We start from the raw sequence: 57,671 nt of genomic DNA, 5'->3' as shown, positions 1-57,671 counted from the left end.
CGGTGTCGGCGTCGTGTCGGGCACGGGTCCAGTGTCGCAAGCCGGCGGTAGCGTCCGGGGGATGAGCGACGTCGAGCGGGGATCCGGGCCGGGGGCCATCGAGCCTGGGAGCAGCGTGCACGGCGAGGACTGGTATGGGCTCGACCTGTCCGGCGCGATCCTGGAGCGGGTGGAGCTGGTGGAGGTGGACCTCACCGAGGTCACGGCCACCGGCGCCACGTTCGACGAGTGCACGTTCCGCGGCGTGCGGTTCAACGCGTCGGCATGGCGGGACTCGGCGTTCACGGGGTGCACGTTCAGCCGCGCCAACCTGTTCGACGCGTCGTTCGAGGGCTGCAAGCTCGTGGGCTCCCGCTTCGACGACTGCCGCTTCGACCTGCTGCGGGCCGAGCGCGGCGACTGGTCGTTCGTCATGCTGCACCGGGCGGCGCTCGACGGCGTCCACCTCGAGGGGCTGCGGATGCGCGAGGCCGACCTCGTGGGCGCCCGCCTGTCCGGGGCCACCGTGATCGGCGTCGACCTGTCCGGCGCGGAGCTGGCCGACGTCGACCTGCGCGGGGCCGTGCTGCGCGGCTCGGACCTGTCGGCGCTCGACCCTCGCACGGCCCGCCTGGCCGGCGCCGTCGTCGACCCGGCGCAGGCGGTCGTGCTGGCGGAGTCGCTGGGGCTCGTCGTCACGCCCTGACGCCTCGCCGGGGCCCGCTCACGGCGTCGTCGTCGTGGGCCTCGTCACACCGCGCGCCCCTTCGGCCTGGTCATGGCGCCGATCCCGGGAGGGACGTCGCCCACGTCACTTCGACCAGTGGTTTACATCGTTTACATTCTTCGTGGAGCAGCGCCCGATGCGCTCTGCCGGACCAGTGCAGGACACCGGAGGATGAGACACCAATGACGGACCAGGTCACGGTCAACCCGATCGTGCTGCAGCGCGCCGACCCGTGCGTGCTCCGGCACGAGGGCACCTATTACTTCACGGGCTCGCACCCGCGGTACGACCGCATCGTGCTCCGCCGCGCCGACCGTCTCGAGGACCTGCAGAAGGCCGACGAGGTGACGATCTGGACCAAGCACGCCAGCGGTCCGCAGTCGCAGCTCATCTGGGCCCCGGAGATCCACCGGGTGGACGGCGCCTGGTACATCTACTACGCCGCGGCGCCGGTCGACCACGGCACGGTGGACGCGCCGAGCGAGAACGAGACGTTCAACCACCGCATCTTCGTGCTGGAGAACACCGCCGACGACCCGTTCGAGGGCGAGTGGACCGAGCGCGGCCAGGTCGACACGGGCTGGGAGTCGTTCGCCCTCGACGCCACGAGCTTCGTCCTCGACGGGGCGCAGTACCTGGTCTGGGCGCAGCAGGACCTCACGGTGCGCGGCCACTCCAACCTGTACATCGCCCGCATGGCGAACCCGTGGACGCTCGCGACGCCCGCCGTCGAGCTGACGCGCCCGGAGTTCGACTGGGAGATCAAGGGCTTCTGGGTCAACGAGGGCCCGTCCGTCCTGGTGCGCGGCGGTCGCGTCTTCCTCACGTACTCCGGCGCCGCGACCGGCATCGACTACGCGATGGGCCTGCTCACCGCGGACGCGGACGCCGACCTCCTCGACCCGGCGTCGTGGACCAAGAGCGCCGAGCCGGTCTTCGTCTCCGACCCGTCCGTCGGCCAGTACGGCCCGGGCCACAACTCGTTCACCGAGACGCCGGACGGCGACGCCGTCCTCGTCTACCACGCACGCACGTACACCGAGATCTCCGGCGACCCGCTGTGGGACCCGAACCGCCATGCCCGCGCCCAGGTTCTCCCCTTCGACGCGGACGGCAACCCCGTGTGGGGCACGCCCGTGCCCGACACCCGCCCCACCCCGACCTCGACCGAGGTCCTCGCTCCGTCCGGAGAGTTCTGATGACCACCACCACAGCGTCCGCCGGCGTCGTCCCCGCCAAGCCCCGGGCCCGCGACTCGCTCAAGAAGCTCTCGTTCTGGAACTTCGGCGGTCTGTTCTTCTTCTACTTCGCCATCTGGCAGCTGGTGATGACGTTCCTCGCGCCGTGGCTCGAGGAAGAGATGGGCATGACCAAGGGCAACATCGGCCTGGTCAACTCGATGATGGCGCTCACCGCGCTGTGCCTGCAGCCCCTGTACGGCTACATCCAGGACCGCCTCGGGTTCCGCAAGAACCTGTTCGCGTTCGTCGTCGTCATGGGCGCGCTCATGGGCCCGTTCTTTGCCTTCGTCTTCCCGCCGATCGTCGGCGCCAACCAGGTGCTCGGCGCCGTCGTGGGCGGCATCTTCCTGTCCCTGGTGCTCAACTCCGGCGTCGGCGTGGTCGAGGCGTTCAACGAGCGCAACTCCCGTGCCAACGGGTTCGAGTACGGGCACGTGCGCCTCTTCGGCTCCCTGGCCGGCGCGACGGCGTCCCTGGTCGGCGGGTTCATCTGGGCGGCCAACCCCGACAACATCTGGTGGGTCGGCACGTTCTCCGCGATCGTGCTCGGCGCCCTGCTGTTCGCCGCCCGCACGCCCAAGGCGGACTCCGCGGCGCACGCCCAGGTGGCCGCCGAGGCCGAGAAGAAGCCGAAGGTCGACTCCGGCACCGTCAAGCGCCTGCTCAAGGACCGGTCGTTCGTCGGGTTCATGGTGCTGATGTTCGGCACGGCGGCGCTGTACGACGTCTTCGACCAGCAGTTCGCCATCTACTTCGGCGAGCACGTGACCGGCACGCTCGACCCGCAGGTGCTGTTCTCCCGCGTCGTGTTCGTGCAGATCCTCCTCGAGGCCGCCGTCATGGTGGCGATGCCGTTCGTCATCAACAAGATCGGCGCCAAGCGCGGCCTGCAGATCTTCGCGCTGGTGCTCGTCGTGCGCGTCGTCGGCTCCGCGTTCTTCACCTCCACGGAGCTGCTGATCGTCTGGCGCCTGCTCGCCGCGATCGAGATGCCGCTCATGCTGGTGTCGGTGATGAAGTACCTGACCCGGATGTTCGACGTCCGCATCTCCGCGACGGCGTACATGATCGGCTTCAACACCGCCAAGCAGATCGGCGTCTTCATCTTCTCCTGGGTTTTCGGGCTCTCATACGACGCGATCGGGTTCTCGAGCTCGTACCTCGTCATGGGGGCGGTCGCGCTCGTGGTGCTCCTCGTGTCGAGCCTCCTCATGGGCAACGACCGCAACCGGCCCGACCCCGTCGGCGACGCCGCGGGCCCCGCCCCGGAGGTCGCACCCGCCCGCTGACCGCCGAGGTAGTTCAAGTCCCCGCGAGGTAGTTCGAAGCTCCGCGAGGTAGTTCCTCTCCTGCCGAGGTGAACTACCTCGCGGAGCTTCGAACTGTCTCGGGCCCGGCTCGAACTACCTCGCGGGGAATTGAACTACCTCGCGGGGGTGTGAACTACCTCGGCGGGGCGGGGCGAGCGGTGCCAGGGTGGGCGCATGACCGCACCGCTCGTCCTCCGTTCTCTCGCGCTGGGCCTCGCGGCGGGGTCGCGGGCCACGCTCGGCGTCGCCGCCCCGCTGCTCGGCCCGGTACCGGCGCACCGGCTGCCCACCCACCGCCTCCGCCGTCCGGCCGGCCTGCCGCGCCTGCTCGCGGGCCTCGCCGTCGCCGGCGAGCTCGTCGGCGACAAGCTGCCCGCCACGCCGAGCCGCCTCGACAGCCCCGGCCCGCAGTCGCGAGCCGCGAGCGGGGGACTCGGCGGCCTCCTCCTCGCGCGCCGCCACCATGCCGGCGCGGCGTCCACGGTCGCCTCGGTGGTCGCCGGCGCCGCGGGCGGGGCGGCCGGCACCTTCACGGGCGCGGCCTGGCGGTCGGTGGTCGCGAGCCGGGGGTGGCCGGACCTGCCCGCCGCGCTCGCCGAGGACGCCGTCGCCGTCGGCCTCGCCACCTGGGCCGCCCGCGCCTGATACCTCCCTGTCGAGGCCGAACAGGCGGTTGCGCACGTTCTGAGCGCTCAAAACGTGCGCAACCACCTGTTCGGCACGACGGACGGGGGCGGAGTCCGGAAGAGTGGGCGCCATGGAGCGGGCGACGACGGGGTGGGCATGGAGGCGATAGGCGGCGTGGTCGGCGCGGTCTTCGCGTTCGTGTCGACGGTGGCGATGCTGGTGCTGCTCGCGTGGACGGCGCGGCGGGTGATGGGCGCGCCGGTCGGCTGGATCCGGGCCGCCCTGGTCTCGCTGGCGGCGATCTCGGGCGCGTCGGCCGCGTTGACGAGCGGGCTGCGCGCGGCGGGCTGGTGGAGCGGGGACGGCACCCTCGAGGTCGACCCGTGGGTCGCGCTGGTCGGGATCGTCCTCGTCTTCTGCTGGGCGTTCGTGCTGGGCCTGTGCGTGCTGCTCGTGCTGGAGCTGCTGGTGCCCACGGGCACGCTGCCCACGCCGTGGCGCGCGGTCCGGCGGCTGCGACAGGGGCGCCGCGAGACGCGCCGCTACGCGCAGGTCGTGGCCATCGCCGTCCGGCACGGGCTGGGCGGCGCGTTCGGTCGCAACCGGCGCGAGGGCCCGACGACGTCGCGCTCGGACGTCCGCCGGCTCGCCGTCGGGCTGCGCGACACCCTCTCCGACGCGGGCGTCACGTTCGTGAAGTTCGGCCAGATGCTCTCCACCCGGCGCGACCTGCTGCCGGACGCCGTCACCGAGACCCTCGCGACGCTGCAGAGCGACGTGCCGCCGGCGCCGTGGCACCAGGTGGAGGCCGTCGTCGAGCGGTCGCTCGGCCGCCCCGTCGCCGAGGTCTTCGCGTCATTCGAGCCGGAGCCGCTCGCCTCGGCGTCGGTCGGGCAGGTGCACGCCGCGCGTTTGCTCGACGGGCGCGACGTCGTGGTCAAGGTGCAGCGCCCGGGCGCGCGCGAGCAGGTGGCGACGGACCTCGCGATCCTCGGCCGCCTCGCGCGCCGCGCCGAGCGCGACACGGGCTGGGGGCGTTCCCTCGGCGTCGTCGCGCTGGCCGACGGCTTCGCCGCCTCGCTGCGGGAGGAGCTCGACTACGCGGTGGAGGCGGAGAACACCCGCGCGCTGCGCGCCGCCCTCGGCGTCACGACGCACGACGGCGCGTCGTCGGGGCCGCTCGTCGTGGTGCCGCAGGTGGTCGAGGGCCCGTCGAGCGACACCCTGCTCGTGCTCGAGCGGCTGGACGGCGTCCCGGTCGGCCAGGCGCAGGCGGTGCTGGCGCGCCTCGACGACGCGGCCCGCGGCGCCCTCGCGGACCGCCTGCTGCGCGCCTCCCTCGACCAGCTGCTGGTCGCAGGCACGTTCCACGCCGACCTGCACCCGGGCAACGTGCTCGTGCTGGCCGACGGCGGGCTGGGCCTGCTGGACATGGGGTCGGTCGGGAGGCTCGGCGAGCCCGAGCGCATCGCCCTCGGCGCGCTGCTGCTGGCGATCGACGGCGACGACGCGATCGCGGCCACCGACGCCCTGCTCGAGCTGCTCGACGCCCCGCCCGGCCTGGACGCGCGGCGCCTGGAGCGGGAGGTGGGGCAGCTCGTGCTGCGCTTCCGGGCCGGTGCGGGTGCGGGAGCGGTGTTCGGCGCGCTCGTGCGCCTGGTGACGGCCGCCGGGATCGCGGTGCCGCCGCAGGTCGCGGCCGCGTTCCGCACGTTCGCGTCGCTGGAGGGCACGCTCGGCCTGCTCAGCCCGGGCTACGACCTCGTCGCGGCGGCCCGCGACCACGGCCGGCCGCTGCTGCACCGGCTGGTCACGCCCGAGACGGTGCGTCGTAAGGCCACGCAGCAGCTGCTGGGCTTCGCGCCGGAGCTGGAACGCCTGCCCCGCCGGGTCACCGGGCTGCTGCGCGACCTCGAGGAGGGCCGATTCACCGTCACCGTGCGGGCGTTCTCCGACCCGGCGGACCGCGCCTTCCTCTCCGGCCTGGTGCAGCAGGTCATCATGACGCTCGTGGCCGTGGGCGCCGTCGTCGGCGCGGTCGTGCTGTTCGTCGCCGACGGCGGACCGATGCTCGCGCCGCAGCTGCCGTGGTTCACCGTGCTCGGCGCGGCGCTCGGGTTCGTCGGCACGGTGCTCGCCGTGCGGGTGCTGGTGCTCGCCTTCCGCGGCACCACGCGCGATCGCTGGTAGCGCGGCATGATCGGCAGATGAGATACGCGGAGCACATCTCGGAGCTCGTCGGGCACACCCCGCTCGTCCGGCTCACCCGTGTCACCGAGGGTCTGAGCGCGACGATCCTCGCCAAGGTCGAGTACGTGAACCCCGGCGGGTCGGTCAAGGACCGCATCGCGCTGAAGATGATCGAGGCGGCGGAGGCCTCCGGCGAGCTGCGGCCCGGCGGCACGATCGTCGAGCCGACGTCGGGCAACACCGGCGTGGGCCTCGCCCTGGTGGCGCAGCGCAAGGGCTACGACTGCGTCTTCGTCTGCCCCGACAAGGTGAGCGAGGACAAGCGCGACGTGCTGCGGGCGTACGGGGCGCGCGTCGTCGTGACGCCCACCGCCGTCCCGCCCGACCACCCGGACTCCTACTACTCCGTCTCCGACCGGCTGGTCACCGAGATCCCCGGTGCCTGGAAGCCCAACCAGTACGCGAACCAGAACGGGCCGCTGTCGCACTACGAGTCGACCGGGCCCGAGGTCTGGACGGACACCGACGGCCGGGTGACGCACTTCGTCGCGGGCGTGGGGACGGGCGGCACCATCACCGGCACGGGCCGCTACCTCAAGGAGATCTCCGCCGAGCGGGCCGACGGCGGACCGGTGCGGATCGTCGGCGCCGACCCGGCGGGCTCGGTCTACTCCGGCGGGGACGGCCGGCCGTACCTCGTGGAGGGCGTCGGCGAGGACTTCTGGCCGGGCGCCTACGACCCGTCCGTCCCGGACGAGGTCATCGCCGTCACCGACGCCGACTCGTTCGCGATGACGCGCCGCCTCGCGCGCGAGGAGGGCCTGCTGGTGGGCGGGTCGTGCGGGATGGCGGTGACCGCGGCGCTGCGGCTCGCGCGGCGGCTCGAGGAGGAGGACGCCGCGGCCGCGGCCCAGGCCGTGATCGTCGTGCTGCTGCCCGACGGCGGCCGCGGCTACCTGTCGAAGATCTTCTCCGACACCTGGATGCGGTCGTACGGGTTCCTGCCCGACGAGCAGGGCGTCACCGCCGGCGACATCCTGCGCGCCAAGGACGGGCGGCTGCCCGACCTCGTGCACACGCACCCCAGCGAGACCGTGCGCGATGCCATCGAGATCCTGCGCGAGTACGGCGTCTCGCAGATGCCCGTCGTCGGCGCGGAGCCGCCCGTGAAGATCGGCGAGGTCGCGGGAGCCGTGACGGAGCGCGCGCTGCTCGACGCCGTCTTCTCCGGCCGCGCGTCCCTCGCCGACCGTGTGGACGCGCACATGCAGCCGCGCCTGCCGCTCATCGGCGCCGGCGAGGGCGTCGAGGCGGTGCGCGCCGCGCTCACCGACGCCGACGCGCTCCTCGTGGTCGAGGACGGCGACCCCGTCGGCGTCCTCACCCGCCACGATCTCCTGGGGTTCGTCGCGGGCCGGTGACCACGCTCGTGCGTAGTCTGGCCGGGTGAGCCACAGCGAGCAGGGTCGGGCGCACCCCGACTGGACGACGTCCGGCTTCTCGACCCGCGCCATCCACGCGGGCCAGGACCCGGACCCGACGACGGGCGCGGTCGTGCCGCCGATCCATCAGGTCTCCACGTACAAGCAGGACGGCGTGGGCGGCCTGCGGGGCGGGTACGAGTACTCGCGCTCGGCCAACCCGACGCGCACGGCGCTCGAGGAGGCGCTCGCCGCGGCCGAGCAGGGCGAGCGCGGGTTCGCGTTCGCGTCCGGCCTGGCCGCCGAGGACACGCTGCTGCGCGCGGTGCTGCGCCCCGGCGACCACGTGGTCGTGCCGGACGACGCGTACGGCGGCACGTACCGCCTGATCGCGCGGGTCTTCGGCCCGTGGGGGATCGCGCACACGCCCGTCGACCTCGCCGACGTCGAGGCGGTCCGCGCGGCGATCCGCCCCGAGACCCGGGTCGTGTGGGTCGAGACGCCCACCAACCCGCTGCTCGGCGTGAGCGACGTGGCGGCGCTCGCGGGCGTGGCGCACGACGCCGGCGCGCTGCTCGTCGTCGACAACACCTTCGCCACCCCATACCTGCAGCAGCCGCTCGCGCTCGGGGCGGACGTCGTCGTCCACTCGACCACCAAGTACGTCGGCGGGCACAGCGACGTCGTCGGGGGAGCGCTCGTCGTCGCGGCCGGCGCCGCGCTGCCGGGCGGGCTCGAGTCGCCCGCGGGCGGCACGGACGTCGCGGGCGCCGTCGGCTTCCACCAGAACTCGTCGGGCGCCGTCGCGGGCCCGTTCGACGCGTGGCTCACGCTGCGCGGCCTCAAGACCCTCGCGGTCCGCATGGACCGCCACCAGGCGAACGCGGCCGCCGTGGCGGAGTTCCTCGCCGGCCACCCGGCCGTGACCGAGGTGCTCTACCCCGGCCTCGCGTCGCACCCGGGGCACGACGTCGCGGCCCGCCAGATGCGCGGGTTCGGCGGGATGGTGTCGTTCCGGGCGAGCAGCGAGGCGAAGGCGCTCGACGTGTGCGCGCGGACCCGGGTGTTCACCCTGGCCGAGTCGCTGGGCGGCGTCGAGTCGCTGGTCGAGCATCCCGGACGGATGACGCACGGCTCGGTGGCGGGCACGTCCCTCGAGGTGCCCGACGACCTGGTGCGCCTGTCCGTCGGGATCGAGGACGTCGAGGACCTCGTCGCGGACCTCGAGCAGGCGCTCGCCTGACCTCGCCGCGGCGACGGACCCGTCAGCCGCGGACGACGGTGACGGGGCAGGGCGCGAAGTCGAGCACCTGGCGGCTGACCGACCCGAGCAGGAGCCGGTCGAAGCCGCCGAGGCCTCGCGCGCCGACCACGAGCCGCTCGGCCCCCTGCGCCGCGGCGACGAGCTGCTTGGCGGCCTGGCCGTGCGCCACCCGGCGGGTCAGGCGCTCCGGCGGCAGCGTCACCCCGGCGGAGCGCACCGCCTCGGCGAGCGAGTCCGCCGCGAACTTCTCGTAGTCGTCGACCGGCGGCGCCCAGCCCCACGAGCCCGGCAGCGGGGCCAGCGTGGTGATCTGCCACGCGAAGACGGCGTCGATCGACGCCCCGGTGCGGCCGGCGACCTGGCACGCGTGCCGCAGCGCGGCGACGCTCGGGGCCGAGGTGTCGACGCCGACGACGATGCGCGGCGTCGCCTCGGCGGGCACGTCGTCCTCCGGGCTCCCGTCAGGGTTGCCGTGGCGCACCACCGTGACGGGCACGACGGCGTGCTCCACGACGGCCGTCGAGACCGACCCGAGCACGGCCCGCCCGATCCGTCCGCGGCGGCGCCGGCCGAGGACCAGCATGTCGGCGTCCGCGCCGTGCTCGAGCAGGCGGTCGGCCGCGGGGCCGGGCGCCGCGACGACCGCACCCTCGACGTCGACCCCGGTCCGCGCGCGGGCCGCGTCGAGCAGGCCCTGCGCCTCGTCGCGCACCGGCGCCAGCGCCGCCTCGTGAGCGGCGGCGTCCGCGCCCTTGCCGGCTCCCGCGGCCACCATGACCAGCGTGAGCGGCACGCCGGCCGACGCGGCCTCCCGCACCGCCCAGTCCAGCGCCTCGTCCGACTCGACCGAACCGTTGACCCCGACCACGATGCCGCGCATCGGTCACCCCGACTCTCTCGTCGTGCGTCGGCCGTCCGTGCCCTGACCTGCGGGACGACCCTGAGTTGCAGCATAGGTCGGGCGCCGCCGCCCGTCAGGGCGAGGCGGCGGGGGATCGATCACGCGCCGGTGTCGTGACGTCGGGTCAGCCGTCGGCGGGGGGCGGCGTGCCCTTCGTCCCGCTGCCGCGCCGGCCGTGCCCGGAGAGCAGGGCGTCGACGGGGCGCGTGACGACCTCGACCCGGTCGACCAGGTCGACGGGCCCGGTCACGACCAGCGCCCGGTCGGCCGTCGCGACGTAGACGGCGGCCGTCTCGCGGGCGACGACGCGCACGCAGTCCGCGTCGTCGCCGTCGACGGCGAACGTCCCCGTCGTCAGCGGGGCCTCGTCGACCTCGGCGACCAGGGCGCGCATGGCGCTGCGGTAGTCCTGGAACGAGTCCGCGAAGTCCGACGCGTCGCCCTCGGCGGGCCGGTCGACCTCGTCCGCGTCGGACGGCGCGGGCTCGACCGGGGCGGCGATGTCCGCGTGCAGCGGCGCGGCGAGCGCACCGGTGCACGCGGCGCGGACCACGTCCTCGACGTCGTCGTCGGGCACCCGGGTGCGGAGCGTCTCGACCTCCAGCGCCTCGTCGGTGAACGACCGGTAGGCGCGGACGAACCGCTCGGACGTCGGGTCATCGGAGTCCGCCTGCCCGGTGAGCGACTGGTCCTCCAGGTCGAGACCCCAGGTCAGCGGGTCGCGCACCTCGCCGAGGACGCCGGAGAACCGCGCCAGCCGCGCGTCGTCCCCGTTCCACGCCCGCTGACCCGCGTCGTGCCCCGCCCCGCCCGTGGCGCCCTGCTGCTCGATCTCGTCCATCGGTACCCCCTGGGTGGTGACCTCAGCGGCGACGACCGCCTTTCCCCGAGCCTGGACCGCCCTGGGCGCGACTGGCAATCCGGCACGCCGTCACGCCCCTGGCGAACATGGGCTTACCGAGGGGTGTCGGTGAGTTGGGAGCGCATAGAGTCGTAGCGGTCAGGCTGTAGCCGTCAATCCGACGGGGTGCAGGTAACGCCGCTCGTGAGGGAGCAGCACATGTTCGAGAGATTCACCGACCGAGCCCGTCGGGTGGTCGTCCTTGCTCAGGAAGAGGCAAGGATGCTCAACCACAACTACATCGGCACCGAGCACATCCTGCTCGGTCTCATCCACGAGGGTGAGGGCGTCGCCGCGAAGGCCCTGGAGTCGCTGGGGATCTCGCTCGACGGCGTCCGCACCCAGGTCACCGAGATCATCGGCGAGGGCCAGCAGGCGCCGAGCGGGCACATCCCGTTCACCCCGCGCGCCAAGAAGGTCCTGGAGCTGTCGCTGCGCGAGGCGCTGCAGCTCGGCCACAACTACATCGGCACCGAGCACATCCTGCTCGGCCTCATCCGCGAGGGTGAGGGCGTCGCCGCCCAGGTGCTCACCAAGATGGGCGCCGACCTCAACAAGGTGCGCCAGCAGGTCATCCAGCTGCTGAGCGGCTACCAGGGCAAGGAGCCCGTGGCCGCCGGCGGCCCGCAGGAGGGGCAGCCGTCCGGCTCCGCCGTGCTCGACCAGTTCGGCCGCAACCTCACCCAGGCCGCGCGCGAGGGCAAGCTCGACCCGGTCATCGGCCGCTCGACGGAGATCGAGCGCGTCATGCAGGTGCTGAGCCGTCGCACCAAGAACAACCCCGTGCTGATCGGTGAGCCGGGCGTCGGCAAGACGGCCGTCGTCGAGGGCCTCGCCCAGGACATCGTGCGCGGCGACGTGCCGGAGACGCTGAAGGACAAGCAGCTCTACACGCTGGACCTCGGCGCCCTGGTCGCCGGCTCGCGCTACCGCGGTGACTTCGAGGAGCGCCTGAAGAAGGTGCTCAAGGAGATCCGCACCCGCGGCGACATCATCCTGTTCATCGACGAGATCCACACGCTCGTCGGGGCGGGTGCCGCCGAGGGCGCGATCGACGCGGCGAGCATCCTCAAGCCGATGCTGGCCCGCGGCGAGCTGCAGACCATCGGCGCGACCACGCTCGACGAGTACCGCAAGTACGTCGAGAAGGACCCGGCGCTGGAGCGCCGCTTCCAGCCGATCCAGGTCAACGAGCCGTCGCTCGAGCACGCCATCGAGATCCTCAAGGGCCTGCGCGACCGCTACGAGGCGCACCACCGCGTGTCCATCACGGACTCCGCCCTGGTCTCCGCCGCGCAGCTCGCCGACCGGTACATCAACGACCGGTACCTGCCGGACAAGGCGATCGACCTGATCGACGAGGCCGGCGCGCGCCTGCGGATCCGTCGCATGACGGCCCCGCCGGAGCTCAAGGCCCTGGACGAGGAGATCGCCGACGCACGCCGCGACAAGGAGTCGGCGATCGACGAGCAGGACTTCGAGAAGGCCGCCGGGCTGCGGGACAAGGAGAAGCAGCTCACCGCCCAGCGCGCCGACAAGGAGAAGGCCTGGAAGTCGGGCGACCTCGACTCCGTCGCGGAGGTCGACGACGAGCTCATCGCCGAGGTGCTGGCGATGTCGACCGGCATCCCGGTCGTCAAGCTCACCGAGGAGGAGTCCAGCAAGCTCCTGCACATGGAGGATGAGCTGCACAAGCGCGTCGTCGGCCAGGAGGCCGCGATCAAGGCGCTGTCGCAGGCGATCCGCCGTACGCGTGCGGGGCTCAAGGACCCGAAGCGCCCCGGTGGCTCGTTCATCTTCGCCGGCCCCACGGGCGTCGGGAAGACGGAGCTGGCCAAGGCGCTCGCCGAGTTCCTCTTCGGGGACGAGGACGCGCTGATCCAGCTCGACATGTCCGAGTTCTCGGAGAAGCACACGGTGTCGCGGCTGTTCGGCTCGCCCCCCGGGTACGTCGGTTACGACGAGGGCGGCCAGCTCACGGAGAAGGTGCGGCGCAAGCCGTTCTCGGTGGTCCTGTTCGACGAGGTCGAGAAGGCCCACGCCGACATCTTCAACTCGCTGCTGCAGGTGCTCGAGGACGGTCGCCTGACCGACTCGCAGGGCCGGGTGGTCGACTTCAAGAACACCGTGATCATCATGACCACGAACCTCGGCACGCGGGACATCGCCAAGGGCGTCCAGACCGGCTTCAACGCCGGCGGCGACCTGGTGACCTCCTACGAGCGCATGAAGGCGAAGGTCAACGAGGAGCTCAAGCAGCACTTCCGGCCGGAGTTCCTCAACCGCGTCGACGACGTGGTGGTGTTCCCGCAGCTCTCGCAGGACGAGATCATCGAGATCGTCGACCTGGAGATCGCCAAGCTGGACAAGCGTCTGCGCGACCGGGACATGGCCATCGAGCTCACGCCCGCCGCGAAGAACCTGCTGGCGGAGAAGGGCTACGACCCGGTGCTCGGCGCCCGTCCGCTCAAGCGGGCGATCCAGCGGGAGATCGAGGACACCCTGTCCGAGAAGATCCTGTTCGGCGAGCTCAAGGGCGGCGACCTGGTGCTGGTCGATGGCGAGGGCGAGGGCATCCTCGGGGAGTTCACCTTCCGCGGGGTCCCCAAGAGCGAGCACGAGCGCGGGCCGGTCGCGGTCGGCGCGGCGGCGGCGCTCGACGCCCCCACCGGCGTCTCGGTGCACGACCTGCCCCCGACCGGCCAGATGCAGGCCGGCGCGGAGTGACGCGCTGAACCTCACGACCTGACGGTCGACGACGAAGGCCCCGGACCCCCTCACAGGGTCCGGGGCCTTCGTCGTGCCCGGAACGCCGGCCGCGGACGCGTCTCAGCCGTCCGTCCCGCATGGTGAGAACTTCGGGGGATCTCTCGCGCGGGGCTTGCGCGGCGCCTACCTTCCCCGCCATGCACGCCGACACGCACGGACTCCGGTCCCCGGGCACCCGCACCGCGGGCGCCTCCGTGCCGCGCGCCCGCCGGGGCTGTCGGCCCCGTCGCCGCTGTCGCCGCTGACCCGACGCGCGCCGTCGCGCCCGCCTCCCCGGCAGCAGAACCGCTCGAGACCACCGCCTCCCGTCCGCCGTGCGCGGGCGGGTGACGTGGCGTACCCCCGCACGCCCCGAGAGGACCCGTCATGCCCCGAACCCCTTCCCTCCGCCGCACCGACCGTGCGCGCCCCGCCGTGGCCGCCGTCGGCGTCCTGGCCGTGCTGGGCACCGCCGGCTGCGTCGGCGACGCGGCCGCCGACAGCCCCGGCGGCTCGCTCGCCGCCTCCGACCCGCTGCCCTCCGCGGTGCCGGACGGCACCACGCTCGTCGTCGGCGACCCGACGACCGAGGTCGCGCTCGAGCTGGCCGGCGACGAGATCGAGCACGACCTCCCCTTCGACATCGAGTGGGCCAACCTGTCCGGCGGCCCGCAGACCATCGAGGCGTTCCGCGCCGAGTCGCTCGACGTCGGCGCGGTGGCCGAGATCCCGCCGATCCACGCGACGTGGACGGGCGTGCCGGTGTCGATCGTCGCCACCCAGTACCGGGAGAACTGGCAGGAGGCACCGATCTACGAGCTCGCCGGGCGCCCGGGCGTCACCCTCGGCTCCCTCGCCGACCTGGCCGGCAAACGCATCGCGTTCAGCCCCGGCCAGGCGCAGGGCGCGCTGATCCTCAAGTCGCTGGCTGCCGCCGGCCTCACCCAGGACGACGTGGAGCTCGTCGAGCTGCCCAGCACCGGCGACGTGTACTCGACCGCGCTGGCCGCGGGGGAGGTCGACGTCGCGCCGCTGGGCGGCACCCAGCTGTACCGCTACCTCACGACCTACGAGGCCGACGGCGCGCAGTCGATCAAGCACGGCCTGCGCGACGACGCCGGCCACCTCTACGCGCCGAAGGCGGTGCTCGAGGACCCGGCGAAGGCCGCCGCGCTGGCGGAGTACGTCGAGGTCTGGGCGAAGGCGAAGGTGTGGGTCGCGGACCACCCCGAGGAATGGAAGCAGGGGTACTACGTCGAGCACGAGGGGCTCACCGAGTCCGACGCGCAGTACCTCACCGACCACGCGGCCGTGCCCGACATCCCCGCCGACCTCACCGAGGGCATCGCCCGCACCCAGGACACGATCGACCTGCTCGCGAAGGAGCTCGACGAGGACCCGCTCGACGCGCACGACCTCTTCGACGAGCGGTTCGCCGCGGCGCAGACCGCGGGCGTCGAGGCGCAGCGGGCGGCGGAGGAGGACCGGTGACGGCGCTCGGCACGGTCTCCCGGGCCGGCACCGCGCCCCGGTCCCGGACGTCGTCGGAGCGGGCCGGCGGCCTGCCGGGACCGCGGCCCGACGTCCGGCCCGCGGGGCGGCGCCTTGGGCTCGGGCGGCCGGTTCCCGCGGCCGGGCTGCTCGGGATCGTCGTCCTGGTCGGGGTGTGGGTGGTCGGCTCCGCGACCGGCCTGATCGACCAGCGGGTGCTCAGCGCCCCGTGGACGGTCGTCACGACGGCCGGCGACCTGATCGCGAAGGGCGACCTGCAGGAGAACCTGGGCGTCTCGCTGACCCGCGCGGCCCTCGGGCTGGCGTGGGGCGTCGGGGCCGGCGTCGTACTGGCGCTCGCCTCCGGGCTGAGCCGGGTGGGCGACGCGCTGCTCGACGGGCCCATCCAGGTCAAGCGCGCCATCCCGAACCTCGCGCTGCTGCCGCTGCTCATCCTGTGGTTCGGCATCGGCGAGCCGATGAAGGTCATCACCATCGCGCTGGGTGTGTTCATCCCGATCTACGTGCACACGCACAACGGGCTGCGCTCCATCGACTCCCGGTACGTCGAGCTCGCAGAGACCGTGCGGCTGACGCGGCCGCAGTTCGTGCGGCGCGTCGTGCTGCCGGGCGCGCTCCCGGGCTTCCTGCTCGGGCTGCGGTTCGCCGTCACCGGCTCCCTGCTGTCGCTGGTCGTCGTCGAGCAGGTCAACGCCACCGCGGGCATCGGCTACATGATGGAGCTCGCCCGCACCTACGGCCAGACCGAGGTCATCGTGGTCGGCCTCGTCGTCTACGGCGTCCTCGGGTTCGCGGCCGACGCCGCCGTCCGGCTGCTGCAGAGGAGGGTGCTCGCATGGCGACGCACGCTGGAGGACTGACCGCCACGCCCGTCGCGGACCCCGCGCAGGCCTCCGTCGACGTCCCCGCCGTCGCCGTCCGCGGCCTGGTGCGCGCGTACGGCGCCGACCGGGTGCTGGACGACCTCGACCTGGAGCTCGGCACCGGGGAGTTCGTCGCGATCCTGGGCCGCAGCGGCTCGGGCAAGTCGACCCTGCTGCGCGCGCTCGCGGGCCTCGACCACGGCGTCGCGGGCTCGGGCGAGGTGCGCGTGCCCGACCAGGTGTCCGTCGTGTTCCAGGACTCCCGGCTGCTGCCGTGGGCGCGCGTCCTGGACAACGTCGTCCTCGGCCTCGGGGGCCCGCGGGGCGCCGCGCGCGACGCCGGCCGGGCCGCCCTCGCCGAGGTCGGCCTCGCCGGCCGGGAGCGGGCGTGGCCGAACGAGCTGTCCGGCGGCGAGCAGCAGCGGGTGTCGCTCGCGCGGTCGCTCGTCCGCTCGCCCCAGCTGCTGCTGGCGGACGAGCCGTTCGGCGCCCTCGACGCCCTCACCCGCATCCGCATGCACGAGCTGCTGCGCGCCCTGTACGACCGGCACCGGCCGGCCGTGCTGCTCGTGACCCACGACGTCGACGAGGCGATCGTGCTCGCCGACCGCGTCGTCGTCCTCGACCGCGGCCGCATCGCCGTCGAACGACGCATCGATCTCGGGGAGCGGCGCGACGCCGCCGACCCCCGCTTCGCCGCCATCCGCACCGAGCTGCTGGACGCCCTCGGCGTCGAGCGGAAGGACGTGACCGCATGACCCGCACCGCCGGCCGCGACGGCCACCGCCCCGGACCCTTCCACCTCAACGCGTTCCTCATGAGCACCGGCCACCACGAGGCGTCGTGGCGGCTGCCCGAGAGCTCCCCGGACCACACGTCCACGAACATCGCCTACCTGCAGCGGCTCGCCCGCACCGCGGAGGAGGGGCTGCTCGACTCCGTCTTCTTCGCCGACGGCCCCGGTCTGCGCAGCGACGTCGGCCGCCGCCCCGCCGGGTCGCTCGACCCGCTGATCGTGCTCACGGCGCTGGCCGCCGCCACCGAGCGGATCGGGCTCATCGCGACGGCGTCCACCACCTACAACTCGCCGTACAACCTGGCGCGGCGGTTCGCGTCGATCGACATCGTGTCGGGCGGGCGTGCTGGCTGGAACGTCGTGACGACGGCCGGCCCCGACATCGCGCGCAACTTCGGCCTCGACGACCAGCCCGCGCACGCCGTCCGCTACGAGCGGGCCGCGGAGTTCCTCGACGTCGCCTCCAAGCTCTGGGACTCGTGGGACGACGACGCCGTGCTCGGCGACAAGGAGCGCGGCGTGTGGGCGGACGCCGCGAGGATCCACCCGGCCGGGCACGTCGGGGAGCACTTCTCCGTGGCCGGCGCGCTCACCACCCCGCGCAGCCCGCAGGCGCGACCGCTCATCGTGCAGGCCGGGTCCTCCGAGGACGGCAAGGGGCTGGCGGCGCGGTACGCCGAGGCGGTGTTCACCGCGCACCAGACCCTCGACGACGCGCGGGCCTTCTACGCCGACCTCAAGGCGCGCACCGCCGCGGAGGGCCGCGACCCCCGGGGGATCAAGATCCTGCCCGGCATCGTGCCCGTCCTCGGGTCGACGGAGGCGGAGGCCCTGGCCGCCGAGCGCGAGCTCGACGAGCTCATCGTGCCGGAGTACGCGCGCCGCCAGCTCGCCGCGACCCTGCGCGTCGACCCCGAGGACCTGCCGCTGGACCGGCAGCTGCCCGCCGACCTGCCCGACGAGGACCAGATCGAGGGGGCCAAGAGCCGGTACACGCTGATCGTCGAGCTGGCGCGGCGCGAGCGGCTGACGGTCCGTGAGCTCATCGGCCGCCTGGGCGGCGGTCGTGGGCACCGCACGCTGGCCGGCACCCCCGAGCAGGTCGCCGACGCCCTCCAGGACTGGTACGACGCCGAGGCCGCCGACGGCTTCAACGTCATGCCGGCCGTGCTGCCGCGCGGGCTGGAGGAGTTCACGGCGCAGGTCGTGCCGGTCCTGCAGCGGCGCGGGCTGTTCCGCACCGCCTACGAGGGCACCACGCTGCGCGAGCACTACGGGCTGGAGCGGCCGGCGAGCCGGTACACGACGTCGTCGGGGGCGGACGCCCCCGCCGAACTCGCCACTTCTGGGGTGGGGGCATGAGCGCCGACGTCCTCTGGTACATCCCCAACCAGGTGCGGCCCGGCCACCGCGGCGATGCCGTGACCGCGGACCACAACAGCCTCGACACCCTCACCGAGCAGGCCCTCGCCCTGGAGCGGCACGGCTGGGACGGCGCCCTGCTCGGCACGGGCTGGAGCCGCCCGGACACGTTCACGGTGGCGACGGCGCTCGCGGCCCGCACCACGACGTTCAACCCGCTGATCGCCGTCCGGCCCGGCTACTGGCAGCCGGCGCACCTCGCCTCCGCCGCCGCGACGCTGGACCACCTCACGGGCGGCCGGGTGCGGCTCAACATCGTGTCCGGGCAGGACGGCGTCGAGCAGTACGGCGACACGGTCACCGACCGGGCGGCAAGGTACGGGCGCACGCGCGAGTTCCTGCGGCTGGTGCGCCGGCTGTGGACGCAGGACGACGTGACGTTCGACGGCGAGCACTACCGCGCCACCGGGGCGACGCTGCCGCTCAAGCCGGTCGCCCGGGAGGGGCGCGCGCACCCGACGCTGTACTTCGGCGGGGCGTCGCCCGAGGCGGAGGAGGTCGCGGCGGCCGAGGCCGACGTGCAGCTCTTCTGGGGCGAGCCGCTGGACGGCGTCGCGGAGCGGATCGACCGGCTGCGGGCGCTGAGCGAGCGCGTGGGGCGCGAGCACGCGCCGCTGCAGTTCGGGTTGCGCGTCACGACCTTCGTCCGCGACACCACGGAGGAGGCCTGGCGCGACGCCGAGGCGAAGGTGGCCCGGCTCGCCGGGTCCGCCGGGCGCCAGGGGTGGCACCGCGACGCCGACCATCGCGTGGCCGACCGGCCCGTCGCCGTCGGGCAGCAACGCCTGCTCGACCTGGCCGCCCGCGGCGACGTGCTCGACGAGAACCTCTACACCGCGCCCGCCCGTGCGGGGGGCGGCGGTGCCGGCACCACGTGGCTGGTGGGCTCGCCGTCCGACGTCGCGAAGTCGCTGCGCCGCTACCAGGACCTCGGCGTCACCCACTTCGTGCTGTCCGACACCCCGTACCTGGACGAGATCCGCCGCCAGGGCGAGCAGCTGCTGCCGCTGCTCCGCGACTGACAGGTCTCAGCGGAGGCGGGACAGGACGGCGTCGGTGAGGTCGGCGACGTCGTCCACCAGCGCGACGGCGCCGGCGTGCTCCAGCTCGCCGGGGGCGGCGTACCCCCAGGTGACGCCGACGCAGCCGATGCCGTGCTCGGCGGCGCCGTGCACGTCGTGCTCGCGGTCGCCGACCATGAGGGCGGGGCCGTCGGCCGGGTCCACGGGCGAGGTGCGGCCCAGCGCGGCCAGCGCCTTGGCGATGACGTCGGCCTTGGTGGACGTGCCCTCGTCGAGCGGCGCGCCGAAGACGCCGTCGACCAGGTCCGTGAGGCCGAAGCGGTCGCAGATGGGCTTCGCGTAGACCTCGGGCTTGGACGTCGCGACGGCGAGCGTGCAGCCGGCGGCCCGCAGCGCGCGCAGCACCTCGGGGATGCCGTCGAACACGCGGTTGTCGTACATGCCGCCCGCCGCGAAGACCTCGCGGTAGGCGCGCACCGCCTCGTCGACGCGCTCGGCGGGGACGCCGTGCGCGGGGAAGGAGTCCGTGATCGGCGGGCCGACGAACGAGCGCAGCGTGGCGTCGTCCGGCACGGGCAGGCCGAGGGCGCCGTAGGCGTGCCGGATGCCCGCGACGATGCCGGGGGCGGAGTCGGTGAGCGTGCCGTCGAGGTCGAGCAGGACGAGCGGGGCGGGGGAGCGGGTCACCTCGGCAGGGTACGTGCCGGGGTGACCCGCCGGCCTCGGCGCCCGGACGTCAGACGGCGCGGGCGTGCGCCACCAGGCGGTCGAACGCCGCGTCGAGGCCGGGGTCGACCTGCTGGGCCTCGGGGTGCGCGTCGTGCCAGGCGACCTGCTCGACGGCGGCCTGGTCGTAGGTGATCGTGGTGCCGAACTCGGGCACGAGCGCGCGCAGCTTGGCGCAGTCGAAGACCATCGAGTGGGCCTTGTCGCCCAGCAGGCCGGGCCCGACGTCGGGCAGCACGCGGGCGATCGTCTCGGACGCCACGTGCACGAGCTCGGGCTCGTCCACCCCCGCGGCCGCCGCGAGCCACCGGTAGACCTGGTCCCACGTAGGGGCGTGGGACCCCATGATCTGGAACGTGTCGCCGATGGCCGCCGGGTGCCCGAGCAGGCCCACGAACCCGACCGCGAAGTCCTCGGTGTGGGTCAGCGTCCACAGCGACGTGCCGTCGCCGTGCACGACGACGGGCTTCCCGGCGCGCAGCCGCGCGACGTCGGTCCAGCCGCCGGTGGTCGGGAGCACCGTGCGGTCGTAGGTGTGCGACGGGCGCACGATCGTCGCGGGGAAGCCGTGGTCCCGCCAGGCGCGCACGAGGACGTCCTCGCCGGCGATCTTGTCGCGCGAGTACTGCCAGAACGGGTTGCGCAGCGGCGTGGACTCGGTGACCGGCAGCCGCTCGGGCGGCGTCTGGTAGGCCGACGCCGACGAGACGAACACGTACTGGCCCACCCGCCCCGTGAAGCGCTCGACGTCGTGCGCCACGTGGTCCGGCCGGAACGCCCGGAACTGCGCGACGACGTCGAAGTCCCGGCCCGCGATCGCGGCGTCGACGGCGTCGTCGTCGGTCACGTCCGCCACCAGCGTCTCGACCTCCGGCGGGAGCGGCCGGGTGCTCGACCTCCCGCGGTTGAGGACCGTGACCCGGTGACCCAGGCCGACGGCGCGGGTGACGCTCGCGGCGCTGATGATGCCGGAGCCGCCGATGAACAGGACGTCCAGGGGAGTGCGGTTGCTCATGGGCCCATCGTGCCCGCCGTCGCCCCCGCCCCGCTGCGGACGGCGCCGCGGGTTGACAGCCGGTACCCGCAACTGGTTCCGTACAACAGAACTCAGTTCCGTGTGACGGACCATTGGTAGGACAGAGGGCATCGAGGATGCCCGGCTCGACGAGGAGCAGAAAGGAGGGGCGATGAGGCTCAGACAGCTGGCCGCAGCAGGGTCGGCGGCGCTCGTGGCGGTCGCGCTGACCGCCTGCGGCGCGGGATTCACGACCGCGGCGGCGGGGGACACGGCGTCCGAGGGCGCGGGCGCACCGGAGGCGGAGCGCGTCTTCAAGGTGGCCTTCAACCAGAACGCCGACCAGCCGGAGGCCGTGGCGCTCACCCACCTGGGGGAGCGGCTCGCGGAGCGGACGGACGGCCGGTACTCGGTGGAGGTCTACCCGAACGAGACGCTCGGCGCGCAGAAGGACACCGTGGAGCTGGTGCAGTCCGGCGCGGTCGACCTGGCCCTGGTGGCGGGGTCGCTCCTGGAGAACATCAACCCGGACTTCGTGGCGCTGAACATGCCGTACGTCTACGACTCGCAGGCGCACCAGGAGGCCGTGCTCAACGACCCCGCGATCACCGGCGACCTGTACCACTCGCTCGAGGAGCAGAACATCCGCGTGCTCGGCGGGTTCTCGGCCGGCGTGCGCAGCGTCTACACCTCGGCGCACCCGATCGAGAAGCCGGAGGACCTCGCCGGCCTCAAGATCCGCGTCATGGAGACCGACACCAACAGCCGGATGATGGACCTCATGGGCGGCGTCGGCACGCCCATGGGCCAGGGCGAGGTGTACACCGCGATCCAGTCCGGCGTCATCGACGGCGGCGAGAACAACGAGTCGATCTACCGGAACCTCAAGCACGACGAGGTGGCGCCGTACTACTCGTACACCAACCACCTCATGATCCCGGACTACCTCATCACCAACCCGGCCACCTTCGACTCGATGTCCGAGGCCGACCGCGCGGTGTTCCTCGAGGAGCTCGAGGCGGCCTACGACGAGTCGAGCCGCCTCACGACCGAGGTCATGACCCAGAGCCAGCAGGCCGCCGAGGAGGCCGGCGCCGAGTTCAACTCGCCCGACGTCGAGCCGTTCCGCGAGGCCGTCGAGCCCCTGCTCGACGAGAAGCTCACCACGCCCGCGGCCCGCGAGCTCTACGACCGGACCCGCGCCGTGGCGGAGCAGATGGCGGACCAGCCGGCGGACACGACGGAGGGCGACCGATGACCCACGTCAAGAACGCCCTCGACGTCACGCTCCGCTGGCTGTGCGTGCTGCTGCTGGCGGCGCTGGTGCTGGTCGTGGCGTGGCAGGTCTTCACGCGCCAGGTGCTGTCGGCGCCCAGCGTGTGGTCCGAGGAGCTCGCGAAGTACCTGTTCGTGTGGCTCAGCTTCTTCGGCACCGCGCTGGTCTTCGGCGAGCGCGGCCACATCGCCGTCGACTTCCTCGTGCGCCGGGCGCCCGAGCACCTGCAGCGCGCGGCCGCCGTGCTGAGCCAGGTCGTGACGTTCGCGTTCGCCGCGCTGGTGCTCGTCTACGGCGGCTGGCAGCTCTCGCAGCTCACCTGGACGCAGGACGTGCCCAGCCTCCCGCTGATGGTCGGCTGGCTCTACCTGGTGCTCCCGGTCTCGGGCGTGCTCGTGCTCTTCTACACCGTCTACCACCTGGTGGCCGTCGTGCGTGGCGTGGAGAACGCCACCACCGACGGCGAGCCGGACGCAGTCTGAGGGGGCTCACATGGAGGTGGCAGCAATCGCCGGGCTGGTCCTGATCGTCGGGATCGTCGCCCTCCTCGCGCTCGGGATCCCGATCTCGGTGGCCGTCGGCACGTCGTCGGCGCTCGCCGCGATCACGGTGCTCGGCTTCGAGAACGGGCTCCTCACGTCCGCGCAGCAGATGTTCCGCGGCGTCAACAACTTCTCCCTGCTGGCGATCCCGTTCTTCGTGCTCGCCGGCGTGATCATGAACAACGGCGGGATCGCGCTGCGGCTCGTCAACTTCGCGAAGATGCTGGTGGGCCGTGCTCCCGGGTCGCTCGCCCAGACGAACGTCGCGGCCAACGCGATGTTCGGCGCGGTCTCCGGCTCGGCCGTCGCGTCGGTCGCCGCCGTCGGCTCGACGATGGGCCCGCTGCAGGCCAAGGAGGGCTACCCGCGGGACTTCGCGGCGGCGACCAACATCGCGTCCGCGCCGTCGGGCATGATCATTCCGCCGAGCAACCTGATGATCGTGTACTCGCTCGTGTCGAGCACGTCGGTCGCGGCGCTGTTCGTCGCCGGGTACGTGCCGGGCATCCTGTGGGCCGCGGTCTGCATGGCGATCGTGCACGTGTACGCCCGCAAGCGCCCCGAGCTGCGCGTCACGGAGAAGCTGTCGGCGGCGGCGCGGCTCCGGGTCGCGGGCCAGGCCGTGCCCGCGCTCCTGCTGATCGTCATCGTCATCGGCGGCATCCTGGCCGGGATCTTCACGCCCACCGAGGCGTCCTGCATCGCCGTCCTGTACTCGCTGGTCCTGTCGTTCGTCTACCGGTCGATCAAGGTCCGCGACCTGGGCGAGATCCTGCTCGACTCCGGCCGCACGACGGCGATCGTCATGTTCCTCGTCGGGGTGTCGGCGGTGATGTCGTGGGTCATGTCGTTCGCGCAGATCCCGCAGATGGTGACCGACGCCCTGCTGACCGTGAGCACCAACCCGTACGTCCTGATCGTGCTGATCGTCGTGCTGCTGCTGGTCATCGGGTGTTTCATGGACCCGACGCCGGCGGTGCTGATCTTCGCGCCGATCTTCCTGCCCGTGGTCACGGCGTTCGGCATGGACCCGGTCCACTTCGGGATCTTCATGGTCCTCGCGCTGTCGATCGGCACGATCACCCCGCCCGTCGGGCCCGTCCTGTTCGTCGGTGCGAAGGTGTCGGGCATGTCTATCGAGAGCGTCATGCGACGCCTCCTGCCGTTCTTCGTCGGCCTGGTGGTCCTGCTGCTCGTCGTGGCCATGACGCCGGCCCTCTCGCTCTGGCTGCCCGGGCTGCTCGGGCTCGCCTGACGTCCCACCGCCCACCACCGATTCGGAGGCTTTCATGGAACAGCGCTACGCCACCGCCCCGGAGCAGATCCCGGGCATGACCACCCAGGACCTGCGGGACCGCTACCTCGTGCCCGACCTGTTCGTCGACGACGAGATCCGCACCGTCTACACGCACCACGACCGCGTGGTGCTCGGCGGGATCAGCCCGGTGTCCGCGCCGCTGAGCCTGCGCGGCTACCCGGAGATCCGCTCGGAGCGGTTCTTCGACCACCGCGAGGCCGGCATCGTCAACGTGGGCGGCCCCGGCACCATCACCGTGGACGGCACGGAGCACCGGCTCGCGCACGGCGCGTGCCTCTACGTCGGGCGCGGCGCGGCGGACGTCGTCCTCGCGTCCGACGACGCCGCGGGGGAGGCCGGGCCCGCCCGGTTCTACCTCTTCTCCGCGCCGGCGCACACGGCGTACCCGACCACGCTGGTGGAGCCCGGGCAGGGCACGGTCCGCGAGCTCGGCGACCAGGTCACGTCCAACCGGCGCACGCTCAACCAGTACATCCACTCCAGCGGCGTGCAGTCGTGCCAGGTGGTCATGGGCGTCACGACGCTGCACCCGGGCAGCATGTGGAACACCATGCCGGCCCACACCCACGACCGACGCACGGAGTGCTACCTGTACTTCGACCTGCCGGCCGAGGCGCGCGTCGTGCACCTGCTGGGCGAGCCCACCGAGACGCGGCACATGGTCGTCGCGGACCGCGAGGCGATCATCTCGCCCAGCTGGTCGGTGCACTCCGGCGTCGGCACCGCCGCATACTCCTTCGTGTGGGCGATGGCCGGCGAGAACCAGGCGTTCGACGACATGGACGGGTTCGACGTCGCCACCATGCGCTGACGAGCATGCGCCGACGGGGCGCCGACGACGCGCGGAGCGCGGGGACGAGGAGGAACGGTCGATGAGCGAGGCGACGACGGCCAGCGAGAAGACGCTGCTGGTGCTCGAGGCGGCGATGACGCACGGGCGCTTCAGCGAGATCGTGGCGGCGGTGGACCTGCCCAAGGCGACGGTGCACCGCATCCTCGCCACGCTCGTCGACTGGGACTTCATCCGCGTCGCCGAGGGCGGCACGCACGTGCCCGGCCCGAAGATCCTGTCGCTGGCCGGGGCCGCGTACGACCGGGTGGACGTCTCGACGATCGTGCAGCCGTACGTGGACGACCTCGTGCGACGCGTGCAGTGCACGGTGCACGTCGGCGTGCGCAGCGGCGACGAGATCATCTACCTGGTCCGCACGGACTCCGACAAGCCGTACCGGATGCCGTCGCGCGTCGGGGCGTCGATCCCGCTGCACACCTCGGCGATCGGCAAGTCCATCCTGGCGCGGCTCGACGACGACGCCGTCGAGCGCTTCGTCAACCGCGCGGGCCTGCCGCGGCGCACCGCGCGCAGCATCGCGACCCTGGAGGACCTGCGCGCCGAGCTCGACGACATCCGGCGCGACGGGTACGCGTTCGACCGCGAGGAGAACGTGCCCGGCGTCGTCTGCATCGGCACCGCCGTGCGCGACCACTCCGGGCACTCCAACTACGGCCTGTCGATCTCCTCGCTCGCCCTCGAGCACACCGAGAGCCAGCTCGCCGCGATGGCGGACGACCTGCACAAGACGGCCGCCGACATCACCCACGCCCTCGGGGGCGACCGGTAGGGCCCAGCGCCCGCCAGCCCCCGGGCACGACGAAGGAACGAGACACGTGAGCACCACCAGCACCGACCGACCGACCGAGCTCGACCCGGCCGTGGCCCGGCTGTTCAGCCTCGAGGGCCGCACCGCGGCCGTGACGGGCGCCAGCAAGGGCATCGGCCTCGCGATCGCGACGCTCCTGGCCCGCGCCGGCGCCGACGTGATCGGCGTCAGCACGACGATGCCGGACGGCGACTCGGACGCCCGCCGCGCGGTCGAGGCCGCCGGCCGCCGGTTCACCCCGGTGGCGACCGACCTGTCCGACCGGGACGCCGTCGCCGTCCTGGCCGCGACGCTCGTCGAGCGCGAGGTGGACGTGCTGGTCAACAACGGCGGGACCATCCGCCGCGCCCCGGCGACCGAGCACCCGGACGCCGACTTCGACCACGTGCTCGAGGTGAACCTGCGCTCCGCGTGGACCCTCTCGCGCGAGGTCGGCCGCGCCATGGTGGCCCGCGGGCACGGCAAGATCATCGGCACCGCGTCGATGCTGAGCTTCCAGGGCGGCGTCAACGTGCCGGGGTACACGGCGTCGAAGTCGGCGCTCGCCGGCCTGACCAAGGCGCTCGCCAACGAGTGGGCCGGCCGCGGCGTCAACGTCAACGCCGTCGCCCCCGGGTACGTGGCCACCGCGAACACCGGTGCGCTGCGCGCCGACGAGGACCGCAACGCCGAGATCCTCGCGCGCATCCCCGCCGGCCGCTGGGCCACTCCGGAGGACATCGCCGGGGCGGTGCTGTACCTGGCCTCGCCCGCGTCGGACTACGTGCACGGCGCGATCATCCCCGTCGACGGCGGCTGGCTGGCCCGATAGCCGAGGGTGACGTAGCGATCTCCCCTGGTTCCCCGCCGGGAACCGGGGGAGATCGCTACGTCGACGGGATGGTGAGGCCGGTGGGCAGCACCGCGGGAAGCAGCTCGCGCAGCGCGGCGACGCGGGCGTCGCGGGCCGGGCCGGTCATCCGCTCGACGGGTGCGGTGATGCTGACAGCCGCGACCGGGCGGCCCGCGCGCAGCAGCGCGACGGCGACGCACGCGATGCCGGGCTCGTTCTCCTCGGTCTCGGTGGCGTAGCCGCGCTCCCGTGCGGACGCGAGGGCCGCGCGCAGCGTGGCGTCGGGCTCGCCGTCGCGCCCGGGGTCGGTGTCCGGGTCGGCGGCCAGGAGCGCCCGGCCGAGCGCTGTCGTCGCGACCGGGATGCGCCGTCCGACGGCGGACCACACGCGCAGCGGTCGCTGCGGCTCCACCTTGTCGAGGTAGACGACCTCCTGGCCGGCGAGGGTGCCGAGGTGCACCAGCTCGTCGACCTCGTCGCGCAGCGCCTCCAGGGCGGGGCGCAGCAGGCCGGGCAGGTTGTCCTCGGCGAGGTATGCGGCGCCGAGGGAGAGCACCGCGGGCCCCAGGGTGTAGGCGCCGTCGGACCGCTGGTCGGCGTAGCCGCGGTGCCGCAGCGCGGCGAGCGTGCGGTGCAGCGTCGACTTGTTGGCCCCCACCTCGGCGGCGAGGTCGGCGAGCGCGACGCCGCCCGCTCCGGCGCGGGCGAGGGCGTCGAGCGTGAGCAGGGCCTTGTCCACGCTGCCAAGTGGGCTGGGGGGTTGGGTCATCGCACCGGGTCCTCTATGGTGTTCCGTAGTGAACAACGTGCGTTCACCATAGCGAAACGGAGCCAGGATGTCTTCCCCCTCGACCCCGGCCGGCGACGTCGTCGCCGCGCTCGGCGCCCACCGCCTCGTGCCCGTCGTCGTGGTCGACGGCGCCGAGCAGGGCGCCCGTCTCGCCGACGCGCTCGTCGCCGGCGGCCTGCCCGTCGCCGAGATCACGCTGCGCACCGCCGGCGGCATCGACGCGATCCGCGCGGTGGCGCAGACCCAGCCCGACGTCGTCGTGGGTGCGGGCACCGTCACCACCGTCGACCAGGTCGACGCCGTCGTCGACGCCGGCGCGCGCTACATCGTGTCGCCCGGGCTGTCGGCCGCCGTCGTGCGCCGCGCCCAGGAGCACGGCGTGCCGATCCTGCCGGGCGTCGCCACGCCCAGCGAGATCATGGCCGCGCTCGACCTCGGCATCGACGTCGTCAAGCTCTTCCCCGCGTCCGTGGTCGGCGGCCCCGCCGCGATCAAGGCGTTCTCCGCGCCGTTCCCGGGCCTGCGCTTCGTCCCGACCGGCGGCGTGAGCGCCGCCAACCTCGGCGACTACCTCGGGCTGGCCCCGGTGCTCGCTGTCGGCGGCTCGTGGATGGTCGAGAAGTCGCTCGTGACCGCCGGCGACTGGGCCGAGATCACCCGCCGCACCGCCGAGGCCGTCGCCCTCGCCGCTCCCGCCGCCTCGAAGGAGAAGTGACCGGCATGACGAACCCCTCCATCACCACCCGCCCGGCCGCCGAGTGCCGGTACGACGTCGTCGCGCTCGGCGAGGTCATGCTGCGCCTCGACCCGGGCGACCGCCGCGTGCGCACCACCCGCTCCTTCGACGTCTGGGAGGGCGGCGGCGAGTACAACGTGGCCCGCGGCCTGCGCCGCGCGTTCGGGCTGCGCGGCGCGATCGTCACCGCGCTCGCCGACAACGAGGTGGGCCGCCTCGTCGAGGACTTCATGCTCACCGGCGGCCTCGACACCTCCTGGGTGCAGTGGCGCGAGTACGACGGCATCGGCCGCAGCGTGCGCAACGGTCTCAACTTCACCGAGCGCGGCTTCGGCGTGCGCGGCGCGGTCGGCGTGAGCGACCGCGGCAACACCGCGATCGCGCAGATGAAGCCGGAGGACGTCGACTGGGACGCGCTGTTCGGCTCGGGCGTGCGCTGGCTGCACACCGGGGGCATCTTCGCCGCCCTCTCGGAGTCCGCCGCCGACGTGGCGGAGGCGGCCATGACCGCGGCCAAGAAGCACGGCACGATCGTGTCCTACGACCTCAACTACCGACCGTCCCTGTGGAAGGGCATCGGCGGCGTCGAGCGGGCGCGCGAGGTCAACCGCCGTCTGGCGCACCACGTCGACGTGATGATCGGCAACGAGGAGGACTTCACCGCCTCCCTCGGCTTCGAGGTGGAGGGCGTGGACGAGAACCTCACCGACCTCGACACCGGCGCATTCCGCGCCATGATCGGCACGGCCGCCGAGGCGTACCCGAACTTCCAGGTCATCGCGACGACCCTGCGCGGCGTGAAGAGCGCGTCCGTCAACGACTGGGGCGCCATCGCCTGGTCGCGGGCCGAGGGCTTCGTCGAGGCCACGCACCGCGCGGACCTGGAGATCTTCGACCGTGTGGGCGGCGGCGACTCCTTCGCCTCCGGCCTCGCCTACGGGCTCATGGAGCTCGACTCGCTGCAGCAGGCCGTCGAGTACGGCGCCGCGCACGGCGCCCTGGCCATGACCACGCCCGGCGACACGACGACGGCGACCCTCGCCGAGGTCGCCAAGCTCGCCGGCGGCGGCAGCGCGCGCGTCCAGCGCTGACGCCGAGGTAGTGCAGATCCCCGCGAGGTAGTTCAGAAATCGCCGAGGTAGTTCGCATCATCGCGAGGTAGTCGACTACCTCGCGAAATCTCGAACTACCTCGGCGATTTCTGAACTACCTCGCGGGGCCCGGAACTACCTCGCGGGGACCAGAACTACCTCGGCGGGGGAGCGGTCGACTCCCGGACGACGAGCGCGGTGGCGAGGTTGATGCGACGGGCCATCGGCGCCTCGCCGCGGGCGAGGTCGAGCAGCAGTCGGGTGGCGGTGGTCGCCATCTCCTGTAGCGGCTGGCGCACGGTCGTCAGCGCGGGCGCGGTCCAGGTCGCCAGCGGCAGGTCGTCGTACCCGACGACGGACAGGTCGCGGGGCACGGAGATGCCGCGCTCCTGCGCGGCCCGCAGCAGGCCGATGCCCTGCATGTCCGACCCGGCGAAGACGGCGGTCGGTCGCTCGGGCAGGTCGAGCAGCTCGCTGCCGGACCGGTAGCCCGACTCCACCTCGAAGTTGCCCGACCGCACCAGCGCGGCGTCGAAGCCGATCCCGGCCTCCTCCAGCGCGGTGCGGTAGCCGTCGAGGCGGGCGCGGCTGCACAGCATGTTGCCGGGCCCCGAGATGGCGGCGATGCGCCGGTGCCCCAGCTCCAGCAGGTGCCGCGTCGCCGCGAGGCCGCCGCTCCAGTTGTCCGACCCGACCGTCGGCACGTCGGGCGGCGGCTCTCCGTCGGTGTCGATGACGACGTACGGGATGCCCCGCGTGGTGAGGCGCGGCCGCTGCGCCGCGCTGAGGCTGGCCGCGACGAGGAGCACGCCCAGGGGCGGGCGGGAGAGCGTCGTCTCGAGCCAGGTGGCCGGTGGGCGGTGCTCGCCGCCCAGCTCGGACAGGATGACGCTCACGCCCGCCGCCGCGGCGGCGTCCTCCACGCCGCGGATGATCTCGGTGGACCAGGCCGAGCCGACGCGGTGGAAGACGAGGTCGACCAGGCCGGCGCCGACCGGTGGGGCCACGGCGCGCCGGCGACGGTAGCGGTGCCGCTCGAGCGCGGCCTCCACGCGGTCGCGGGTGGCCGGCGCGACGTCGGTCCGGCCGTTGAGGACCTTGGAGACGGTGGGCGCCGACACGCCGAGCTCCCGAGCGATCTCGGCGATCGTCGGCGTCGGGCCCTGCGGGGTGGGGGTGCTCATCGTCCGTCCTGTCGTCGCGCGTCGTCGCGCTCGTTCCGTGCGATCGACCGCAAGTTTCGGCTCGACCGTACACGACGTCGACGGTGATCCTGGTGGTCCGAGGCGCCGTGATCAGACCGTGATCGGCGGGGTGCTTGACCGTCACCGAAGGCTCCCCCTACTCTCGGCGGCAGTTGGAGAACGTTTTCAACGCCGAAACTTTCGGATCGCCGGCGCGAGGTTGCGGCCGGTGGACCGCACGACGACGTGACGGGCTGGGGGATCCATGGCGCAGGGCGCAGGGACGGTGGCGACCGTCCCACCGATCGACGACGCACCACCGGCACCACCGCCTCGGGGCGAGCCGCGGCCGGCCCGGCGCGGGCGGGTCACGTGGCGCCAGGCGCTGCGCAAGGACTGGCGGCTGTACTCGTTCGTCGTCCTGCCGGTGCTGTTCTTCCTGATCTTCAAGTACGTGCCGATGATCGGGAACGTCATCGCGTTCCGCCGGTTCCGTCCGGGCGGCAGCCCGCTGGGCGACGAGTGGGTCGGCTTCTACTACTTCGACATGTTCATCCACAACCAGCAGTTCTGGCAGGTGTTCGGGAACACCGTCGCGCTCGGGCTGCTGACGCTGGTGGTCTGCTTCCCGCTGCCGATCGTGCTCGCGCTCATGCTCAACGAGCTGCGCTCGCGGCGGTTCAAGAAGATCGTGCAGACGATCTCGTACCTGCCGCACTTCATGTCGATCGTCATCGTCGCGGGCCTCGTGCTGCAGCTCACCGCCGTGAACGGCACGGTCAACCAGATCATCGAGGCCTTCGGCGGTGACGCGGTCGCGTTCATGCAGCAGCCGGGATGGTTCCGCAGCATCTACGTGAGCTCCGAGGTCTGGCAGACCGTCGGCTGGGGCACGATCCTCTATCTCGCCGCCCTGACGACGGTCGACGACCAGCTCTACGAGGCCGCGCGGATCGACGGCGCGAACCGGTGGCAGCAGACCTGGCACATCACCCTGCCGGGCATCCGCCCCACCATGATGGTGCTGCTCATCCTCAACATCGGCTCCTTCATGGCGGTCGGGTTCGAGAAGGTCCTGCTGCTGCAGAACCCGCTGATCTACTCCACGGCCGACGTCATCTCGACGTACCTGTACCGGGTGGGCATCCAGTCGGCGCAGTTCTCGTACGGCGCGGCGATCGGCCTCTTCGAGGCGCTCATCGGCCTGGTCCTCGTCCTCTCCGCGAACTATGCGTCGCGCCGCCTGGTGGGAGCCTCGCTGTGGTGATCGAAACGTCGACCCCCGACCTCGCCGCGGTCCGCAGCGAGCCGACCACGGTCAAGGACACCGCCGGGTACCGGACGTTCCGGGTCGTGAACCTCGTCGCGCTGCTGATCGTCTGCGCGGTGACGCTCTACCCGTTCCTCAACCTCGTGGCGAAGGCGTTCTCCTCGGAGGGGTACATCTCCGCCGGCGAGGTGAACCTGCTGCCCCGCGGCTTCAACGTGGAGACGTTCGGCGTCGTCATGGGCGACGCGATGTTCTGGATCAACTACAAGAACACGGTCGTGTACACCGTGGTGGGCACGTTCATCTCGATGGCGCTCACCACGCCGTACGCCTACGCGCTGAGCCGGCGGCACCTCAAGGGGCGCAACCTCTTCATCGGGATCGCCGTGTTCACGATGTTCTTCAGCGGCGGCCTGATCCCGAACTACATCCTCGTCGCGGACGTGCTCAACATGCGCAACAGCATGTGGGCGATCGTGCTGCCGGGCGCCATCTCGGTGTTCAACCTGCTGGTGATGAAGTCGTTCTTCGAGAACTTCCCGGCCGAGCTCGAGGAGGCCGCGGCGATCGACGGCCTCACCACCTACGGCGTCTTCGGCCGGATCGTGCTGCCCCTGTCCAAGGCCGTGCTCGCCACGATGACGCTGTTCTACGCGGTGAGCATGTGGAACTCGTGGTTCAGCGCCTTCCTGTACCTGGACCAGAAGGAGCTGTTCCCGGTCACCGTCTACCTGCGCAACCTCATCGCCGCGGCCTCGAACCCGGCGGCGGGGATCTCCGGCGCGGACACGGTGCAGATCGGCGCCAACATCCAGTCCGTGACGATGCTGCTCACCGTGCTGCCGATCATCTGCTTCTACCCCTTCATCCAGAGGTATTTCGTCTCCGGCGTGATGCTCGGCTCCGTCAAGGGCTGACGCGGTCGCCCTCACCCGTTCCCCGCACGTGTTCATCCCGAAGAGCGATGACGCTCGTCCCTGAGGAGATACGAACCATGAAGAGCACCCGCATGCGTGCGGCCCTGGCGGCCGTCACGCTGACCACGCTGGCCCTGGGCCTGGCCGCCTGCGGCAGCGACGGCGGCAGCGACGACGACGGCGGCGCGGGCGGCGCGGCGACCATCGACGCCGAGCACTCCGTCGGTGCGATGGACGACTTCGCCGTGGGTACCGACTTCAAGGCGACCGAGCCGGTGAAGCTCTCGCTCATGTACCGCGACATGCCCGACTACCCGGTGAAGGACGACTGGTCGGTCTTCGAGCACCTCGACGCCGACCGCAACGTCACGTTCGAGCGCACCGACATCCCGCTGGCGGACTGGGACCAGAAGAAGGCGCTGCTCATCGGCTCGGGCGAGGCCTCGGACCTCATGCCGGTGACGTATCCCGGCCAGGAGACGCAGTTCGTGTCCGGGGGCGCGATCCTGCCGGTCTCCGACTACCTCGACTACATGCCGAACTTCAAGGACAAGATCGAGAAGTGGGGCCTGCAGGAGGACCTCGACAACCTCCGGCAGGACGACGGGAAGTTCTACCTCCTGCCGGGCCTGCGGGAGAAGCCCGACGTCCAGTACTCGATCATGGTCAACGACGACATGTGGTCCAAGGCGGGGATCACCGAGGACCCGAAGACCTGGGACGAGTTCGGCGAGGACCTCACGAAGGTCCAGGAGGCCAACCCCGGCGTGAAGTACGCGTTCTCCGACCGCTGGAACGAGAACCCGAACCCGCTCGGATCGCTGCTCAACGTCATGGCGCCCAACTTCGACACCGCCGCCGGCTGGGGCTACAACAACGCGTACTACGACCAGGACGCCGGGAAGTACGAGCTGACCGGCACCACCGACGAGTACAAGGCGCTCCTCGGGACGATCCACGGCTGGGTGGACGCGGGCGTCATGGACCCGGAGATCACGCAGTCCGACGACCAGGCCAAGCAGAAGTTCGTCACCGGCGCGTCCGCGGCGGTCTCCGCCAACACGCAGGAGCTCACGACGTACCGCTCGGCCATCGCGGACGCCGGCAAGAAGTTCGACACCCGCATGCTCACCATCCCGGGCGGCCCGGCCGGGAGCAACCTGCCGTCCGGACGCTTCACGTCGGGCGTGATGATCTCCAGCGACGCCAAGGACAAGCCGTACTTCAAGGCGCTGCTGCAGTACGTGGACTGGCAGTACTTCTCGGACGAGGGCATGGAGTTCGCCCTGTTCGGCGTGGACGGCGAGACCTACACCCAGGGCTCCGACGGCACGCCCGCGCTGAAGGAGGACATCGGCTGGGGCCCGATGAACCCGGACGCGAAGAAGAAGCTGAACAAGGACTTCGGCTATAGCAACGGGGTCTTCCTGCTGGCCAACGGCTCCTCGCAGAAGCTCATCCAGGCGATGATGCCGCAGGAGATCAAGGACTGGACCACCACGGTGCTCGACTCGAAGACGATGCTGCCCGTCGCGCCGGCGGCCCGGCTCAACGAGATGGAGCTGGAGCAGAACACGCTGCTGGACACCCAGATCAAGGACGCCGTCGACTCCGCGACCGCCGCGTTCGTCACCGGCAAGACGTCGCTGGACGACTGGGACACCTACGTCTCCCAGATCGAGGGGCTGGGCTCCCAGCAGTTCGTCGACACCGTCAACGGCGCCCTGGCGCGCCAGGAGGGCTGAGCCCTGACCGTCGTCGTCCCCGACGCGCCCGCCGCCACGCTCTCCGACGCGTGGCGGCGGTGCGTCGGCACCGGCCGCCTCAACCTCGCCCTGCGCCAGGACCACCAGGAGTCGCTCGCCGTGGTGCAGCGGGAGATCGGGTTCCGGCACGTCCGCGGCCACGGCCTCCTGTCCGACGACGTCGGGATCCACCGCCCCTACGACACGGCAGGCCACCGCGGCACCCGGCACGCGTTCACGTACGCCGACCAGGTGATCGACGCGTGGCTGGCGCTCGGCGTCCGGCCGTTCCTCGAGCTCGGGTTCATGCCGTCGTCGCTCGCGTCGGGGGACCAGACGGTCTTCTGGTGGCAGGGCAACGTCACGCCGCCGCGCGACCACCGCGAGTGGGCGGCCCTCGTCCGGGCGGTGGTGCGGCACGCGATCGACCGCTACGGCCTCGAGGAGGTGCGGCGGTGGCCGATCGAGGTGTGGAACGAGCCGAACCTCGACATCTTCTGGCAGGGCGCGTCGCAGGAGGCGTACTTCCGGCTCTACGAGGTCACCGCGACGGCGGTGAAGGAGGTGGACGCCGACCTGCAGGTCGGCGGCCCGGCGATCTCGCCGGGCGCGGACGACTGGTGGGCGCCGTTCGCGGAGTTCGTCGAGCGCCGGGACGTGCCGGCGGACTTCGTGTCCTTCCACGCCTACACCACCGGGCCCGCGCAGGACGTGCCGTTCGGCACCTACCAGACGCTGCGACACCCGCGGAACCTGCTGGACCAGTTCGCCGCCCCGGCGAAGCTGCTGGCCGGCACGCGCCTGGAGGGGCTGCCCGCCCACGTCACCGAGTTCAGCACCAGCTATCGCCCGGACAACCCCGTGCACGACACGGCCTACCAGGCGGCCTCGCTCGCGCCGGTGCTCTCCGAGGGCGGCGACCTCGTGGACTCCTTCTCCTACTGGACGTTCTGCGACGTCTTCGAGGAGGTCGGCATCCCGACGTCCGTCTTCCACGGCGGCTTCGGGATGCTCGGGCACCGGCAGCTGCGCAAGCCCGTCTTCCACCTCTACGCGTTCATGGCCCGCATGGGCGCCGACGTCCTGCACCGCGGCGAGGACCACCTCGTGACGCGCGACGACGCCGGCCGCGTGACCGTGCTGGCCTGGCAGCCGGTGGGCGGCACCGCCGACGCCGACGAGCCCGACCGGCACGAGCTGCGCCTGCGCATCCCGGTCGGCGACGGGTCGTCGTCCCGCGCGTCGGTGCACCGCTCGCGCGTGAACGACGACGAGGGCAACGCGTTCAGCGCGTGGCGCCACCTGGGCCGCCCGGCGTCGCCCACCGCGCGCCAGCTCGACCTGCTGCACGAGGCGTCGGAGCCGGGACGCTCGCACACCTCGCTCGAGGTGACGGGCGGCCGGGTCGACCTGGCGCTCACGCTCGCCCGGCACGAGGTGACGCTGGTCGAGATCGACCCGGTGCGCGACGAGACGCCGTCCTGGCTCGACGACGCACGCATCCTCGGTCGTGGGCACGGCCGCGCCGGGGAGGGGTCCTGATGGCGGCGGCGGCCGGGGTGCCCCGCGAGTTCGGGGACGGCGTGCTGGGCCGGATCACGGCGCGGGTGTACTGGTACCTGGTGGTGGGCGTGCTCGTGGCGCTCGGCTGCGTGCCCACCCTCGTGCTGCTCGCGCTGCTGGACCGGTCCACGGGCAACGCGCTGCTGGTGCCGCTGTGCCTGGTCCCGGCGGCGCCCTTCCTCGCCGCGGGGGTCTTCGCGCTGCACGCGCGCGCCGGGGCCGACGAGCCCGCCCCCGCGAAGGCGTTCGCGCGCGGACTGCGGCTGGGCTGGCTCGACGTGCTCCGGTTGTGGGTACCGGCGTCCGCGGCGCTCGGCGTGGTCGCGACGTCGGTCGTGCACCGTGAGGCGGCGGGCATCTCCGTGATGTACGCCGTCGTGCTCGGCGTCCTCGGCGCCGTCGTGCTGCTCTGGGCGGTGCAGGCGCTGGTCCTCGCGTCCCTGTTCTCGTTCCGGGCCCGCGACGTGGCCCGGCTGTCGGTCTACTACCTCGGCCGCCGGCCGGGCGCGACACTCGGCCTGCTCGCGCTCGTCGTGGTGGCCGGCGGCGTCGTGTGGCTGGCGGGCGAGGCCGTGCTCGCCGTCGTCGCCGTCGTCTGGCTCGCCTTCCTGCTGCGGGCCGCGCAGCCCGTCCTCGACGACGTCCGCGCGCGCTTCGTCGCCTGACATCCGCATCCCGCACCGTCCCGGAGGAACGTCCGTGCCTGCCACACCGTCCGCTCAGCTGCCCGCCGGTCAGAAGGTCCGCTACGGCGGGGACTACAACCCCGAGCAGTGGCCGCGCCAGGTGTGGGAGGCCGACCACGCGGCGTTCGACCTGGCGTCGATCGACACGGTGACGCTCAACGTCTTCTCCTGGGCGACGCTGCAGCCCGACGAGGACACGTACGACTTCGCGCTGCTCGACGCCGTCGTCGAGCGCACGGTGGCCGCGGGCCGCGACATCGTGCTCGCGACGTCCACCGGGGCGCTGCCGCCGTGGCTCGCCCACCGCCACCCGGAGGTGGAGCGCACCGACTTCTCCGGCCGGCGGCACGTGTACGGGCAGCGGCACAACGCGTGCCCCAGCTCGCCGGTGTACCGGCGGCTGTCCGCGGAGCTGGCGGGTCGGCTCGCCGAGCGGTACGCGGGCACGCCGGGGCTGGTCGCGTGGCACGTGGGCAACGAGTACGGCGGGTTCGACGGCGGCTGCTGGTGCGACCTGTGCGCCGCGGGGTTCCGGGAATGGCTGCGGGAGAGGTACGGCAGCCTGGAGCGGCTCAACGACGCGTGGAACGCGGCGTTCTGGTCGCACACGTTCACCGACTGGGAGCAGGTCGTGCCGCCCAACATGCTCAGCGAGCACTGGCGCGGCCCCGACCACACCGCGTTCCAGGGCATCACGCTGGACTACCGGCGGTTCATGTCCGACGCGATGCTGGCGAGCTTCCGCGACGAGAAGGCGCGGATCCGCGAGCACGACGCGACGACGCCCGTGACCACGAACTTCATGGGCATGTTCCGGCCGATCGACTACCACCGCTGGTCGGACGACCTGGACTTCGCGTCGTGGGACAACTACCCGCCCGGGCCGCGCGAGCACGCCCGCACGGCGCTGGCCCACGACGTCATGCGCGGGCTCAAGGACGGCGCGCCGTTCTGGGTGATGGAGCAGACGCCGACCATCACCGCGTCGCGGGACGTCAACCCCGTGAAGCGGCCGGGCGTGCTGCGGCTGTGGTCGTGGCAGGCGGTCGCGCACGGCGCCGACGCGGTCCTGTACTTCCAGATGCGGCAGTCGAAGGGGGCGTGCGAGAAGTACCACGGCGCCGTCCTCGACCACGCCGGCCGCACGGACACCCGGGCGTTCCGCGAGGTCGCGGCGCTCGGGGCCGAGCTCGACGCGCTGGGCGACGCCGTCCTGGGGGCCCGCACGCCGGCGCGGGTCGCGCTGCTCTTCGACTGGGACTCCTGGTGGGCCGCCGAGATGACCGACGGCTTCAACCGGCACGCCCGCTACGTCGACACCGTGCTCGCCTACTACCGCGCGCTGTGGCAGGCGGGCGCCCAGGTGGACGTCGTGCCCGCCACCGCCAACCTGGACCGCTACGACGTGGTGCTCGCGCCGATGCTGCACGTGCTCAAGGGCGACGTCGCCGACCGGCTCGAGGGCGTCGTCGCGCGCGGGGGCTCGGTGCTCGCGTCGTACTGGTCGGGCCGCGCCGACGAGGACGCGAACGCGTTCCTCATGGACGCCCCGGGCCCGCTCGGCCGGCTGTTCGGCGTCCGCGTCGAGGAGACGGACTCCGCCGAGCCGGGCGTCACCAACCCGGTCACGCTGGTCGAGCCTGTCGAGACCTCGGTTCCTGGATCTCGACAGGCTCAGTCAGCGATTCCGTCGGTCGAGCCCGTCGAGACCCGGTCCGACGCCGCGCTCGTGTTCGAGGTGCTCGTGCCGGAGGGCGCCGACGTCGTCGGGACGTACGGCGCCGAGTTCTACGCGGGCACGCCGGCGGTGACGCGGCACCGGCCGGGTGGTCGCGACGGCGACGAGCGCGGTGGTGAAGCGTGGTACGTCGCGACCGCGCTCGACGACGCGGGCGTCGCCTGGGTGGTGCGGCGCGTCCTCGACCGGCACGGACTGGTCGGTCCGTACGCCGACGCGCCGGACGTCGAGCTCGCCGTCCGTGAGAACGCCGGCGGCCGGTACGCCTTCGTCCTGAACCATGCGACGTGGCCGGTCGACGTCGCGGCGCACGCCTCGGGCACGGACCTGCTCACCGGCCGCCGCGTCGAGGCGGGGGAGGCCCTCCGCCTGGAGCCGACCGACGTCGTCCTCCTGCGCGAGGACCCGCCGAGGTAGTCAGGATCCCCGCGAGGTAGTTCCGGATCCCGCGAGGTAGTTCACAACCCCGCGAGGTAGTTCAGATTGCGGTGAGGTAGTTCGAACTACCTCACCGCAATCTGAACTACCTCGCGAAAGTACGGACTACCTCGCGGAGGTTCGGACTACCTCGCGGCGCCGGTGACGGTGTCGCCGCTGCGCGTGACGGTGTAGTCCACGGTGTCGCCGCTCCAGAAGTGGAACGTCAGCGAGACGGGCGCGCCGTCGGGCAGGGTGGCGAGGTAGTCCGGGCGCAGCAGGACGGCGCCGGCCTCCTCGTCGGGGGCGAACGACGCGTCGAACTCCTGGAACGGCGTCCAGCTCTGCGGTCCGACCGGCTGCCCGGCGGCGTCGACGGAGGCCATGGTGGCCAGGCGGTCGCCGCGGAACTGCGTCGGGATCGACACCCCCTCGGCCACGGAGCCCATGGCGTCGGAGAGCACCGGGGTGTCCGCTGCGATCACGTGGATCCGCCACGGCATGCCCGCGGAGAAGCGCGCCTCCAGGGTGGCGTGCTCGCCGTGCGACCCGTCGCCGATCAGGCGCTCGAGGTACGCGGCCGACAGCGTCAGCTCGTCGCCGGCGACGGCGGCGTCCTCGGTCGCGACCGGCTCGCCGTCGAGGAACAGCCCCTCGATCGTGGTTCCGTGCGGTTCGAGCGTGACCGTCTGCGGGGCGACGTCGCCGGGCCGCACGAACACCTGGTCGGTGGACGCCGTGCCCGACCGGGTGGTCCAGCTCGAGGAGACGTGTGCCCACAGCTCGGGGTCGCTCCACGTGAACCCGGTGCGGTCGAGGTGCTGCCCGTTGTCCCAGAGCATGGTCGTGACGCCGGCCTCCCGCGCCTGGTGGCCGAGCTCCTCGAAGAACTTCAGCTTCTCGCCCTGCTCGATGGTGCCCGTGTGCCGGTCGAAGCCGAGCAGGCCGTACTCGCCGAGGATCACGGGGATGCCCCGGTCGACGAACGTGTCGCGCACGCGGTCGAACGTGCCGGTCATGTCGGCGCGGGCGTCGGCGTCGAAGCGGGTGCCGCCCGCGACGTTCACGCTGAACGGCCAGTAGCCGTAGTAGTGCACGGTCGCCGCGAGGTGCGGGTCGTCGAGCGCCGCGATGGTCGAGGCGAGCGCGTCCAGCCGCTCCTGCCCCGCGTTGGTGTGCAGGGTGGGCAGCACGAGCACGCGGTCGGCGTTGCCGCCGCCGGACGCGCGCACCACCTCGTGGAACACGGTGTTGAGGTCGTCGAGCAGCACGTCGCCCTGCGCGTCCTCCACGTCCGCGAACTGCGGCTCGTTGAGGCTCTCGAAGAGCAGCCGGTCGGAGTGGTCGCGGAAGCGCTCGGCGAGCTGCTCCCACGTGGCGCGGAAGCGGTCGCGCACGGTGTCGGGGTCGGAGGACATCGCGTTCGCCCAGATCCACGAGTCGTGGTGGACGTCGAGCAGCACGTACAGGTCCTCGGCCAGCGCCTGGTCGACGACCTCCTCGACGCGGTCGAGGTAGTCCGCCTCGATGGCGTAGTCCGGGGCGCCGCCCTGGTGGTCGTCCCAGGTGACGGGGACGCGGACGCTGCGGAACCCCTCGTCCTTGACGGCGGCGAGCAGCTCCGGCGTGACGCGCGGGTTGCCCCAGGCGGTCTCGTCCGGGCCCACCGAGTCGAGCGAGTTGCCGAGGTTCCAGCCGGGCTGCATCGCGGCCACCGTCGCGGCCGCGCCGTCGGCGCGATGGGGGTGCGCGGGGTGAGCGGGGTGCTGCGGGTGTGCCGGCGCGGCGCCGGCCGGGGCGGCGAGCCCGGCGGTCAGCGCCAGCCCCGCCGCGAGGGCGGCGAGCGTCGTCCTGAGCGGTCGTTTCACGGTGGTGCCCTTCGTCGCGCACGGGTGGTGGACGTCGCGCCCGACGACGGGAGGCGGCGACGCCGTCGCACGCGGCATCGTCGCGCACCCGGGCGTCGAAGCGCTTCGACGACCCTCGCGGAGGCGGCGGTGCCTGTCAAGGAGGTGAAACGTTCCGGATCCGGCGCCGGACGCCGTCGGCCGCCGTCAGGTCGCGGCGAGCGCGTCGTACTGCGCGCGCCGGTCGAGCACCGCGTCCATGTGGTCCTGCGCCCACGCCCGCAGCAGCCGGGTCGTGCCGTGCAGGGACGCACCGAGGTCGGTGAGCTCGTAGGAGACCGTCACCGGCACCGTCGGCACCACCGTGCGCGTCACCAGCCCGTCCCGCTCGAGGGACCGCAGCGTCTGCGTGAGCATCTTCTGGCTGACGCCGGCGATGAGACGGGACAGCTCGGAGTAGCGCATCGCGCGCGGCGCGCCCGCGCCGGCGGACCCCTCCCCGCCGAGCGCGCAGAGGACCAGGACCACCCACTTGTCGGAGAGCCGGTCGAGCAGCTGCCGGCTGGGGCACGCCGCCAGGAACGCGTCGTACTCGACCTTCGCCCGGGCGCGCCGCTCGGCCGCCGGCATCGTCGTCATCTCGTCTCCCTCGCCGTTCGCCTCTCGCGCCTTCGTCCTCACACGGGGAGCAACGCACTCTCAGGTGCCTACTTCCTCAAGGAGAGGATGCCACCAAGACTGGAGGCCGGTGCGCGCCACGCCACCGGTCCCACGACGAGAGGCACCCTGATGACCACGACGACCCCCACGCATCCCGGCGGCACCTGGACCCTCGGCGACCGCGCCGTCCCGAGGGTGGGTTACGGCGCCATGCAGCTCGCCGGGCCCGGCGTCATGGGACCGCCTCGAGACCCCGACGAGGCGGTCGCGGTGCTGCGGGAGGCCGTCGCGCTGGGCGTGACGCACCTCGACACCAGCGCCGCCTACGGCCCGCAGGTGACCAACCGGCTGATCCGCGAGGCGCTCCACCCGTACCCCGACCAGCTGCTGGTCGCCACCAAGGTCGGCGCACGCCGCGACGCCGCCGGCGGCTGGCCCACCGCGCGGCGTCCGGAGGAGCTGCGCGCCCAGGTCCTGGAGAACCTCGAGAGCCTCGGGGTCGACGCCCTCGACCTCGTCTACCTGCGCATGGGCGACGCGACCGGCCCGCACGAGGGGTCGCTCGCCGAGGCGTTCGAGACGCTCGCCGGGCTCCGGCAGCAGGGTCTGGTCCGTCACCTCGGGGTCAGCAACGTCACCGCCGGGCAGGTGGCCGAGGCCCGCGCGATCGCGCCGGTCGTGGCCGTGCAGAACATGTTCCACCTCGCCCACCGCGGCGACGACGACCTCGTGGACCGGCTCGCCGACGACGGCATCGCGTTCGTCCCGTTCTTCCCGCTCGGCGGGTTCACGCCGCTCCAGTCCGAGACACTCTCCAAGGTGGCCGCCGCGGCGGGCACGACGCCGACGGCGGTCGCGCTCGCCTGGCTCCTGCACCGGTCCCCGAACGTGCTGGTCATCCCGGGCACGTCGAGCCGGGCGCACCTGCGGGAGAACGTCGCGGCCGCCGGCCTCCACCTCAGCGCCGAGCAGCTGGCCGACCTCGACGCGATCGGACGACGCTCCACCCTTCCGCCCGGCCGCGCCTAGGCTCGACCCGTGCCGGAACAGCGCCAGCGCCGCGTCGCCGTCCTCGTGCTGGAGGGCGCCAAGCCGCTCGATGTCGGCATCCCCGCGCAGGTCTTCACGACGCGCCCGAGCATGCCCTACGAGGTGCGGGCCTGCGCCGCGGCGCCCGGGCCGGTCGCCGGCGGCGACGGGCTCTCCTACCACCTGGACCACGGCCTCGAGGCGCTGGCCTGGGCCGACGTCGTGTTCCTCCCCGGATACCGCCACCCGGACCGCGACGACCCGCCGCCCGCCGTCGTCGACGCCCTGCTGGCGGCGCACGACCGCGGTGCGCGGCTGGCCGCCATCTCGACCGGGGCCTTCGCGCTCGCGGCGACCGGGTTGCTCGACGGCCGGCGCGCCACGACGCACTGGCACTACACGCGCGCGCTGGCGGCCAAGCACCCGCGGGTGCGGGTGGACGAGAACGTGCTGTTCGTCGACGAGGGCAGCGTGCTCACGTCGGCGGGCGCGGCGTCGGGCATCGACCTGTGCCTGCACGTGCTGCGCGGCGACCTGGGCGTCGCGGCGTCGAACCACGCCGCGCGCCGGCTGGTCGCGGCCCCGTACCGCAGCGGCGGCCAGGCGCAGTACGTGCCGCGCAGCGTGCCGGAGCCGCTGGGCGAGCGCTTCGCGGCCACGCGGGAGTGGGCGCTGCACCACCTGACCGACGACCTGACCCTCGAGGCCCTGGCCCGGCACGCCGCCGTCTCGCCGCGGACCTTCTCGCGCCGGTTCGCCGACGACACCGGGTACACGCCGATGGCGTGGGTGCTGCGTGCCCGCGTCGACGTGGCGCGCGAGCTGCTGGAGCGCTCGGAGCGCAGCGTCGAGCAGATCGCCGCCGACGTCGGCCTCGGGACGGGCGCCAACCTGCGCGGGCACTTCCGGCGCATCCTCGGCACCACGCCCAGCGAGTACCGGCGCACCTTCGCCCGCGGGGAGTGAGCGCGCGGCCGCCGAGGGAGAACCGGGGTGGCGAGATCCTTGCGGACCGTGGCGCGCGCGCCGGTGTCCCGGTCGTGCGCGGGCGGCGAGCCTGGTGGGCGACACGAGAGGAAGTGATCGTCCCATGACCCGCATCGCCATCAACGGGTTCGGCCGCATCGGCCGCAACGTGCTGCGCGCGCTGCTCGAGCGCGACAGCGACCTGGAGCTCGTCGCCGTCAACGACCTCACCGCGCCCGCGGCCCTCGCCCGCCTCCTCGCCTTCGACAGCACGGCCGGGCGGCTGGGCCGCCCGGTCACGGCCGAGGACGACGCCATCGTGGTCGACGGGCACCGCATCGCGGTGCTCGCGGAGCGCGAGCCCGCCGCGCTGCCCTGGCGCGACCTGGGCGTCGACGTCGTGCTCGAGTCGACGGGCCGCTTCACGTCCGCCGACGCGGCGCGCGCCCACCTCGACGCCGGGGCGCGCAAGGTGCTCGTGAGCGCGCCGTCCGCCGGGGCCGACGTCACGCTCGCCCCCGGCGTCAACACGGACGCCTACGACCCGGCGGCGCACACCATCGTCTCCAACGCGTCGTGCACCACCAACGCGCTCGCCCCGCTCGCGTCCGTGCTCGACGACCTCGCCGGGATCGAGCACGGGTTCATGACCACCGTGCACGCCTACACCCAGGAGCAGAACCTCCAGGACGCCCCCCACCGAGATCCCCGCCGGGCCCGCGCCGCCGCCGTGAACATCGTGCCGACCACGACCGGCGCCGCCAAGGCGATCGGGCTGGTGCTGCCCCGCCTCGACGGCCGGCTCTCGGGCGACTCGATCCGCGTCCCGGTACCCGTGGGCTCGATCGTCGAGCTCAACGCCGCCGTCGCGCGGGACGTGACGCGCGACGACGTGCTCGCCGCCTACCGGCAGGCCGCGGAGGGCCGGCTGGCCGGGGTCCTCGAGTACTCCGAGGACCCGCTGGTCTCGTCGGACATCACCGGCAACCCGGCGTCGTCCGTCTTCGACTCGCTGCTGACGCGCGTCGACGGCCGGCACGTGAAGGTCGTGGCCTGGTACGACAACGAGTGGGGCTTCTCCCACCGCGTCGTCGACACGCTCGAGCTGCTCGCCGCCGGCTGACCTGGCCCGTCGGCCGCGCGATCAGTAGATCGTGCGGCCGTGGGCGTCGGGGATCCCGGACTTCCGGAAGAAGTACGTGTAGATCTGGTCGCGCCACTCGACGGCCGACCGGAGCTGCTCGGCGAGGCGCTCGCGGACGCGGGCGTCGACGTCGGCCGGGACGGCAGCGGGCACCAGGTCGGCCAGCGACTCCCACGCCGCGACCATCTCGCGCACCCGCTCGACCCCGGCGAAGTGCGTGTCGTAGAGGTGCTGGATCACCGTGACGCCGCTGTGCAGCACGTGCGAGTACGGCACGTGGTGGAAGAACAGCAGCAGCTCGTCGGGGCAGGTGGCGAGGTCCTCGTACACGTCGCGCCACGGCGCCGGGTACTGGCCGGTGAACCCGGTGCCGGTGGCGCGGGTGCGGTCCACGCCGATCCCGTCGCGGTCGGCGAAGTGGTACGTGCCCCACGGGGTGTACTCGTAGCCGTCCACGTCCGGGCCGTAGTGGTGGCCGGGCCGCACCATGAACCCGACGCCGAGCGGCGCGGTGTACGCCTCGTAGGTGCGCCACGAGTCGTCGAGGACGGCGTGCAGCACCTCCCGGACGCGGGGGTGCACGGCGCCGTCCGGGCCGGCGAACGTCAGGCCGACCCACTCGTCGAGGACCGTCGCCGGGTCGAGGGTCGGGTCCCACGCGAGCCGCCCGAAGGCGTACAGGTTCGCCTGGGCCAGCGGGTGCCCGGTCCAGAACCGGTCGTCGCCCACGTTCGAGACGGCGGCGATCCCGCCGCTCGCGACGACGTCCCGCACCGCCCGTCCGTCGTCCCCCTCGCCACCCCAGGGCCGGAAGCCGAGGTTCTCGCTCCACCAGGGCGCGAGGTAGCAGGCGTGCCGCTGCTGGCCGGTGTACTCCTGCGTGACCTGGAGCTCGATCGCGAGGCGGGCGGCGGGCATGGCGGCGAGCACGGGGGAGACCGGCTCGCGGGTCTGGAAGTCCATCGGCCCGTGCTTGACCTGCACGACGACGTTGTCCGCGAAGCGCCCGTCGAGCGGCGCGAAGTGGTCGTGGGCTGCCCGGGCGCGGTCGGTGGAGCGGTCGCGCCAGTCCTGGGTGTGGTCGTAGACGAACGCCCGCCAGTGCACGACGCCGCCGTGCGGGGCCACGGCCTCGGCCAGCAGGTTCGCGCCGTCGGCGTGGTCGCGCCCGTACGCGAACGGCCCGGGCTGGCCCTCCGAGTCGGCCTTGACGACGAAGCCGCCGAAGTCGGGGATCGTCGCCCAGACCCGGTCGGCGGCGGCGCGCCACCAGGCGCGGACGTCGTCGTCGAGCGGGTCGGACGTCGGCAGGCCGCCGAGCGTCATGGGCGCGGCGAAGCTCACCGCGAGGTGGGTGCGCACGCCGTACGGCCGCAGGGCGGCCGCGACCCGAGCGACGTCGGGCAGGTCGTCGGTGAGCAGCCGCGCCTCGCGGGCGTGCACGTTGACGTTGTTGATGCAGACGCGGTCGATGCCGACCGCGGCGAGCAGCCGGGCGTAGGTCGTGACGCGGGACAGGTCGTCGCGCACCCGGCCGTCGGCGTAGAAGATCGACCCGCCGGAGTACCCGCGCTCGACCTGCCCCATCACCGGGTGCACGTCGACGTTGTCCCAGTGGTCCAGCACGCGCAGCGCGAACGCGGGGGAGTGCCGCTCGTCGGCGTCCGGCCCGGTGAACGCCGCCTCGCCGAGCCGGACGACGTGGAACCAGCCGTGGAGCAGCGCCGTCGGGGTCGAGGCCGCGACGGTGACTCGGCCGCCGTCGCGCACGAACCGGAACCCGTGCCGGTCCGGGTTCAGGGTGAGGAGCAGGTCGGGGGAGTCGTCCGGGTCGACGACGCCTCCGCCGTGCGCCGTCGTCGCGCGATCGACCTCCGCGCGCAGGGTCGAGGCCACCTCCGCCGAGTTGTCAGGATCAGCGCCGGGTATATCGCGCGCCGGTCCTGACAGCTCGGGAAGGCGGAGCCCGACGCGGCGGCGGCCGACCGCGGCCAGCGCGCCGTCGGGCAGCCAGGCCGGGTGCGGAGCGGGATCGACAACGATTTCGGAACGCATCGGCGGGTTCCCCTCGGGTCTGGTCGGAGTCGGTGCGAGAGGCCGCGGGCCCGGGACGACGACGTCTCGGGCCCGCGGCGGCGCTCAGCGGTCGGTGCTCATCGAACGGTGGGCGCGGTGTAGCGGAACGCGTCCCAGGCGCCGAGCAGGTACTGCACGCCCAGCGCGCGGTCGTACAGACCGTAGCCGGGCCGCGGCTTGTTCGTGGTGTTCTCGTCCCACAGGTGGCGGCCGTGGTCGGGGCGCACGTAGCCCGTGTACCCGGCCTCGGCGTACGCCTTCATGATGCCGGTGGTGTCGACGTCGCCCTCGCACGCACGGTGCCCCACCTCGGTGAAGTCACCGTTCGGGAAGTGCTTGATGTTGCGCACGTGCGTGAAGTGGATCCGGTCCATGAACCGGCGCACCGTGTCCGCGGCGAGCGGGGCCTGCGCAGGGTTGGCCGAGAAGCTCCCCAGGCACAGGGTGAGGCCGTGGTGCGGGCTCGGGTGCAGGTCCAGCACGCGCTGCAGGTCGTCCGGCGTCGAGACGACGCGCGGCCAGCCGAAGACGTCGAATGGCGGGTCGTCCGGGTGCACGCCCAGCTTGATCCCGGCCTCCTCGCACGCCGGGATCACGGCGTCGAGGAAGTACCGGTAGTTCGCGTACATGTCCTCGTGCGTGACGCCCTCGTACGCGGCGTTGAGCTCGGTGAAGCCCGCGAGCCGCTCGGGCTCCCAGCCGGGCAGCGTGAGCCCGTGCGACCCGGCCTCCATGTCGGCGATGAGACCCTCGGGCGTCATCTCGTCCACGACGGCCTTCTCGAAGTACAGCGCGGTGGAGCCGTCCGGCAGCGGGTGCCACAGGTCCGTGCGCAGCCAGTCGAAGACGGGCATGAAGTTGTAGCAGACCACCTTGACGCCGGCCCGGCCGAGCCGCCGGATCGTCGTCACGTAGTTCTCGATCGCCTCGTCACGGCTGAGGCCGAGCACCGTGCGTCCCAGCTTGATCGACTCGTGCACGTTGACGGACTCGACCACCTCGGCGTCCAGCGTGCGCGTGACGCCGCGGGCGCGGGCCTCGTCGGAGAGCCCGGTGATGCGCGCCACCTCGGCGTCGATCTCCTCCTGCTCCCACACCTCGCCGGCCTGCTTGTGGTGCAGGCTCCACACGACCGTCTCGACGCCCGGGATCTGCCGGACGTGGTCCAAGGTGACCGTGTCGTTGCCCTCGCCGTACCAGCGGAAACCCATCTTCACTGCGTGACTCCAAGTGCTCGTCGTGCGTCGACCCGATGCGTTGTGAGCGGGCGTTTGGCCCCGTTTCGGCGAAGAGACAGGGCCAAACGCCCGCTCACAACGTGGGTCAAGGGCGGGAGTAGGCCGCCTGGGGCAGGCGGTAGGTCAGGTCGGCGGCGACGTCGAGCGCCTCGTCCAGGTCGAGGCGGTGCTCCGCCACCAGCCGGGCCAGGTAGCCGGCGTCGACGCGGCGGGCCAGGTCGTGCCGCGCCGGGATGGAGCAGAACGCGCGGGTGTCGTCCACGAAGCCGCTCATGTTGCTGAACCCGGCCGTCTCCGTGGCGGCCTCGCGGAACCGCCGCATCGCGTCGGGCGCGTCCAGGAACCACCACGGCGCGCCGAGGCGCAGGGCCGGGTAGACGCCCGCCAGCGGCGCCAGCTCGCGCGAGTACACGTCCTCGTCCACCGTGAACGCGATCATGCGGAAGCCCGGGTGGTGGCCGAAGGCGTCCAGCACGGGCCGCAGCGAGCGCGTGAACTCGGTGACCACCGGGATGTCGTAACCCTTGTCCGGGCCGAACGCGGCGAACGGGGCGCTTGCGTGGTCGCGCAGCACGCCCGGGTGCAGCTGCATGACCAGGCCGTCCTCGGTCGACATCGCGGCCATCTGGAACAGCATGTGCCCGCTGAACGCCTGCGCCTCGGCGGCCGTGACGGTGCCGGCCAGCGCGGCGTCGAGGATGCGACGCGCCTCGGCGTCGTCCAGCGGCGTGGTGTCGGCGTACAGGTGGCCGTGGTCGGTGGCGCGCGCGCCCGCAGCGACGAACCGCTCGCGCTGCGTGCGCAGGGCCTCGAGGTAGCGGTCGTACGACGTGATATCGACGCCGGCCGCCTCACCGAGCCGCGCGACGTCGTCGCGCCACGTCGCACGGTCGACGTGCAGCAGCGGGTCGGGCCGGAACGTCGGCAGCACGCGGTCGCCGTAGCCGTCGGCGGCGAGCTTGGCGTGCGCGTCGAGCGTCGCCCAGGCGGGGTCGGTCGTGGCGATGACCTCGATGTTGAAGGCGTCGAGCAGCGCGCGGGGGCGGAACTCCTGCTCGGCGAGGCGCGCCGTGACCTGGTCGTACAGGGCATCGGCGGTCTCGGCCGACGGGCGCTGCGTGACGCCGAAGATCTCCACCAGCACGTGCTCGAGCCAGTACCGGGTGGGCGTGCCGCGGAAGTGCTTCCAGCCGGCGCAGAAGCGGCGCCAGATCTCCCGCGGGTCGGTCTCGACGGCCTCGTCCTCGGTGGAGCCGACGCCGAGGCGCGGCAGCGTCTCGCCCTGGGAGACCAGCATCCGCGTGAGGTAGTGGTCGGGCACGACGACGAGCTGGGCCGGGTCGCCGAACGGCGCGTCGTCGGCGAACCACTCGACGGGCACGTGGCCGTGCATCGACACGATCGGCAGGTCGCGCACCGCGGCGTAGATCTCCCGGGCCAGCGGCCGGGTGGTCGGGTCGGCGGGCAGGGCCCGGTCGGGGTGCAGGGTCCAGCGCTCGTCCACGTGCGTCTCCTCGTCGAATCGTCCGGGCCCGCGGCGGCGTCGCCACGTCCGGGTCGGCTCCCGGCGGCCGGGAGCGGCGGCTTGGGATCGATTGCAGACATCGTGCCGTGGGCGTGCGGGAGAACGCAACCCCTCCGGTGAATCAGGGGTTGACGCCCGTCGGGATCGTTTGCAGACTGACCGCAGGCCGACGGCGCACGAGGGGAGCTTCGATGGCGAACGCGCACGACGTGGCGCAGCTGGCGGGCGTCTCCGTGTCGACGGTGTCGAGGGCGCTCACCGCGCCGGCGCAGGTCTCCTCCGCCACCCGGGAGCGGGTGCTGGCGGCGGCCGAGCGGCTCGGCTACACGCCCAACCCGACGGCTCGCGGGCTGCGGCTGGGGCGCAGCCACACCCTCGGGCTGCTGGTCCCGGACCTCGAGAACCCGTACTTCGCCTCGGTGACGAAGGGCGTCCAGGCGCGCGCCCGGGCCGCCGGCTACCCGGTGTTCGTCGCCGACTCGGAGGAGGACCCGACGGCGGAGCCGGGGCTGGTCGCGCAGTTCGCCCGGCGGGTGGACGGCATCGTCCTGGCGTCGCCCCGGTCGGACGACGACACGCTGCGCAAGGCCGTCGCGCAGCTGCCGGTCGTGCTGGTCAGCCGGGACATGGTGGACCTCCCGTCCGTGGCCGTCGACGACGCCGACGGGATCGCGCAGGTGCTCGGGCACCTGCACGCGCTGGGTCACCGGAAGGTCGGCGTGGCCGCCGGCCCCGCGACCTCCTGGTCCGGCGCGCGCCGGCTCGACGGCCTGCGGGTCGCCGCGGAGCGGCTGGGCGACGTGACCGTCGTCGAGCTCGGCTCGTTCCGGCCCTACTTCTCGGGCGGCTTCGCCGCCGCCGACCATGCGGTGGCGCAGGGCGTCACCGCCGTCGTCGCGTTCAACGACCTCATGGCGCTCGGCATCCTCGACCGCCTGCGCGGCCGCGGCGTGAAGGTGCCGCAGGACGTGTCCGTCGTCGGGTACGACGACGTCGACGTCGCGACGCTCGTCTCGCCGGCGCTGACCACCGTGCGGGTGCCCCGCACGGGGCTGGGCAGGCGCGCCGTCGACCTGCTGCTCTCCTGGCTCGACACCGGGCACGTCGACGACCGGGCCCTCGCGAGCGCCCGGCACCGGCTGCCGGCCGAGCTCGTGATCCGCGATTCGACCGGGGTCCCGCCGGCATGACGTGCACCCCGGCACTCCCGTCCCCGCGCCGACGTCGACGCAGGGGCACCGTTCCCGGGCACCGTCGCCCGGGGGAAGGAAGGTAGTCATGCGACCCACCCGCTCCCACGCCGGCACCGTCGCCGTCGTCGGCGCCGCCGGCCTCGGGCTCCTGCTCGCCGCCTGCGCCCCGCCCGCCGCGGACGGCGGCGGCAGCGGCCCCGCCGTGACCGACGCGGCCGAGGTCCCCGACACCCCGTCGGAGCCCGTCGAGCTGCACATCCTCGACGTCGCGGGCAACCAGAAGCTCACCGAGCCGATGGTCGACGCGTTCGTCGAGGCGCACCCCGACGTCATCTCGTCCGTCACCTGGGAGACCGGCGGCGCGCCCGACGTCACCGGCATCGTCAAGCCCCAGGTGGACTCCGGGAACCTCTCGGTGGACCTGGTGCTGACCGGCAACGACGGCCTGTCCGCGGGCATCGCGCAGGACCTGTGGGTGCCCGTCGTCGACGACTTCGGCGACCGCCTGTCGAACCAGGAGAACTACCTGGAGCCCGCCGCGGCGATGCAGGATCTCGCGGAGGGGTACGGCGTCGTCGTCACGTACTACCCGTCCGGGCCGCTGCTGCAGTACGACCCGAAGGTCGTGACCGACCCGCCGTCCACCCCGCAGGAGCTGCTCGACTGGGCCAAGGCGAACCCCGGCAAGTTCGGGTACGCGCGCCCCGCGAACTCGGGCCCCGGCCGCACGTTCCTCATGGGCCTGCCGTACATCCTGGGCGACAAGGACCCCAAGGACCCGGAGAAGGGCTGGGACAAGACCTGGGCCTACCTCAAGGAGCTCGGCCAGTACGTCGACAACTACCCGACCGGCACGGGCCAGGTCGTGACCAACGTCGGCGACGGCACGTGGAGCATGATCCCGACGACGACGGGCTGGGAGATCGAGCCGCGCACCGACGGCCGGCTGCCGAACACGCTCGAGGCGGCCGCGTTCGACGACTTCACCTGGGTGACGGACGCGCACTACGCCGCGATCCCGAAGGGGCAGTCGGCGGACAAGATCTCCGCGATCCTCCTGCTGCTGCAGGACATCCTCACGCCGGAGCAGAACGCCAAGGCGTACGACCACGGCTACTTCTACCCCGGCCCGGCCGTCGAGGGCGCCACGCTCGACAAGGCGCCCCAGGAGTCGCAGGACACCATCGCGAAGTACGGCCGCGACTGGTACGACGACCTCATCGAGTCGGCACCGTCCACGACGCCGCTCGCCCCGGACGCGATGGTCAAGGCCTTCGACATCTGGGACCGCGAGGTCGGCGCCGGCAAGTACACGGAGGAGTGAGGTCTCCATGGCGATCACGGCCGGCACGTTCTCGTCGCTGGAGCTGCGCGACGTCGGGCGCAGCTTCGGCGGCCACCAGGCGCTGGCGGGCCTCGACCTGACGGTCCGGGCGGGCGAGTTCATCGCCCTGCTCGGCCCGTCGGGCTGCGGCAAGTCGACGGCGCTCAACTGCCTCGCGGGCCTGCTCCCGCTGACCCACGGGCAGATCCTGCTCGACGGGCGCCGCGTCGACACGGTGCCCAGCGAGAAGCGCGGCTTCGGGATGGTCTTCCAGAGCTACGCGCTGTTCCCGCACCTCACCGTGGAGAAGAACGTCGCGTTCGGGCTGCAGATGCGCGGCCTGCCCCGGGCGGAGATCTCGCGGCGGGTCGCGGAGGCGATCGGGCTGGTGAAGCTCGAGGACCACGCGAAGAAGCTGCCCGGCCAGCTCTCCGGGGGCCAGCAGCAGCGCGTCGCGATCGCGCGCGCGGTGGTGCTGGAGCCCTCGCTGGTGCTCATGGACGAGCCGCTGTCGAACCTCGACGCGAAGCTGCGGCTCGACATGCGCACGGAGATCCGGCGGCTGCACCAGGAGCTGGGGCTCACCACGATCTACGTGACGCACGACCAGGAGGAGGCGCTGTCGCTGGCCGACCGGCTCGTCGTGCTGCGCGAGGGGCGGGTGCAGCAGGTCGGCACGCCCGACGACCTCTACGACCACCCGCGCAACTGGCACGTCGCGGACTTCATGGGCTACCGCAACATCCTCGCCGGCACGCTGGACGACGGCGCGCGCGTCCGGGTCGGCGGGCTGACGCTGCGCGGGCGGCCCGTCGGCGAGGGCGTCGCGGCGGGCGACGACGTCCGGGTGGCGGTGCGGCCGGACGACCTCACGGTGCTCGCGGACGGCCAGGAGCCGCGCGACGGCAACGCCGTCGAGGGCGTCGTGGCGGTCGTCGAGTACCACGGCCGGGAGTTCGCCGTGGTGGTCCAGACGGCGGACGGGACGACGCTGCACGTGCGCACGCCCAGCGCGCCCGCGGTGGGCGACGCCGTGCGCCTCACCGCGGCGGCCGACCGGGTGCTCGTCTTCCCGGCGGAGCTCTCGGCGGCGCCGGCGGCCGCCGACCGGGCGGAGGCGGTGACCGCGGCATGACCGCCGTCGCCGACCGCCCGGCGCGCAGCACCGCGAGCCTGCGGCACCGGCTGGCCGAGCGGGGCATCGACTCCTCGCTGTGGCTCATGGTGCCCGCGCTGGTCTTCGCGCTCGTGCTGTTCGTGTACCCGTTCTCGTACGGGATCGGGCTCACCTTCCAGCCGAGCGCCGCCACCCAGCAGCAGTGGGGCGGCGGGATCCTGGCGAACTACGTGGCGTTCTTCCGCGACCCGTTCGTCTTCGACTCGATCTGGATCACGATGCGCCTGGCCCTGCCGGCGGCGCTGTTCAACGTGCTCGCGTCGATCCCCGTGGCGATGGTGCTGCGCCGCAGGTTCCGCTTCAAGCGGTTCATGACGTCGGTGCTGGTGCTGCCGATCACGCTCGGCACCGTGCTCACCGCGCAGGGCCTGCTGATCTTCGCGGGGCGGCAGGGCTGGCTCAACCGGTTCCTGCTCGCCACCGGCCTCGTGGACCAGCCGGTGCAGCTCGTGAACAACTACACCGGCGTCATGTTCTCGCTGATCATCACGGGCTTCCCGTTCGCGTTCCTGCTGGTGTCGAGCTACCTGTCGGGCATCGACCCGTCGCTCGACTCGGCGGCCCGCACGCTCGGCGCCGGCTGGTGGCAGCGGTTCCGGCGGATCACCCTGCCCCTGCTCGCGCCCGGCCTCGCCACCACGTTCATCCTCACCTTCGTGCTGGCGTTCTCGGTGTTCCCGTCCGCCCGCCTCGTCGGCGACGCGATGGGCTCCACGCGCGTGATGTCGCTCATGGCGTTCCGCGCCTTCGGCGAGCAGAACGACTACGCGATGGCCTCGACGATCGCGCTGATGATGGGCGTCGTCGAGCTGATCGTCGTGGCGGTCGTGCTCGCCTGGCGGTCGCTGCTCTACAAGGGATCGACGGGAGGCAAGGGATGAGCGCGCTGGAGAGCCCGACGACGACGTCGGACGCGCCGCAGGACACGCAGCCCCGCGCGCGGGGCGCGGCGGGCCGGCCCCCGGGCGAGCGGTCGTTGGCGGCGTCGCCGTCCACCTGGTTCGTGTGGGCGGGGATGGCCGCGTTCCTCGTGTTCCTGCTCGGGATCATCGCGGCCGTGGTCGTGGACTCGTTCGGCCGGTCCTGGTTCGACACGTGGCTGCCGGCCGAGTGGACCACCGAGTGGTACGCGAGCTCGTGGGACCGGTTCGACCTCACGCACGTGGTGGGCGTGACGGTGGGGGTGGCGCTCGCCGTCGTCGTGCTGTCGGTGCTCATCGGCGTGCCGGCGGCCTACCTGCTGGCGCGGCGGAACTTCCCCGGCAAGCGGCTCGTGAACGTGCTGTTCCTGCTGCCGATCCTCATGCCGCCCATCACGTTCGGCATCCCGCTCGCCACCGTGATGTACGCGTTCGGCCTCGGCCGTTCCGTGATCGCGGTGATCCTCGTCAACCTGGTGCCGTCGGTGCCGTTCGTCATCCTGACGATGACGCCGTTCATCGAGCAGATCAACCCCGCCATCGAGTCCGCGGCCCGCATGTGCGGCGCGGGGATGCGGCAGGTGTTCACCCGGATCCTGGCCCCGCTGCTGGTGCCCGGCATCCTCGCCGCGTCGATCCTCGTGCTGGTGCGCACCGTGGGCATGTTCGAGCTGACGTTCCTCGTGTCGGGCCCGCAGTCCGACACGCTCGTCGTGGCGATCTACCGCGCCATGACGTCGGCGGGCGGCGGCGAGGCCCGCCAGCTCGTCTCCGCCATGGCGGTCATGTACACGGCGACGATGCTCGTCATGCTCGTGGCCGCCCTGAGATTCGTGAACCCGACCCAGCTGGTCGCCCAAGTGAAGGAAGCCCGTGACGACTGACCGACTCCACCGTTCCGCCCTCCCCGCGCACCTCGACGCGCCCGTCACCCCGGACCAGGTGGGCATCGTGCACCTGGGGATCGGCGCGTTCCACCGCGCGCACCAGGCCGTGTTCACGGAGCTGGCTGCCCGTGCCACCGGAGACCGCCGCTGGGGCATCCTCGGCGTCACGCAGCGGTCGGCGTCCGTGCGCGACCAGCTGCGTCCGCAGGGCGGCGTCTACTCGGTGCTCACCGCGGGGACGCACGAGTCCCGGCTGGACCTGGTGGGGGCGGTGCTCGACGTCGCGTGGCCCGCGGAGGAGACCGCGCGCGTGCTGGCGACGATCGCGGCGCCCACGACGCACGTCGTGACGCTCACCGTCACGGAGAAGGGGTACGTCCGTGGCGCGGACGGCGGGCTCGACGTCGAGCGGGTGCGCCCTGACCTCGACGCCCTGGCCGACGAGCAGGCGGACCCCGACGACGAGGTTCGGGCGGGCGCGACGGCGGTCGGCCTGCTGGTGCGCGGGCTCGCGGCCCGCTGGCGCGCGGCGCAGGCGGCGGGGGAGCGGCGTCCGATCACGGTGCTGACCTGCGACAACATGGTCGACAACGGGCGGGTGCTCGAGCGGCTCGTCGGCGAGGCCGTGGACGCGGCGCTGCCGGGCGCGCGGGGCGACGGGCTGCGGTCGTGGCTCGCGGCCGACGTCGCGTTCCCGTGCTCGATGGTCGACCGGATCGTGCCGGCCACGACTCCCGAGCAGCGGGACTCCGTCGAGCGCGAGCTGGGCGCGCGCGACGAGGGCCTGGTCGTCGGCGAGCCGTTCCGCCAGTGGGTGATCGAGGACCGGTTCGCCGGGCCGCGCCCCGCCTGGGAGGAGGCCGGCGCGACCTTCACCGACGACGTCGCGCCCTGGGAGCAGGCCAAGCTGCGCCTGCTCAACGGCACGCACTCGCTGCTCGCGTACTCCGGGCGGCTGGCCGGGCACGCCACGCTCGCGGAGGCCGTGACCGACCCGGCGCTGCACGAGCGGGCCCGCGCGTTCATGCTGGACGACGCGCTGCCGACGCTCCTCCCGCCGGACGGCGCCGACCTGCGCGCGTACGCCGAGTCGCTGCTCGAGCGGTTCGCCAACCCGGCGACCGGCCACACCACGCTGCAGGTGTCCATGGACGGCACCCAGAAGATCCCGTTCCGCTGGGGCGGCATCGTCGCGGACCGCCTGGCGACGGGCGCGGTGCCGGCGGGGGCGGCGTTCGGGCTCGCGGCCTGGAGCGAGGTGGTGCGCCGGGAGGCCGCCGTCGGGCGGCTGGTCGACGACCCGCGCGCGCGGGAGCTGGCCGACGTCGTGGCCGAGGCCGGCGGCGGCGACGCCGCGGCGGCCTCGCCCGCGGACGCCGCGCGGGCGCTGCTGGCCCTCCCCGGCCTGCTGCCCGACGGCGTCGGCGCGGACGGCCGGCTCGTGGACGCGGTGCTGGCCCAGGTCCCCGCGCTCGCGGAGGTCTGAGCCCACCCTCGCCCGGGGCGGTCACCACGAGATCCCGCGAGCTGTCAGAGCCAGGTGGGGCCAGAGCCCCACCTGGCTCTGACACGTCACGCCCTCGCCTGCGGGTTCGTCCGGCCGCGGGGCGACGACGTAGGCTGCCCGCCGGTTGTGAGCGATCACACGACGACGTGCCGGACGGCCCCCGACGACGGGCGGTCAGGGACCGTCGCCTCGGGAACGTGTCGGCCTCGTTTCCGGATCGTGATGTGACTCGGAGCACCTCGGGGCTGGACAACGCTTACCGAATCCTGTTTTATCGATTCAGTCGGCAGCCGAACGAGGGGTCAACGGGGCGTCCTCGTCGCCGACGATCGTGGACGATCGACGAGCGAGGAGGCTCACATGAGGATCACGCGGAAGGCCGCCGGCGCGGCCGCGGCGATGGTCGCCGTCGCCCTCACCCTCACCGCCTGCGGAGGCGGCACCGACCCCGCGGAGCCCGGCTCCGCGGAGAAGGTGAGCACCGACGAGGACATCACCATCTCCCTGGCGTGGTGGGGCGAGCCCGCCCGTGCCGAGATGTACGAGAAGGCGGTGGACCTGTTCGAGAAGGACCACCCCAACATCACGGTGCAGACCCAGTTCCAGGACTGGGACGCCTACTGGACCGCGCGGGCCACCGAGGCCGCCGGCGGCGCCCTGCCCGACGTGATCCAGATGGACCTGTCCTACCTGCGCCAGTACGGCGCCACCGGGCAGCTCCTCGACCTCAACGGTCAGGAGGGCGTGAACCTCGACGTCGACGGCATCGAGGACTCGCTGCTCACGTCGGGGCAGATCGACGGCAGCCAGTACGGCGTGCCCACCAGCACCAACACGCTCGCGCTGTTCTACAACGCCGACGTGCTGAAGAAGATCGGCGTCGAGCCGCCCGCCGAGGGCTACACCTGGGACGACCTCAACTCCTGGATGGAGGAGGTCTCCAAGGCCGGCGCCGGCGAGAAGCCCGCGATCTACAGCGGCGCGGACTACACCGGCACCTTCTGGTTCTTCCTGCAGTGGCTCGTCCAGCAGGGCGTGGAGCCGTTCACCGACGACGGGCAGCTGAACTTCGACGAGGCCCAGATGACCGAGTGGCTGAACCTGGGCCAGCCGCTGCGGGACGCCGACGCGTTCTTCCCGATCAAGAAGACCAAGCAGCTCGAGCCGCTCGGCGGGTTCCACGTCAACCAGTCGGCGTCCGAGCCGAGCTGGGACAACTTCCTCGCCGGCTACGTGGCGGAGTCGGGCCAGGACATCCAGATGCTGCCGATGCCGTCCGGCGACAACGGCCCGCAGCAGTTCTGGAAGCCGTCGATGCTGCTCTCGGCGTCGGCCCAGACCGCGCAGCCCGAGGCGTCGGCGGCCCTCATCGACTTCCTCGTCAACGACCCGGAGGTCGGCAAGATCTTCGGCACCTCGAAGGGCGTGCCCGCCGTCCAGGAGCAGATCGACGCGATGGACGTCGAGCCCGGCTCCGTGGACGAGCAGGTCGTGCAGTACGAGGAGAGCGTCGGCGACGTCGTGACGGAGTCCGCGCCCGTGCCCGTCGAGGGCTTCGGCGAGATCGAGGCCGAGTTCAAGCGCCTCGGCGAGGAGCTCTCGTACGGCAACATCACGGTCGACGAGTTCGTCACGCAGTGGTTCTCCTTCGCCGACGGCGCGGTGAAGCAGTCGTGACTGCGGTGACTTCGGGCACCACGCTCGACGCCGCTCGGGGGACGCAGAACGCGTCCCCCGAGCGGGGGCG

The 57,671-nt window shown here is 72.8% G+C and carries 49 protein-coding genes (1 of these 49 running past the window's edge); 37 read left to right on the top strand and 12 right to left on the bottom strand.

From position 1 onward, the window contains the following. On the bottom strand, positions 1-24 hold the beginning of the coding sequence (locus AAG589_RS15065; protein WP_430568093.1) for an alpha/beta hydrolase family protein. It extends 579 nt beyond the left edge of the window; only the first 24 of its 603 coding nucleotides appear in the window; the start codon lies at positions 22-24; the stop codon falls past the left edge of the window. A gap of 37 nt (positions 25-61) precedes the next feature. On the opposite strand from AAG589_RS15065, the gene AAG589_RS15060 reads away from it, so the two are divergent. The 7 genes from AAG589_RS15060 (at position 62) to AAG589_RS15030 (ending at position 8,738) form a co-directional block, all read left to right on the top strand. Next, positions 62-685, top strand: a complete 624-nt coding sequence (locus AAG589_RS15060; protein WP_430568092.1) for a pentapeptide repeat-containing protein — start codon at positions 62-64, stop codon at positions 683-685. A 203-nt stretch (positions 686-888) separates the two neighbouring features. Beyond that, entirely contained in the window at positions 889-1,905 is a 1,017-nt protein-coding gene (locus tag AAG589_RS15055) for a glycoside hydrolase family 43 protein (protein ID WP_430568091.1), read from the top strand. Then, positions 1,905-3,236: an oligosaccharide MFS transporter gene (locus AAG589_RS15050; protein ID WP_430568090.1), complete on the top strand. Its 1,332-nt coding sequence runs from the start codon at positions 1,905-1,907 to the stop codon at positions 3,234-3,236. Before AAG589_RS15055 ends, AAG589_RS15050 begins: the two co-directional genes overlap by 1 nt. 195 nt (positions 3,237-3,431) lie before the next feature. Continuing rightward, positions 3,432-3,902, top strand: coding sequence for a hypothetical protein (locus tag AAG589_RS15045; RefSeq protein ID WP_430568089.1), 471 nt, complete (start codon positions 3,432-3,434; stop codon positions 3,900-3,902). 138 nt (positions 3,903-4,040) lie between these two features. Further along, positions 4,041-6,074: an ABC1 kinase family protein gene (locus AAG589_RS15040; RefSeq protein ID WP_430568088.1), complete on the top strand. Its 2,034-nt coding sequence runs from the start codon at positions 4,041-4,043 to the stop codon at positions 6,072-6,074. A 17-nt stretch (positions 6,075-6,091) separates the two neighbouring features. After that, positions 6,092-7,495, top strand: a complete 1,404-nt coding sequence (locus AAG589_RS15035) for a cystathionine beta-synthase (protein ID WP_430568087.1) — start codon at positions 6,092-6,094, stop codon at positions 7,493-7,495. Positions 7,496-7,520: 25 nt separating this feature from the next. Continuing rightward, positions 7,521-8,738, top strand: coding sequence for a cystathionine gamma-synthase (locus AAG589_RS15030; protein ID WP_430568086.1), 1,218 nt, complete (start codon positions 7,521-7,523; stop codon positions 8,736-8,738). A gap of 22 nt (positions 8,739-8,760) precedes the next feature. Here the strand turns inward: AAG589_RS15030 and AAG589_RS15025 are convergent, their stop codons facing one another. Next, positions 8,761-9,639, bottom strand: coding sequence for a universal stress protein (locus AAG589_RS15025; protein ID WP_430568085.1), 879 nt, complete (start codon positions 9,637-9,639; stop codon positions 8,761-8,763). A 145-nt stretch (positions 9,640-9,784) separates the two neighbouring features. Beyond that, positions 9,785-10,501: a hypothetical protein gene (locus AAG589_RS15020; RefSeq protein WP_430568084.1), complete on the bottom strand. Its 717-nt coding sequence runs from the start codon at positions 10,499-10,501 to the stop codon at positions 9,785-9,787. A gap of 219 nt (positions 10,502-10,720) precedes the next feature. Here AAG589_RS15020 and AAG589_RS15015 point away from each other — a divergent pair, with 219 nt between their 5' ends. From AAG589_RS15015 to AAG589_RS14990, 6 genes are all read left to right on the top strand, one after another. Continuing rightward, on the top strand, positions 10,721-13,288 hold the full coding sequence (locus tag AAG589_RS15015; protein WP_430568083.1) for an ATP-dependent Clp protease ATP-binding subunit: 2,568 nt from the start codon (positions 10,721-10,723) through the stop codon (positions 13,286-13,288). A gap of 408 nt (positions 13,289-13,696) precedes the next feature. Then, positions 13,697-14,800, top strand: a complete 1,104-nt coding sequence (locus AAG589_RS15010; RefSeq protein ID WP_430568082.1) for an ABC transporter substrate-binding protein — start codon at positions 13,697-13,699, stop codon at positions 14,798-14,800. Next, complete coding sequence (locus tag AAG589_RS15005) at positions 14,797-15,681, top strand: ABC transporter permease (protein ID WP_446719750.1); 885 nt, start codon at positions 14,797-14,799, stop codon at positions 15,679-15,681. Before AAG589_RS15010 ends, AAG589_RS15005 begins: the two co-directional genes overlap by 4 nt. Further along, the gene (locus AAG589_RS15000; protein WP_430568081.1) at positions 15,657-16,442 is read left to right on the top strand and encodes an ABC transporter ATP-binding protein; all 786 of its coding nucleotides are present in this window, start codon (positions 15,657-15,659) and stop codon (positions 16,440-16,442) included. The genes AAG589_RS15005 and AAG589_RS15000 overlap by 25 nt, the downstream gene beginning before the upstream one ends. Continuing rightward, positions 16,439-17,842: an LLM class flavin-dependent oxidoreductase gene (locus AAG589_RS14995; protein ID WP_430568080.1), complete on the top strand. Its 1,404-nt coding sequence runs from the start codon at positions 16,439-16,441 to the stop codon at positions 17,840-17,842. Before AAG589_RS15000 ends, AAG589_RS14995 begins: the two co-directional genes overlap by 4 nt. Beyond that, a complete protein-coding gene (locus AAG589_RS14990) occupies positions 17,839-18,924 on the top strand; it encodes an LLM class flavin-dependent oxidoreductase (protein WP_430568079.1) in 1,086 nt (361 codons plus the stop codon). Before AAG589_RS14995 ends, AAG589_RS14990 begins: the two co-directional genes overlap by 4 nt. A gap of 6 nt (positions 18,925-18,930) precedes the next feature. On the opposite strand, the gene AAG589_RS14985 is transcribed toward AAG589_RS14990, so the two are convergent. Together AAG589_RS14985 and AAG589_RS14980 are read right to left on the bottom strand one after the other, a co-directional pair. Further along, a complete protein-coding gene (locus AAG589_RS14985; protein ID WP_430568078.1) occupies positions 18,931-19,611 on the bottom strand; it encodes an HAD hydrolase-like protein in 681 nt (226 codons plus the stop codon). Positions 19,612-19,660: 49 nt separating this feature from the next. Then, positions 19,661-20,665 carry an NAD-dependent epimerase/dehydratase family protein gene (locus AAG589_RS14980; protein ID WP_430568077.1) on the bottom strand — a complete coding sequence of 335 codons (1,005 nt, stop codon included), beginning with the start codon at positions 20,663-20,665 and terminating at the stop codon, positions 19,661-19,663. A 172-nt stretch (positions 20,666-20,837) separates the two neighbouring features. Here AAG589_RS14980 and AAG589_RS14975 point away from each other — a divergent pair, with 172 nt between their 5' ends. From AAG589_RS14975 to AAG589_RS14950, 6 genes are all read left to right on the top strand, one after another. Next, positions 20,838-21,923 carry a TRAP transporter substrate-binding protein gene (locus tag AAG589_RS14975; RefSeq protein ID WP_430568076.1) on the top strand — a complete coding sequence of 362 codons (1,086 nt, stop codon included), beginning with the start codon at positions 20,838-20,840 and terminating at the stop codon, positions 21,921-21,923. Continuing rightward, complete coding sequence (locus tag AAG589_RS14970) at positions 21,920-22,423, top strand: TRAP transporter small permease (RefSeq protein ID WP_430568075.1); 504 nt, start codon at positions 21,920-21,922, stop codon at positions 22,421-22,423. Before AAG589_RS14975 ends, AAG589_RS14970 begins: the two co-directional genes overlap by 4 nt. Positions 22,424-22,433: 10 nt before the next feature. Then, the gene (locus tag AAG589_RS14965) at positions 22,434-23,738 is read left to right on the top strand and encodes a TRAP transporter large permease (RefSeq protein ID WP_430568074.1); all 1,305 of its coding nucleotides are present in this window, start codon (positions 22,434-22,436) and stop codon (positions 23,736-23,738) included. Between the two features lie 34 nt (positions 23,739-23,772). Beyond that, complete coding sequence (gene kduI / locus AAG589_RS14960; protein WP_430568073.1) at positions 23,773-24,612, top strand: 5-dehydro-4-deoxy-D-glucuronate isomerase; 840 nt, start codon at positions 23,773-23,775, stop codon at positions 24,610-24,612. A gap of 61 nt (positions 24,613-24,673) precedes the next feature. Beyond that, positions 24,674-25,423 (top strand): IclR family transcriptional regulator, encoded by a 750-nt coding sequence (locus AAG589_RS14955; protein ID WP_430568072.1) that lies wholly within the window; start codon positions 24,674-24,676, stop codon positions 25,421-25,423. A gap of 46 nt (positions 25,424-25,469) precedes the next feature. Continuing rightward, positions 25,470-26,273 carry an SDR family oxidoreductase gene (locus tag AAG589_RS14950; protein WP_430568071.1) on the top strand — a complete coding sequence of 268 codons (804 nt, stop codon included), beginning with the start codon at positions 25,470-25,472 and terminating at the stop codon, positions 26,271-26,273. A 55-nt stretch (positions 26,274-26,328) separates the two neighbouring features. On the opposite strand, the gene AAG589_RS14945 is transcribed toward AAG589_RS14950, so the two are convergent. Further along, complete coding sequence (locus AAG589_RS14945) at positions 26,329-27,063, bottom strand: IclR family transcriptional regulator (RefSeq protein WP_430568070.1); 735 nt, start codon at positions 27,061-27,063, stop codon at positions 26,329-26,331. Between the two features lie 67 nt (positions 27,064-27,130). On the opposite strand from AAG589_RS14945, the gene eda reads away from it, so the two are divergent. Beyond that, the gene (eda, locus tag AAG589_RS14940; RefSeq protein ID WP_430568069.1) at positions 27,131-27,799 is read left to right on the top strand and encodes a bifunctional 4-hydroxy-2-oxoglutarate aldolase/2-dehydro-3-deoxy-phosphogluconate aldolase; all 669 of its coding nucleotides are present in this window, start codon (positions 27,131-27,133) and stop codon (positions 27,797-27,799) included. A gap of 5 nt (positions 27,800-27,804) precedes the next feature. Continuing rightward, positions 27,805-28,911 carry a sugar kinase gene (locus AAG589_RS14935; RefSeq protein WP_430568068.1) on the top strand — a complete coding sequence of 369 codons (1,107 nt, stop codon included), beginning with the start codon at positions 27,805-27,807 and terminating at the stop codon, positions 28,909-28,911. Between the two features lie 155 nt (positions 28,912-29,066). Here the strand turns inward: AAG589_RS14935 and AAG589_RS14930 are convergent, their stop codons facing one another. After that, complete coding sequence (locus tag AAG589_RS14930; protein WP_430568067.1) at positions 29,067-30,095, bottom strand: LacI family DNA-binding transcriptional regulator; 1,029 nt, start codon at positions 30,093-30,095, stop codon at positions 29,067-29,069. A gap of 265 nt (positions 30,096-30,360) precedes the next feature. Between AAG589_RS14930 and AAG589_RS14925 the strand changes: the two genes are divergently transcribed. The 6 genes from AAG589_RS14925 to AAG589_RS14900 all read left to right on the top strand — a co-directional run bounded on the left by AAG589_RS14925 (position 30,361) and on the right by AAG589_RS14900 (position 38,431). Further along, positions 30,361-31,362, top strand: a complete 1,002-nt coding sequence (locus AAG589_RS14925) for an ABC transporter permease (protein WP_430568066.1) — start codon at positions 30,361-30,363, stop codon at positions 31,360-31,362. Further along, complete coding sequence (locus tag AAG589_RS14920; RefSeq protein ID WP_446719749.1) at positions 31,359-32,282, top strand: carbohydrate ABC transporter permease; 924 nt, start codon at positions 31,359-31,361, stop codon at positions 32,280-32,282. Before AAG589_RS14925 ends, AAG589_RS14920 begins: the two co-directional genes overlap by 4 nt. A 77-nt stretch (positions 32,283-32,359) precedes the next feature. Then, positions 32,360-34,027, top strand: a complete 1,668-nt coding sequence (locus AAG589_RS14915; RefSeq protein WP_430568064.1) for an ABC transporter substrate-binding protein — start codon at positions 32,360-32,362, stop codon at positions 34,025-34,027. A 3-nt stretch (positions 34,028-34,030) separates the two neighbouring features. Next, the gene (locus AAG589_RS14910; protein WP_430568694.1) at positions 34,031-35,569 is read left to right on the top strand and encodes a GH39 family glycosyl hydrolase; all 1,539 of its coding nucleotides are present in this window, start codon (positions 34,031-34,033) and stop codon (positions 35,567-35,569) included. Next, entirely contained in the window at positions 35,569-36,255 is a 687-nt protein-coding gene (locus AAG589_RS14905) for a glycosyltransferase (protein ID WP_430568063.1), read from the top strand. The genes AAG589_RS14910 and AAG589_RS14905 overlap by 1 nt, the downstream gene beginning before the upstream one ends. 34 nt (positions 36,256-36,289) lie before the next feature. After that, the gene (locus AAG589_RS14900) at positions 36,290-38,431 is read left to right on the top strand and encodes a beta-galactosidase (protein WP_430568062.1); all 2,142 of its coding nucleotides are present in this window, start codon (positions 36,290-36,292) and stop codon (positions 38,429-38,431) included. 146 nt (positions 38,432-38,577) lie between these two features. On the opposite strand, the gene AAG589_RS14895 is transcribed toward AAG589_RS14900, so the two are convergent. Further along, a complete protein-coding gene (locus AAG589_RS14895; RefSeq protein WP_430568061.1) occupies positions 38,578-40,299 on the bottom strand; it encodes a cellulase family glycosylhydrolase in 1,722 nt (573 codons plus the stop codon). Positions 40,300-40,485: 186 nt separating this feature from the next. Next, complete coding sequence (locus AAG589_RS14890; RefSeq protein ID WP_430568060.1) at positions 40,486-40,917, bottom strand: winged helix-turn-helix transcriptional regulator; 432 nt, start codon at positions 40,915-40,917, stop codon at positions 40,486-40,488. A gap of 150 nt (positions 40,918-41,067) precedes the next feature. On the opposite strand from AAG589_RS14890, the gene AAG589_RS14885 reads away from it, so the two are divergent. From AAG589_RS14885 to gap, 3 genes are all read left to right on the top strand, one after another. Then, positions 41,068-41,967 carry an oxidoreductase gene (locus tag AAG589_RS14885; protein ID WP_430568059.1) on the top strand — a complete coding sequence of 300 codons (900 nt, stop codon included), beginning with the start codon at positions 41,068-41,070 and terminating at the stop codon, positions 41,965-41,967. A gap of 9 nt (positions 41,968-41,976) precedes the next feature. Beyond that, on the top strand, positions 41,977-42,933 hold the full coding sequence (locus AAG589_RS14880) for a GlxA family transcriptional regulator (RefSeq protein WP_430568058.1): 957 nt from the start codon (positions 41,977-41,979) through the stop codon (positions 42,931-42,933). A gap of 124 nt (positions 42,934-43,057) precedes the next feature. Continuing rightward, positions 43,058-44,056 (top strand): type I glyceraldehyde-3-phosphate dehydrogenase, encoded by a 999-nt coding sequence (gene gap, locus AAG589_RS14875; protein WP_430568057.1) that lies wholly within the window; start codon positions 43,058-43,060, stop codon positions 44,054-44,056. A gap of 21 nt (positions 44,057-44,077) precedes the next feature. On the opposite strand, the gene AAG589_RS14870 is transcribed toward gap, so the two are convergent. From AAG589_RS14870 to uxaC, 3 genes are all read right to left on the bottom strand, one after another. Next, a complete protein-coding gene (locus AAG589_RS14870) occupies positions 44,078-46,132 on the bottom strand; it encodes an alpha-glucuronidase (protein WP_430568056.1) in 2,055 nt (684 codons plus the stop codon). A gap of 98 nt (positions 46,133-46,230) precedes the next feature. Further along, positions 46,231-47,364 (bottom strand): mannonate dehydratase, encoded by a 1,134-nt coding sequence (uxuA, locus tag AAG589_RS14865; protein ID WP_430568693.1) that lies wholly within the window; start codon positions 47,362-47,364, stop codon positions 46,231-46,233. 112 nt (positions 47,365-47,476) lie between these two features. Beyond that, the gene (uxaC, locus tag AAG589_RS14860) at positions 47,477-48,895 is read right to left on the bottom strand and encodes a glucuronate isomerase (protein ID WP_430568055.1); all 1,419 of its coding nucleotides are present in this window, start codon (positions 48,893-48,895) and stop codon (positions 47,477-47,479) included. Between the two features lie 212 nt (positions 48,896-49,107). On the opposite strand from uxaC, the gene AAG589_RS14855 reads away from it, so the two are divergent. From AAG589_RS14855 to AAG589_RS14825, 7 genes are all read left to right on the top strand, one after another. Then, entirely contained in the window at positions 49,108-50,106 is a 999-nt protein-coding gene (locus AAG589_RS14855) for a LacI family DNA-binding transcriptional regulator (RefSeq protein WP_430568054.1), read from the top strand. 88 nt (positions 50,107-50,194) lie between these two features. After that, complete coding sequence (locus tag AAG589_RS14850) at positions 50,195-51,433, top strand: extracellular solute-binding protein (protein ID WP_430568053.1); 1,239 nt, start codon at positions 50,195-50,197, stop codon at positions 51,431-51,433. Positions 51,434-51,440: 7 nt separating this feature from the next. Beyond that, positions 51,441-52,568, top strand: a complete 1,128-nt coding sequence (locus AAG589_RS14845; protein WP_430568052.1) for an ABC transporter ATP-binding protein — start codon at positions 51,441-51,443, stop codon at positions 52,566-52,568. Next, complete coding sequence (locus AAG589_RS14840; protein WP_430568051.1) at positions 52,565-53,491, top strand: ABC transporter permease; 927 nt, start codon at positions 52,565-52,567, stop codon at positions 53,489-53,491. Before AAG589_RS14845 ends, AAG589_RS14840 begins: the two co-directional genes overlap by 4 nt. Then, positions 53,488-54,414, top strand: coding sequence for an ABC transporter permease (locus AAG589_RS14835; RefSeq protein ID WP_430568050.1), 927 nt, complete (start codon positions 53,488-53,490; stop codon positions 54,412-54,414). The genes AAG589_RS14840 and AAG589_RS14835 overlap by 4 nt, the downstream gene beginning before the upstream one ends. Further along, the gene (locus tag AAG589_RS14830; protein ID WP_430568049.1) at positions 54,404-55,903 is read left to right on the top strand and encodes a mannitol dehydrogenase family protein; all 1,500 of its coding nucleotides are present in this window, start codon (positions 54,404-54,406) and stop codon (positions 55,901-55,903) included. The genes AAG589_RS14835 and AAG589_RS14830 overlap by 11 nt, the downstream gene beginning before the upstream one ends. A 381-nt stretch (positions 55,904-56,284) precedes the next feature. Further along, positions 56,285-57,601, top strand: coding sequence for an ABC transporter substrate-binding protein (locus AAG589_RS14825; RefSeq protein WP_430568048.1), 1,317 nt, complete (start codon positions 56,285-56,287; stop codon positions 57,599-57,601). Positions 57,602-57,671: the final 70 nt, after the last annotated feature.

Source organism: Isoptericola sp. F-RaC21, assembly GCF_038593535.1.
Lineage (GTDB): Bacteria > Actinomycetota > Actinomycetes > Actinomycetales > Cellulomonadaceae > Isoptericola.
The sequence above is the reverse complement of the archived record's forward strand: the minus strand, read 5'-3'. Positions and strand labels throughout refer to the sequence as shown.

Coding starts and splice junctions, on each gene's coding strand:
- AAG589_RS15060 (WP_430568092.1), top strand. CDS start 62: ATGAGCGACGTCGAGCGGGGATCCGGGCCGGGGGCCATCGAGCCTGGG.
- AAG589_RS15055 (WP_430568091.1), top strand. CDS start 889: ATGACGGACCAGGTCACGGTCAACCCGATCGTGCTGCAGCGCGCCGAC.
- AAG589_RS15050 (WP_430568090.1), top strand. CDS start 1,905: ATGACCACCACCACAGCGTCCGCCGGCGTCGTCCCCGCCAAGCCCCGG.
- AAG589_RS15045 (WP_430568089.1), top strand. CDS start 3,432: ATGACCGCACCGCTCGTCCTCCGTTCTCTCGCGCTGGGCCTCGCGGCG.
- AAG589_RS15040 (WP_430568088.1), top strand. CDS start 4,041: ATGGAGGCGATAGGCGGCGTGGTCGGCGCGGTCTTCGCGTTCGTGTCG.
- AAG589_RS15035 (WP_430568087.1), top strand. CDS start 6,092: ATGAGATACGCGGAGCACATCTCGGAGCTCGTCGGGCACACCCCGCTC.
- AAG589_RS15025 (WP_430568085.1), bottom strand. CDS start 9,639: ATGCGCGGCATCGTGGTCGGGGTCAACGGTTCGGTCGAGTCGGACGAG.
- AAG589_RS15020 (WP_430568084.1), bottom strand. CDS start 10,501: ATGGACGAGATCGAGCAGCAGGGCGCCACGGGCGGGGCGGGGCACGAC.
- AAG589_RS15015 (WP_430568083.1), top strand. CDS start 10,721: ATGTTCGAGAGATTCACCGACCGAGCCCGTCGGGTGGTCGTCCTTGCT.
- AAG589_RS15010 (WP_430568082.1), top strand. CDS start 13,697: ATGCCCCGAACCCCTTCCCTCCGCCGCACCGACCGTGCGCGCCCCGCC.
- AAG589_RS15000 (WP_430568081.1), top strand. CDS start 15,657: ATGGCGACGCACGCTGGAGGACTGACCGCCACGCCCGTCGCGGACCCC.
- AAG589_RS14995 (WP_430568080.1), top strand. CDS start 16,439: ATGACCCGCACCGCCGGCCGCGACGGCCACCGCCCCGGACCCTTCCAC.
- AAG589_RS14990 (WP_430568079.1), top strand. CDS start 17,839: ATGAGCGCCGACGTCCTCTGGTACATCCCCAACCAGGTGCGGCCCGGC.
- AAG589_RS14980 (WP_430568077.1), bottom strand. CDS start 20,665: ATGAGCAACCGCACTCCCCTGGACGTCCTGTTCATCGGCGGCTCCGGC.
- AAG589_RS14975 (WP_430568076.1), top strand. CDS start 20,838: ATGAGGCTCAGACAGCTGGCCGCAGCAGGGTCGGCGGCGCTCGTGGCG.
- AAG589_RS14970 (WP_430568075.1), top strand. CDS start 21,920: ATGACCCACGTCAAGAACGCCCTCGACGTCACGCTCCGCTGGCTGTGC.
- AAG589_RS14965 (WP_430568074.1), top strand. CDS start 22,434: ATGGAGGTGGCAGCAATCGCCGGGCTGGTCCTGATCGTCGGGATCGTC.
- kduI (WP_430568073.1), top strand. CDS start 23,773: ATGGAACAGCGCTACGCCACCGCCCCGGAGCAGATCCCGGGCATGACC.
- AAG589_RS14955 (WP_430568072.1), top strand. CDS start 24,674: ATGAGCGAGGCGACGACGGCCAGCGAGAAGACGCTGCTGGTGCTCGAG.
- AAG589_RS14945 (WP_430568070.1), bottom strand. CDS start 27,063: ATGACCCAACCCCCCAGCCCACTTGGCAGCGTGGACAAGGCCCTGCTC.
- eda (WP_430568069.1), top strand. CDS start 27,131: ATGTCTTCCCCCTCGACCCCGGCCGGCGACGTCGTCGCCGCGCTCGGC.
- AAG589_RS14935 (WP_430568068.1), top strand. CDS start 27,805: ATGACGAACCCCTCCATCACCACCCGCCCGGCCGCCGAGTGCCGGTAC.
- AAG589_RS14930 (WP_430568067.1), bottom strand. CDS start 30,095: ATGAGCACCCCCACCCCGCAGGGCCCGACGCCGACGATCGCCGAGATC.
- AAG589_RS14925 (WP_430568066.1), top strand. CDS start 30,361: ATGGCGCAGGGCGCAGGGACGGTGGCGACCGTCCCACCGATCGACGAC.
- AAG589_RS14915 (WP_430568064.1), top strand. CDS start 32,360: ATGAAGAGCACCCGCATGCGTGCGGCCCTGGCGGCCGTCACGCTGACC.
- AAG589_RS14905 (WP_430568063.1), top strand. CDS start 35,569: ATGGCGGCGGCGGCCGGGGTGCCCCGCGAGTTCGGGGACGGCGTGCTG.
- AAG589_RS14890 (WP_430568060.1), bottom strand. CDS start 40,917: ATGACGACGATGCCGGCGGCCGAGCGGCGCGCCCGGGCGAAGGTCGAG.
- AAG589_RS14885 (WP_430568059.1), top strand. CDS start 41,068: ATGACCACGACGACCCCCACGCATCCCGGCGGCACCTGGACCCTCGGC.
- gap (WP_430568057.1), top strand. CDS start 43,058: ATGACCCGCATCGCCATCAACGGGTTCGGCCGCATCGGCCGCAACGTG.
- AAG589_RS14870 (WP_430568056.1), bottom strand. CDS start 46,132: ATGCGTTCCGAAATCGTTGTCGATCCCGCTCCGCACCCGGCCTGGCTG.
- uxuA (WP_430568693.1), bottom strand. CDS start 47,364: ATGGGTTTCCGCTGGTACGGCGAGGGCAACGACACGGTCACCTTGGAC.
- AAG589_RS14855 (WP_430568054.1), top strand. CDS start 49,108: ATGGCGAACGCGCACGACGTGGCGCAGCTGGCGGGCGTCTCCGTGTCG.
- AAG589_RS14850 (WP_430568053.1), top strand. CDS start 50,195: ATGCGACCCACCCGCTCCCACGCCGGCACCGTCGCCGTCGTCGGCGCC.
- AAG589_RS14845 (WP_430568052.1), top strand. CDS start 51,441: ATGGCGATCACGGCCGGCACGTTCTCGTCGCTGGAGCTGCGCGACGTC.
- AAG589_RS14840 (WP_430568051.1), top strand. CDS start 52,565: ATGACCGCCGTCGCCGACCGCCCGGCGCGCAGCACCGCGAGCCTGCGG.
- AAG589_RS14835 (WP_430568050.1), top strand. CDS start 53,488: ATGAGCGCGCTGGAGAGCCCGACGACGACGTCGGACGCGCCGCAGGAC.
- AAG589_RS14825 (WP_430568048.1), top strand. CDS start 56,285: ATGAGGATCACGCGGAAGGCCGCCGGCGCGGCCGCGGCGATGGTCGCC.